At 72.8% G+C, this 52369-nt stretch carries 30 protein-coding genes and 1 pseudogene; 15 read left to right on the top strand and 16 right to left on the bottom strand.

Going from position 1 to position 52369, the window contains the following annotated elements; genetic code table 11:
* Nucleotides 1–119 precede the first annotated feature (119 nt).
* The gene (locus ACSLTV_RS31265) at nt 120–1202 is read left to right on the top strand and encodes a GNAT family N-acetyltransferase (protein ID WP_432137966.1); all 1083 of its coding nucleotides are present in this window, start codon (nt 120–122) and stop codon (nt 1200–1202) included.
* A gap of 12 nt (nt 1203–1214) precedes the next feature.
* On the opposite strand, the gene ACSLTV_RS31270 is transcribed toward ACSLTV_RS31265, so the two are convergent.
* From ACSLTV_RS31270 to ACSLTV_RS31310, 9 genes are read right to left on the bottom strand one after another with little or no spacing between them, the layout of a single operon-like run.
* Complete coding sequence (locus ACSLTV_RS31270) at nt 1215–2294, bottom strand: GNAT family N-acetyltransferase (protein ID WP_432137967.1); 1080 nt, start codon at nt 2292–2294, stop codon at nt 1215–1217.
* Nucleotides 2291–3658, bottom strand: coding sequence for a beta-galactosidase (locus ACSLTV_RS31275; RefSeq protein ID WP_432137968.1), 1368 nt, complete (start codon nt 3656–3658; stop codon nt 2291–2293). The genes ACSLTV_RS31270 and ACSLTV_RS31275 overlap by 4 nt, the downstream gene beginning before the upstream one ends.
* Nucleotides 3655–4758 (bottom strand): glycosyltransferase, encoded by a 1104-nt coding sequence (locus ACSLTV_RS31280; protein WP_432155595.1) that lies wholly within the window; start codon nt 4756–4758, stop codon nt 3655–3657. The genes ACSLTV_RS31275 and ACSLTV_RS31280 overlap by 4 nt, the downstream gene beginning before the upstream one ends.
* Nucleotides 4748–6358 (bottom strand): ArnT family glycosyltransferase, encoded by a 1611-nt coding sequence (locus ACSLTV_RS31285; protein WP_435613324.1) that lies wholly within the window; start codon nt 6356–6358, stop codon nt 4748–4750. The genes ACSLTV_RS31280 and ACSLTV_RS31285 overlap by 11 nt, the downstream gene beginning before the upstream one ends.
* Nucleotides 6355–7155: a PIG-L deacetylase family protein gene (locus tag ACSLTV_RS31290; RefSeq protein WP_432137971.1), complete on the bottom strand. Its 801-nt coding sequence runs from the start codon at nt 7153–7155 to the stop codon at nt 6355–6357. Before ACSLTV_RS31290 ends, ACSLTV_RS31285 begins: the two co-directional genes overlap by 4 nt.
* Complete coding sequence (locus ACSLTV_RS31295) at nt 7145–9019, bottom strand: glycosyltransferase (RefSeq protein WP_435613325.1); 1875 nt, start codon at nt 9017–9019, stop codon at nt 7145–7147. The genes ACSLTV_RS31290 and ACSLTV_RS31295 overlap by 11 nt, the downstream gene beginning before the upstream one ends.
* Nucleotides 9016–11466 (bottom strand): oligosaccharide flippase family protein, encoded by a 2451-nt coding sequence (locus ACSLTV_RS31300; RefSeq protein ID WP_432137973.1) that lies wholly within the window; start codon nt 11464–11466, stop codon nt 9016–9018. The genes ACSLTV_RS31295 and ACSLTV_RS31300 overlap by 4 nt, the downstream gene beginning before the upstream one ends.
* On the bottom strand, nt 11463–12965 hold the full coding sequence (locus ACSLTV_RS31305; RefSeq protein ID WP_432137974.1) for a glycosyltransferase family 4 protein: 1503 nt from the start codon (nt 12963–12965) through the stop codon (nt 11463–11465). Before ACSLTV_RS31305 ends, ACSLTV_RS31300 begins: the two co-directional genes overlap by 4 nt.
* A 5-nt stretch (nt 12966–12970) precedes the next feature.
* On the bottom strand, nt 12971–13696 hold the full coding sequence (locus ACSLTV_RS31310; protein ID WP_435613326.1) for a glycosyltransferase: 726 nt from the start codon (nt 13694–13696) through the stop codon (nt 12971–12973).
* A gap of 676 nt (nt 13697–14372) precedes the next feature.
* On the opposite strand from ACSLTV_RS31310, the gene ACSLTV_RS31315 reads away from it, so the two are divergent.
* A complete protein-coding gene (locus ACSLTV_RS31315; RefSeq protein ID WP_432137976.1) occupies nt 14373–16160 on the top strand; it encodes a glycoside hydrolase family 15 protein in 1788 nt (595 codons plus the stop codon).
* Nucleotides 16161–16244: 84 nt separating this feature from the next.
* Here the strand turns inward: ACSLTV_RS31315 and ACSLTV_RS31320 are convergent, their stop codons facing one another.
* From ACSLTV_RS31320 to ACSLTV_RS31335, 4 genes are all read right to left on the bottom strand, one after another.
* On the bottom strand, nt 16245–19382 hold the full coding sequence (locus ACSLTV_RS31320; RefSeq protein WP_435613327.1) for a putative bifunctional diguanylate cyclase/phosphodiesterase: 3138 nt from the start codon (nt 19380–19382) through the stop codon (nt 16245–16247).
* A 168-nt stretch (nt 19383–19550) separates the two neighbouring features.
* On the bottom strand, nt 19551–20741 hold the full coding sequence (gene galE, locus ACSLTV_RS31325; protein WP_432137978.1) for a UDP-glucose 4-epimerase GalE: 1191 nt from the start codon (nt 20739–20741) through the stop codon (nt 19551–19553).
* A 205-nt stretch (nt 20742–20946) separates the two neighbouring features.
* Nucleotides 20947–22659 (bottom strand): PucR family transcriptional regulator, encoded by a 1713-nt coding sequence (locus ACSLTV_RS31330; protein ID WP_432137979.1) that lies wholly within the window; start codon nt 22657–22659, stop codon nt 20947–20949.
* Nucleotides 22660–22879: 220 nt separating this feature from the next.
* The gene (locus ACSLTV_RS31335) at nt 22880–25252 is read right to left on the bottom strand and encodes an ATP/GTP-binding protein (protein ID WP_435613328.1); all 2373 of its coding nucleotides are present in this window, start codon (nt 25250–25252) and stop codon (nt 22880–22882) included.
* 258 nt (nt 25253–25510) lie between these two features.
* Between ACSLTV_RS31335 and gabT the strand changes: the two genes are divergently transcribed.
* From gabT to ACSLTV_RS31350, 3 genes and pseudogenes are all read left to right on the top strand, one after another.
* Complete coding sequence (gabT, locus tag ACSLTV_RS31340; RefSeq protein ID WP_432137981.1) at nt 25511–26845, top strand: 4-aminobutyrate--2-oxoglutarate transaminase; 1335 nt, start codon at nt 25511–25513, stop codon at nt 26843–26845.
* Nucleotides 26846–27646: 801 nt separating this feature from the next.
* Nucleotides 27647–27910 (top strand): annotated as a pseudogene (locus ACSLTV_RS31345) (phosphatase PAP2 family protein); the annotation flags it as partial.
* Nucleotides 27911–28189: 279 nt separating this feature from the next.
* The gene (locus ACSLTV_RS31350) at nt 28190–29635 is read left to right on the top strand and encodes an aldehyde dehydrogenase family protein (RefSeq protein ID WP_432137998.1); all 1446 of its coding nucleotides are present in this window, start codon (nt 28190–28192) and stop codon (nt 29633–29635) included.
* 106 nt (nt 29636–29741) lie between these two features.
* On the opposite strand, the gene ACSLTV_RS31355 is transcribed toward ACSLTV_RS31350, so the two are convergent.
* Complete coding sequence (locus tag ACSLTV_RS31355) at nt 29742–32561, bottom strand: glycoside hydrolase family 3 C-terminal domain-containing protein (RefSeq protein ID WP_435613329.1); 2820 nt, start codon at nt 32559–32561, stop codon at nt 29742–29744.
* A gap of 385 nt (nt 32562–32946) precedes the next feature.
* Here ACSLTV_RS31355 and ACSLTV_RS31360 point away from each other — a divergent pair, with 385 nt between their 5' ends.
* The 7 genes from ACSLTV_RS31360 (at nt 32947) to ACSLTV_RS31390 (ending at nt 43995) form a co-directional block, all read left to right on the top strand.
* Complete coding sequence (locus ACSLTV_RS31360) at nt 32947–34638, top strand: extracellular solute-binding protein (protein WP_435613330.1); 1692 nt, start codon at nt 32947–32949, stop codon at nt 34636–34638.
* 26 nt (nt 34639–34664) lie between these two features.
* Nucleotides 34665–35705, top strand: a complete 1041-nt coding sequence (locus ACSLTV_RS31365; protein ID WP_435613331.1) for an ABC transporter permease — start codon at nt 34665–34667, stop codon at nt 35703–35705.
* Nucleotides 35702–36682: a carbohydrate ABC transporter permease gene (locus tag ACSLTV_RS31370; protein WP_432137985.1), complete on the top strand. Its 981-nt coding sequence runs from the start codon at nt 35702–35704 to the stop codon at nt 36680–36682. Before ACSLTV_RS31365 ends, ACSLTV_RS31370 begins: the two co-directional genes overlap by 4 nt.
* A 139-nt stretch (nt 36683–36821) precedes the next feature.
* Nucleotides 36822–39047, top strand: coding sequence for a 1,4-beta-glucanase (locus ACSLTV_RS31375; protein ID WP_435613332.1), 2226 nt, complete (start codon nt 36822–36824; stop codon nt 39045–39047).
* Nucleotides 39044–41026: a beta-galactosidase gene (locus ACSLTV_RS31380; RefSeq protein ID WP_435613333.1), complete on the top strand. Its 1983-nt coding sequence runs from the start codon at nt 39044–39046 to the stop codon at nt 41024–41026. The genes ACSLTV_RS31375 and ACSLTV_RS31380 overlap by 4 nt, the downstream gene beginning before the upstream one ends.
* Nucleotides 41023–43227, top strand: a complete 2205-nt coding sequence (locus tag ACSLTV_RS31385; protein ID WP_432155606.1) for a glycosyl hydrolase family 95 catalytic domain-containing protein — start codon at nt 41023–41025, stop codon at nt 43225–43227. The genes ACSLTV_RS31380 and ACSLTV_RS31385 overlap by 4 nt, the downstream gene beginning before the upstream one ends.
* Nucleotides 43228–43266: 39 nt before the next feature.
* The gene (locus ACSLTV_RS31390) at nt 43267–43995 is read left to right on the top strand and encodes a glycoside hydrolase family 12 protein (RefSeq protein ID WP_435613334.1); all 729 of its coding nucleotides are present in this window, start codon (nt 43267–43269) and stop codon (nt 43993–43995) included.
* A 70-nt stretch (nt 43996–44065) separates the two neighbouring features.
* Here ACSLTV_RS31390 and ACSLTV_RS31395 read toward each other — a convergent pair whose 3' ends face one another.
* Entirely contained in the window at nt 44066–46117 is a 2052-nt protein-coding gene (locus ACSLTV_RS31395; protein ID WP_432137990.1) for a glycoside hydrolase family 31 protein, read from the bottom strand.
* A gap of 64 nt (nt 46118–46181) precedes the next feature.
* Nucleotides 46182–47225, bottom strand: a complete 1044-nt coding sequence (locus ACSLTV_RS31400; RefSeq protein WP_432155608.1) for a LacI family DNA-binding transcriptional regulator — start codon at nt 47223–47225, stop codon at nt 46182–46184.
* A 308-nt stretch (nt 47226–47533) separates the two neighbouring features.
* On the opposite strand from ACSLTV_RS31400, the gene ACSLTV_RS31405 reads away from it, so the two are divergent.
* The 3 genes from ACSLTV_RS31405 (at nt 47534) to ACSLTV_RS31415 (ending at nt 52103) form a co-directional block, all read left to right on the top strand.
* Entirely contained in the window at nt 47534–49471 is a 1938-nt protein-coding gene (locus tag ACSLTV_RS31405) for an acyl-CoA dehydrogenase family protein (RefSeq protein ID WP_432137992.1), read from the top strand.
* Nucleotides 49472–49548: 77 nt separating this feature from the next.
* Nucleotides 49549–50802: a 1-deoxy-D-xylulose-5-phosphate reductoisomerase gene (gene dxr / locus ACSLTV_RS31410; protein ID WP_432137993.1), complete on the top strand. Its 1254-nt coding sequence runs from the start codon at nt 49549–49551 to the stop codon at nt 50800–50802.
* An 8-nt stretch (nt 50803–50810) separates the two neighbouring features.
* Nucleotides 50811–52103, top strand: coding sequence for a M50 family metallopeptidase (locus tag ACSLTV_RS31415; RefSeq protein WP_432137999.1), 1293 nt, complete (start codon nt 50811–50813; stop codon nt 52101–52103).
* Nucleotides 52104–52369: the final 266 nt, after the last annotated feature.

Raw genomic sequence — 52369 nt, forward strand, 5'->3', positions numbered from 1 at the left:
ACGGAAAAGGCCGGAATGCCCTTGTCGTCCACCCCGGCTAGGCTCCTTGCGTGGAGGCAGCCGCCCGGCCGCGGGTCCGGACGCCGCGGGCCCCGGCCTCATGCAGGCAGGAGAAGGCCGTGAACGCACCCGCTGTGCTCCTGACGGACACGTCCGCCGGACCCGTGCGCGTGACCACTCCGGCGCCTCGGGAGACCTGGTGGCGGCTCGCGGACCAGGACCCGGCGACCAAGGTCACCCAGACCCCCGCCTGGCTCGACTGCGTCCGTGCCGGCGGGCCGTACGAGGACACCAGCCGCCTGTACGAGTTCGAGGGCGGCACCCGACTGGTGCTCCCTCTGGTGTCCCGGCGCCGGCGCCCGCGATGGCTGGAGACGGAGGAGTCCTGGCCGGCCGAGTGGGGCGTGGGCGGTCCCGTGTCCCCGGAGGGCGTCGGCCCGCGGCAGGCCCGGGCGGTCTTCGACGACCTCGCGCGGCGACCGGCCCTCCGCGTCGGCCTGCGGCTGCGTCCCGAGGACGCCGCGACGTGGGCACACGCGGCGCCGGCGGGCTTCCGGGAGGATCTGCACACGGTCCATGTGCTCGGCCTCGACGGCGGGTTCGGCGCCGTCTGGGAGCGGCGCTTCCACCCGAGGATGCGGCGCGACGTCCGCCGCGCCCAGCGCTCGGACGTCGAGGTGGAAGTGGACCGCACCGGGCGTCTGGTCCCGGAGTTCTACGCGCTGTTCCAGCAGTCGATCGAACGCTGGGCGGCCCAGCAGCACGAGCCGCTGGCGCTCGCCCGGTGGCGCAGAACGCGCGCCTTCCCCAGGAAGCGCGTGGAGACGGTTGCCGAGCGGCTGGGAGAGGCGTGCGCGATCTGGGTGGCCCGGCACGCCGGGGAGCCTGCGGCGGCGATCGTCGTCCTGCGCCACGGAACGCACGCCAAGATGTGGCACGCGGCCATGAACAGGGACCTGGCCCATCCGGTCCGGGCCACCCCCCTGCTCCACTCGCTGGCGATCGAGGACGCCTGCGCGGCGGGCTGCCGGGAGTACGACCTGGGCGGGTCCCGCCAGGGTGCGTCCCTGGCCCGGTTCAAGGACGGCTTCGGAGCGGACGTCGTCGCCTCTCCCCGCTACTACCGGGAACGGCTTCCCGTCTCCACCGTCGACCAGGGCCTGCGGAAGGCCGTCAAACGCGTGATCGGCTTCCAGGGCTGACCCCGCCGCGCGTCAGCTCCTCCTTGCGGCCCGGTGACGGACGTCGAGGGCCTTGAGCGCGATCCGCCTCAGCGCCGGACTTCCCGCCACCACCGCCCGCATACGCTGGACCGACGCCATCTGGGCGTGCCGGAGCGCCGCCGGCACGGTGCCCAGGGACACCCACCCCTCGCCCAGGGGCCGGTCGCCCGTCTTCATCTCATGCTTGTACCGCGCGTCGCCCTTTCCGAGGTCGAGGCACTCGACGCCCTGGGCCGCCGCCGCCCCGGCCATCTTCAGCAGCAGCAGGATGCCGGGTGAGAAGCGCGCGGCCTCGGGGGCGTAGGCGGGGAACCAGTACTGCAGCACCCGGCGTGAGCGCAGCCCGAAGTGGACGGCGACGGGCTGCTCGCCCGCGTACAGCGTCGACAGGATGCCCGAGCAGTCGGCTGCCCGGGTCAGGTGCAGTTCCCGCAGCAGTGCCACGACCGAGGGACCGGCGAACAGGTCCACCTGCCCCTTGGCCCGGTACTGGGCCGACTTCCACCGCATCAGCGTGTCGAGGGACACGGGCGACGGGTCGTCGAACACCAGCCGAACCTCGCCCAGGGTGCGCCGCAACCGCCGTTCCTTCGCCTCCAGTTGTCTGGTCCGTTCCCGGGACCTGGCCCTCAGCTCCGCCGCGTACGCCTCGAAGCCCTGCGCCAGGTCGATGACCGGCGACGCGGACCGGCGGACCACTCCCCTGTCGAAAGGCCCTTGGTCCGCGGTGAGATGGTCGTAGCGCCACAGGTACAGGCGACAGGCCCGCAGCAGTTCCTGTACGTCCCAGTCCAGCCCCGGGGCGTGGATCAGCCCCTGGGTGTCGCACAGACCGCTGCCGATGGGCATCCCGAGACCCAGCCTGTGGCGCTCGAAGGGGAAGTAGCCCACCGGTCCGGCCGCGTCCGAGAGTACGGCGACCCGTGCCGAGGGGCGCTGCCGTCCCACGGCCTGGGCGAACTGCGCGGACAGGAACGGGCTGGCCAGCGCCGGAGACGACTGCTGCAATGCGCTCCAGGCGGCGAGGTCTCCCGCGGCGAGGCCGTCAGGGGTGTGCACGGTCACCGTCATGGGGTGCCTCCTCTCTGCAACCGCGCGATGAGCAGGGCGTAGTCCTGGAGTGAGGATCCGGGAGTGCCGTCGTGGAGATTGTGGTCGAAGGCCCACATCAGTCCCGTGAGTCCGCAGGCCTTGAGCTGGCGCCCGGCCTCGTTCATGACGCCCGGGTGGTACGCGGCCACGTGGGGTCCCGCGCTCTCTCCGCTGACGTGGAAGCCGTAGTGGGCGGCGATCCGGGAAACCCACCGCACCGACGACCACGCCCGCACACGGGCCTCCGGCCCGCTGCCCCGGGCGAGGGCGTCGAGGTCGACGGCGCGGTCCGCAGACCGGCAGGCGTTGTTCCTCGGCGTGCCGGATCCGTCCACCAGGGCCGTGGACACCAGTTGGACGCCGGGCCGGTGATCGATGAGCCCGATCGTGCGGTAGAAGCCGGCGCCTCGGCTGAGGAGCCCGCCGACGGCGGTGGCCCCCAGGTGGTCGCGCAGGGCGGCGGACAGGTCGCCCGGATAGAACCCGGCGCCGGGGACCAGCACCAGCAGACGTCCGGTGTAGCCCAGCGCCTCGTACTGCCGGATCTGCCAGTTCACCGCATCGGCCAGCGCGCTGAGATACCAGTCGTACCACCGGGACACCTGCCCCGTGGCCATGGGTGCGCCCCGATACTCGGGCTGCCCCGGCCGCCACCCGGGGAAGGGATTCGGCGCCACGGTCGCGGGCCGGCCGGGATCCGCTCCGCCCGCCTGCGCGTGCCGGTCGAAGGCCCAGTACGACGCGTGGCCCCGGGTGTCCGGGGCCGGCCGCGGATAGGTGAACTCTCCGGTGTCGTTCACACCGATGCGCAAGGCCCAGAAACTGCCCAGGCCGATCTGCCGGTCCAGACGTCGCAGATAACCTGCCACCTCGTTGCGGACCTCCTGGCTGAACACCAGGTTCGGGGCCTCGGTGAAGCGTGCGCCGTCCTGGTCGGTGAAGGCGGCGTCCGGATACCTGTCGAAGAGCCAGGCCGGCGGGCTGTTGAGGCCGAGGCCCGCCTCCACACGCAGGCCCGCGTCGTGGAAGACCCGCACCTTCTCCTTGATCGTGGCGACGTAGCCCTGGTCCACCTGCCCGGGAGCCGGTTCGAACCGGTTCCAGTGGACCGTCATATGGGCCACGCCGATCCCGTGGTCCGCGCTCGCGCGTGCGGTGCGCGGGCTCGTCTGAAGCGTGCCGAAGAAGTACCTCTCCTGGTGGCCGTTGTCGTTGCCGAGCCGGCTGAAGGAGAGCCCTGCGGCGACGACGGCGACGACGGCGACGGCGACGGCGACCGCCAGGCACACGGCCCACCGGCGGCTGCGCAGGCGCCTCCCGGCGCACCCGGACCGGTCCGTCATGGCAGCAACTCCTCGTACAGGCTGGTGTACTGCGCCAGGAACCGCGCCTCGCCGAAGTGCTCCTCGACCACCGCGCGGCCCCGCTCCGCCAGTTGCCGCCACCACCGGGGCCGTTCCCACAACTGCACCAGGAGGCGGCCGGTGCCGAGGCAGTCTCCCGGTGCGGACCGCACCACGGTGTCGTGCAGTGACTCGAACTGCGGAAGCCCGCTCAGGATGACGGGGCGCCCGGTGGCCAGGGCCTGGAGCACCGTGAGTGGAATGTCCGCCTTGCCGCCGAGCGTCCGTGGGACGTAGAGGAGGACGTCCGCGGAGGCCATGAGACCGTGCATGTCGTCAACGTGCCCCAGCACCTCCGTCTCGGGCAGGCCCGCACGGGCCGCGCGGGCCCGCAGCGCGCGCTCCCGCGCCCGCGTGTCCTGCCCCGGCCGGTCTCGCAGGGCAAGCACCAGCCGGAAGCGGGCTCCGGCACGCGAGGCGACCGCCGCCGAAGCGAGGGCTTCCTCGGCACCGCCCCCCTCGTCGTGGTGTCCGGTGACCAGCACGGTCGGCGGCTCCGCGGACGGACGGGGCCGCCAGGGCCACGCGTCGAGCGGGACGACGGGCGAGATCACGCGGACGTCCTGGAACCCGGCGGTGCGCAATGCCTTCGCGGTGGCCTCGGACAATGCCACGGTGGGCCCGAGCGGATGGCACTGCGCGAGAAGAGCGGGGTCCATGACGCCGGGGACGGTGTGCAGGACCGGAGTGCCGCCGAGGAGCCTCGGCCAGACTCGGGAGAACCGGGGGAAGCCGCTGCCGATCGTCAGCACGGCATGCACGAGATCGCACCGCCGGCCCAGCACCGTTCCGGCGGCCGCCGCCTGCACCCGCTCCGGCAGGTGGGGAACGCCGTCCCGGGAGGCGAGGGGCACCGGCGTCCCCGGGATGTCCCGCACCATCGCGTCAGGTCGCGGCCATTTCCGGAACCAGCGGTAGCGCACGTTCGGGACGCCCCGCGCCAGGGCCATCGCGAGGTCGGTGTCCCCTCCCAGCCCCCCGTCCACCGGGCCGCTGGTGAGGAGCAGGACCCGAGGACGGCAGCGGTCGTCAGCGGCCATGGTCGGCCCCCGTACGCAGGCCCCAGGCCGGCGAGGGCGCGTGCTCCGTCCCGGGCGGTGGCAGCGGCAGCTCGTACAGCGCCAGGGTGCCGTAGGAGCGCCCGGAGAAGGAGAACACCAGGCGCCCCTCGTCCGCGAGGGCCCGGGCCGTACGGGCGTCCATCCGGCCGTACCCCTGGTCGATCACCTTCCAGGGGACGACCAGATAGCGCGCGTGCGCGCGGGACCGGTCCTGGCGTGTGACCCAGTCGCCCATCCTGTACTTGTCCCGCAGCGCCCATGACGAGACGCCGCCGCTGGCCCCGCCGTCGGCTGCGATGACGGCACTGCCCGCGGGCACGTGCTTGTCCATGTAGTCGCGCAGTTCGGCGTAACCGTCGTCGTGGCCGGTGCGCACCTTGGCGTAGGAGGTGCCGGAGAAGGCGAGGGCCGCGGCGAGGAAGCCGACGGTGGCCAGCAGCAGGACACGGCGCCGCTTGCCCCGGCCGTTCCGCTGCCGGTACCACTGCATCCCGACGGAGAGGGCGGCGCCCAGCGCCACGAGAGTCGGCACGATCAGCAGGTACAGCGCCTGTTCCTCCAGCGTGCCCTGGGCGAGCGCGAACAGCAGGGTGAGCCCGGCGCACAGGTGGAACAGCGCCAGCATCCTGAGCACGGGGTCCTTGCGGCGCAGCAGAACCACCAGAGCGATCGGTCCCGCGAGCAGGAGCGCGTACGTGGACGCGTAGGTCGTCACCTGGTCGGTGAGCCGACTGGTCAACGCCGGAGTGCCGGGCGCGTTGAACCCGGACTCCTGGACGATCCCGATCAGGCGGGCCGCCCCGTGGTACTTGGCGTACCAGAACGGGGAGATATGGCCGCTCAGGCCCACGAGGCCCACGTACAGGCCGTACGGCAGCAGGCTCACTCCCAGCGTGATGAGCATCAGCCGCCGCGGCGCGCCCCAGCCCAGGGACAGTGCGATGAGCAGCGGCAGGAGAGTGATCAGAGCCGAGTGGTCCTTGGTCAGCAGCGCCAGCCCGAAGAGCAGACCGGCCGCCGCGGCCCTGAGGCGGGGCCGACCCGGCAGCGGCTCGCGGGACAGGGTGAGGAGCACCAGGTATCCGGCCAGTACGAACAGCATGGTCTGGGTGTCCAGCATCACCCGGTCGTTCTGCCGGATGATGTACGGGTCCAGCGCGAACAGCAGGGCGGCCGCCACGCCGGCCGTGCGGGATCCGGCCATGGTGACCAGGAGCAGCACCAGGACGGCCGTGGCGGCACCCAGGAGAACGTTCACCAGCCGGGCCTGGTACACGCCGGTGACGAGGTCGGGGCTGAAGCCGACGAGTTTGCCCCAGCCCGCCTGCACGTAGAAGTAGCCCGGCGGATGCAGGAAGAAGAGACCCTCCGAGGTGCGGGGGAATCCGCCCTGCGCGGCGCTGACGCCCAGTTTCCGGTAGATCAGCTCGTCGACGAAGAGGTCGGCGGAGCGGCCCACGTTCACCAGGCGCAGGGCCAGGGCGAACAGGAAGACGCCGCCCGCCAGGACCGGCGTCGACACTCTCCGGGAGGTCTGCCGGGGCAGGGTCCGCACGTGGGGTGCCTCCGCAACGGTCATGGGGAGTCTCCGGGGAAGAGGTAGAACTCGGGGGCGAGCGGGACCTGCCCGCCGGGGAACATGGCCCGGGCCTGCGTGCGGTAACCGAGGATCGAGGCCGCTTTGGCTTGCAGCCCCAGGGTCCAGGCCACGGGCCGGCCGAGGTTGTTGCGTCGTACGAAGGCGGCGTCGGGGACACCGCTCTGGTCGTAGGGGAAGTCGGCGTAGTAGACCACGCGGCGCCCGCTCAGCTCGGCTGCGGTCCTGACCAGCAGATGGTCGGCGTGCCCGCCGACTGCGAGCGGCGCCAGGATCAGCGGCCCGCTGCCGCCCGGTGTCCCGGAAACGTCCAGCGCCCTGACGACACGGGTGAGGTCCCGCAGCAGGCCGTCGTCGTGCGGTGAGATGCTCCCGGCGGCGAGATGCGCGCGGTACGTGGGGTAGACGTGATCCCGTTCGGGCAGCACCCGGCTAGCCCGGCGGCCGCCCTCCGTCTTGCGGCGGAAGAGCCCGTCGGTGAATCCCGCGTGCCGCCAGGCGACGCCCATGGCCTCGAGTACCTGACGGTCCTCGGCGCGCCGTGCCGCGTACAGTTCCTTCGCGTCCCGCACCCCCGCCAGTCGCAGGCAACGGCGTGCGGACAGGGTGTACGGCGGCGGGCCGCCGTTCGTGAACAGGGTGAGGACGGTGACGGGCACCTGCCGCCGGGCGTGGGCCATCAGTGCCCCGCAGGACAGCACCGCGTCGTCGGCGTGGGGTGACAGCACCACGATCGGACCGCCTTGTGCGACCGTGTCGGTGACGGCCTCAGAAGTCATCGCGGATCGCCTCCCGCCGTCCCGTGGCGGCAGCGGTGGACGCCAGCACGCCGCGCACCAGATCCGCATACCGTTCGGTCATGCCCTCCCAGGTGTACTGCTGCGATGCCGTATGCGCCTGTCGGCCGAGCGCACGGCGGACGTCCGGCTCCCCGGCGAGGCGGCCGATCTCCTTGGCCAGCGCCTCGACGTCGAAGGGGGGAACGCTGACGTTCCCCTTGCCGTCCATCCAGCGCAGAGAGGGCAGGTCGAAGTGGATCACCGGCTTGCCGTGCGCCATGCTCTCGAGCGCCACGAGGCCGAAGGTCTCGCTGCGTGAGGGCATGACCATGAAGGCGCTCTCCGCCAGCAGTCGTTGCTTGGGTTCGTGGTCGAGGTAGCCGAGCCAGCGGGCGTCGCCGCCGGTCCGGGCGAGCATCGCCTTCACCTTGCGTTCCTCGGCCGGTGTGCCGTGTCCGGCGATGTACAGGGGCAGCTCCGGGGCGGCCGCCTCGTAGGCCTTGAGCAGCAGGTCCAGCCCTTTCAACCGCACGTCCACCCGGCCCAGGAAGAGGATGTGCCCGCCGCCGCCGAAGGAGGAGTCGTCGACGTACTGCTGGTCCACGCCGTTCTCGATGAGGTGTACCGCCGCCTTGGGGCTGTGCCTCCGGGCGTCCGCGGCGTCCGCCCGGTTCAGGACCACCAGGTGCCGGTAGCTGCGAAAGCCGAGGTGCTCGAGGGGGAAGGCGGGAATGCGGTACTTCAGCCAGGTGGCCTCCCCGCAGCGGCACTGGTTGATCCCGATGACGGGCCGCCCGGAGAGGCGGGGCAGAAGGCCGGTGGTGAAGGGCGGCGTGAGGTTCTCCAGCCACACGTCGTGCCGGACCCTCCGCGCGATGAGGGGCAGTGCGGCCTGGAACAGCAGCTGGGCGGCTCGCGGACCGGCCCAGCAGACCGGTACGAAGCGGTATCGCAGCCCGTCGCGTACCAGGGTCCCGCCGTGTCGCGCCGCGGTGACCACGGTGACGTCGAATTCCTTCGCAAGCCGCCGGGCGACGTGTTCGACGACGACCGATCCGCCGCCGCGGTAGCTCGTGTTCCGGCTGTCGTCGAAGTTCGAGATCACCACCTGCCCGCGCCGGGAGGGGGCGGCGCCGTCGCCGGTGCCGTCGTGGCCCGCTCGCAGGCGCGGCAGCGTGCCGTCGTGCGAGGCGAACGACCGCACGGCGGTGTCCGCGGCGGCGGCCGGCGTGGTGGCGAGTGCGTCGAGTGGGACGACGCCGCCCGCGGCGGGCGCCCAACGGCGGTAGCGTTCCTGCCAGCGCCGACCCGGCTCCCTGCCGTCGTCCGCGCCGCCGTCCGCCTCTGCCGCGCTCTTCAGGAGCAGCGTCACATCGTAGGCACCGGCCAGGCGGCTGAAGAGCGCGGCGGTCCGTGAGCCGGCCGAGGGGTCGAACTTCGCCAGGCAGTCGAGCGGCCCTCGGTCCGTGAGTATCACGCTCGGGCGGCCCGTGAGGCCGCGCACCGCGGCTCGGAGCCGCGCCGCGCCCAGCCGCGCCGCGATCTCGGACGCGTCGATGCGGGCGTGGACGGCGTCGAACCAGGCCCCCGCCGGGGACCGCGAGCCCGCCGGCTGCGCCGACCGGGGACGTCCGGGGAAGCGGCGGCACAGCACGCAGCCGTAGCAGTAGGTCCTCGTGACCGTGTAGCCGCGTCGACGCAGCGTCGCGACCACCTGGTGGACCAGGGTCGTCTTGCCGGAGTCGTCGGGGCCGGAAACCGCCACCAGGAGGCCGCCGGAAGAGCCGAGGTGCCTCCTCAGCCCGGTACCGACGCTCGGTGCGGGGCCGCGGCGCGGCTTGCGGGAAGCGTGTCGAAGGCTCATGAGGTACCTCGCTTCCGGGACTTGGCAACGCACAGCGGCACCCTGAGCGCTGCCTCGCGTACGGCGCCCGCGATGTGCTTCTCGCGCAGCAGCCGGGGGGTGTGCTCCGCCGCCACGCGAAGCGAGACCGGGACGGGAAGCGGCACGGGCAGGGCGAGGGCCTCGCCGCGGTCGAGCCTTCCGATGGCCGCGACGGCCGTCGACAGGGCATGGCTGTGGGCGGTGCCCCAGCCCTCCCGGCCCGCTTCCCGTCGGGACTCGGCAACCACTTCGGGCCGCAGGAGCGGCCGGACGGCAAGCAGTTCGGACAGCTCGAAGGACAGGTTCTGGAAGAGCGCGTGGGCGAGCCAGATGCGCAGGCGGTCGGCCGGACAGGGCTCCAGCCAGGGGGCGCCCTGCGCGGCGCGGGCGCCCGCGAACAGCCGGGCGTTGGGCATGACGGGGACGCCGAACCAACCCACCGACGCGTGCAGATGGGCGGCAGGCCCGCTCGCAGGCCACAGGAACACCTTCGACGAGCGCTCCAGCCAGTACCGCTCGCGGCGCACCCACCAGCCGGACAGGGCTCTCTCCGCCGCCGCCCACTGCCCGTCGGGGACCACCAGGTCGAAGTCGCCGCCGAGGTGCTCGCCCGGCTCGTCGGCCTTGATGAGGACGCTCGGGACACCAGCGGTCAGCAGACGCTGCGTAGCCTCGAGCACAGTGCTGCGAAACACCGCGTCGCGCTGTTCCACCTCGGTCACGGCCGCGGCCAGCTGCCGCGGGTAGGCCCGGGCCAGCAGGGCCTCCGTCCGGCAGGCTCGGGCGACCCGCATGGCGTCGCGCAGCTCGTCGTCCCCCGCGGGCCGCGCGTCGCGGCGCCACACGGCGTCGAGGAGGAGCCGGAGGGGTGCGGTGTCGCCGTTCGGGTGCCCGTCGCCCGGGTGGCCGCCGCCGTGCCTGACGCCGACCGCGTCGGGTGCGTGCGCGGCACCCGCGGTCGCCGTGGATGCTCGTGCGGGCCGCGCCGGGGTGTCCTGCGCAGGTCCCGAGGCCTCCGACGGCCCCTGCGCGGCGGCCGTGGTGCGGTGGCGCAGGAAACGAACGGTCGCCAGGACCGCCACGGCCGTCGCGGCGATCAGCCACACGACGGGGACCGGGCGCAGCGCCACGAGCACGCCGATGACGACGATCGGTTCGACCATCGGCAACTGCGCGAAGACGTGGAAGCCCTGCCTGCGTACCAGCAGGTGTGCCACCAGCAGCAGCGCCGCCACCGCGCCGCAACAGCCGCCGATCGCGAGCCCGAGCACTCCCGCAGCCTTCCAGCCGGCCAGCAGACCCGCGACGAAGAGCAGCACTCCGACGGCCTGACGGTACTGGCAGGACTGGTCGTTGACCGCCTGGAAGAAGGTGGAGACGAGGTTGATGCCGCCGACGGCGAATCCCGAAACCGCGGTGAACACCACCAGCCGGCTGATCAGGCCGTAGTCGGACGGGAAGACCACGTCGAACACCTCGGGTGGTGTGGTCGCGTACACCGCCGTGAGGGGAAGGGCCACGATGAGGTACATCCGCATGGCACTCCCGGCCAGCGGAGTTCCCATGCGGCGCCGGGACAGCGCGGGGAAGAAGGCGACCGAGATGGCGCCCGCCAGGAAGAGGGGCGCCCGGCCCATCATCACGCTCGCCTGGTAGCTGGCCGTGGCCGGGCCGTCGGCCGGGAGCAGGGTGATCAGGACGAGGTCGACGGAGGCCATCAGGGCCACCAGGCTCTGCACCGTGCCCAGCCCGAGCGCACGTCGCCACAGGTCGCGGTTGGCGCGTGCGTCCGCCCACCATCCGCCCCCGCGAGTCATCCGGTACGGCCACCAGATCAGCAGGGGGACCGCGGCGACCCCGAAGGCTGCCAGGGCACCCGTGGCCCCGAACCCGAGGACCGAGACGAGGAACAGGCCGACCACGACCTTCAGGACCGCCTCACCGGTGAGGGCCCAGGCCAGGGTGCGCATCCGCTCGGTGCCCTGGAGCCAGCCGCCGCTGACCCGCGTGACGTAGATCAGAAGGGTGGCACCGCCCAGGGCGGCGACCGTGCCCGCGCCGGCGAACCGGGTGGCGACCAGGGCGACCGCCGCGCTCGCCAGAACGCCGCCGGTCACCGCGATCACCACGGAGAATCGCACGGCATCGCTGCGGTCGGCCTGCGAACGGGCGCGTGCCAGAGCCTGCGCCAGCACCCAGGGGATCGCGACGAGCGCCACGGTCGCGGCGCAGAGCACCAGCCCCTGCCCCGCGGCGAAGGTCGCGAAGTCGTCGACGTTCAGCAGCCGTGTCAGCAGCAGGGCGTAGCCGTAGTTGAGTGCACCGATGATGAGCCATGCCGCGGTGATCCAGCGCGCTCCCTGAACGGCGGTGACATCGTCGGATCGGGCGCCCGCGCGGTGGACCGAGGTGCTGAGGGATGTCATGGCGTGGTCCGGTCGCTGTCGCCGAGAGCGCCGCCGAGGCGGACGGGAAGCGGGCCGGCCGCCGGTTCCGGCCCTGTGGGAACGATCGTTCCCACCAGGACGTCCTGGCGGCTCGCCAGGGAGAGTTCGTCCGGGTCGACCCCCAGGCGCCCCAGTGCCCGTACGGCGCGGACCTCGTCGCAGCCGTGCAGGAGCACCCGGAAGGTGTTCCCCTGGCGGTCCCAGGCGTCGGTCAGCCGCAGGGCGTTGCGGAGGAAGCGCTCCATCGCGTCGCCGTCCGCCACGAGGAAGCTGCCGATGACCGAGAGATCGCTCGGCCGGCGGCGCGAGTGCCGGTGCCGTCGCGTCCGCGTCATCTCCTCCAGGACCACGGCGGCCAGCCGCTCGGCGCTGCTGTCCCAGGAGAACGTGGCCGCCCAGGACCGGCACCGGGCCGCCGCCCGCTCCCGCGCGGCGGGGTCGGCGAGTGAGCCCAGCGCGTCGGCGATCCCGTAGGCCAGATCCGATTCCGGGGGCAGGAGCCATCCGGTCCGGCCGGGCCGGACCGCGTCGCGCAGACCGGGCACGTCGTAGACGACGGCAGGGGTACCGACGGCGTTGGCTTCGATGACCGTCAGGCCCCAGCCCTCGGCCACGGAGGGGGCGACCGTGAGCCACGCCCGGGCCAGCATCTCCCACTTGCGTGCCTCGCTCACCCGGCCGTGGAAGGAGACGGCGCCGCCGACCCCCTCGCGCACGGCGAGGGCCCGCAGGTGGTCGAGTTCGCTTCCGTCACCGGCGATGTCGAGGTGTATGTCCGGCATCTTCTGCGTCAGCGTGGGCATCGCCCGCACCAGCAGTTCCAGCCGCTTCTGCGGGACGAGTCTGCTGACGACCGCGATGGCGGGCGTGCGGCTGCGTGGCACACCGAGCGCGGCCCGTGGTCCGTCACAGGCGCTGACGGGCGGGGACCCGTTGGGCACGATGTAGGCGGGGTTGTGGAAGCCCAGTTCGCGCCGGATCCCCTCCAGGGTGGACGGCGAGACCACGACGACCGGCCGCCCGCGGTAGACGGCGCGGCTGACCTGCTTCTCCAGGAGCCGGCCGACGATGTTCAGCGGCCGGGGCAGGAGCATGTCGAACTGGTTCTGGTGGACGTGGTGCACCACGCACAGGTCAGCGGTCCAGCGGGGGCTGAAGAGCGGTGAGAAGAAGGGAATGCCGTTCTGGCAGTCTATGACGGCGTCGTAGGCGTGCCGGTGGCTCAGCAGGTGCCGGGCCGCCGCGGCGTAGACACCGTAGGTGCCGCCGCCGCGCAAGATCCGTATGCCCTCGGACATCGAACTGGGCGGCGATCCCGGGTGGCGCGCGGTGAACACCGTGACGCGGGCGCCCGCCTCGCTGAAGCGGCGGGCGGTCTGCCAGCAGTACTCCTCGGCGCCGCCGGCCTGCGGATGGGAGGGATCACGCCAGTTGAGGAAGAGGATGTCGGCTCGAGCGAGCTCGTTCAGTGCAGTCATGGCGGTCACCCCCGGACCCTTGAGATCCTGATCAGATCGGCCATCGAACGCAGACCGTCCCGGCGTGCCGAGAACGTCGATCCCGGCACGTCGCACCAGCTGACCGGCACTTCGGTCACGCGGTGTCCCCGGCGTTCGAGGCGGGCGAGTATCTCCACGTCGAAGGCGAAACCGTCGACGCGGCAGTCACGGACGACCTCGCGGATGAGCGGTCCGTCGAAGAACTTGAAGCCGCACTGTGTGTCGGCGACGTCGGGGATCGTCAGCCGGGCCAGCTGCCTGAAGGCCCAGCCGCCGCAGCGGCGGAGCGAGGGCTGCTCCGTCTCGTAGCGGGCTCCGGGGGCGCGCCGAGAGGCGATCACCGCCGGGTGGCCCTGCTCGAGCAGGACCATGATCTGGTCGAGCGTTGCGATGGGGGTGGCGCTGTCGGCGTCGGCGAATCCCACGTACCGGGCCGAAGAGGTGGCGATGCCCCGGCGGACGGCGGCTCCTTTCCCGTGATCGCTGCAGCCGATGGTGCGGACGGGGACCGGTGCGCGGGCGAAGCGCTCCACGACGTCGCGGGTGCCGTCGGCGCTGTCGTTGTCCACCACCACGACGGCGGAGGTCCAGGGCCGGGCGGCGAGGTGGTCGACGGTGACGCCGATGGTGGACGGCAGACGGCGTTCCTCGTTGAACGCCGGGAGGATCAGCTCCAGATCCACCATCGGACGCACGAGCCTGAAAGCCATCACGGATCGCCGCCTTCCCATGGACGCCGGAGGAGGGCGGCCCGGTGATGTTCTCCGGGTTCCGGATCGCCGCCCGGGGCGGTGCCCGAGCCGCCCGGGCGGCGACGCCCGGCCGTCCGCGGGGCGGCTCCGGGGGCCCGGTGGCGGCATATCGGCGACCAGCGCCTGGGCACGTTGCAGACCTCGCTCGTCGTCGCCTCGGTGATCCTGTCGGACGCACGGCGGCACCGGACGTTGCCCGCCTGGGCGGCGGAGGGGCGGGAGGACGCGCGCCTCGGCCAGTCGGTCGCACGGCGCAGTGGGTGGGGAACGACAGCGGTCGGGGAGTGGCCGGCCGCAGCAAGAGACTTCATGAATGGCACCTAAAGAGATGATTACGGCGTATACATACACTTTCGTCCGGTCTTTCCGTGGAGTCAAGGCGAGCCCGTTGGGGTGTGCCTCTACGTCCTCCGTCCAGGCTGGGGGGTCATGCAGGGCCGTGAAGAAGGCGGCGGGGCAGGGGGCGTGGGGGCCGCTCACGGGCTCGTGCCGACTTGCCCGACTGAAGGGTGAAACTGTATGTTTACAACGTAAATATGCGTGCGAACCACGCGCAGGCGCCGCGGCCGCACTCTCCGGACGTCCGGCCCTCCGCCTCTTCGGCCGACCGGTTCGAGAGGACGGCGACGCGTTCATGAGTGCTCCCATCGAGGACTACGCCCTCCTCAGCGACCTGGAGACGGCCGCCATGGTCGGCCGGAACGGCTCCGTGGACTGGCTGTGTCTGCCCCGGTTCGACTCGGAGGCCTGCCTGGCCGCGCTGCTGGGCACGCAGGACAACGGCTTCTGGCGGGTCGCCCCGGCTGCCGCGGCCGGGGCCCGCGCCCGCCGCGCCTACCGGCCCGACACGCTGGTCCTGGACACCTGGTGGGAGACCGCCGAGGGAGTCGTCCGGGTCACCGACTTCATGCCGCCCCGTACCGAGGCGCCGTGCATGGTCCGCGTGGTCGAGGGGGTGTCGGGGGCCGTGCGTGTGCGCAGCGAGCTGCGCCTGCGCTTCCACCACGGCCGCGTGGTGCCCTGGGTCCGGGCCCGCGACGAGGGCAGCGTCGCGGTCGCCGGGCCGGACGCGGTGTGGCTGGCCGCGGACGGTGCGGTGCAAGCGCTCGGCCGGGAGGGCTCCACCGTCTGGGACGTCACCGTCCCGGCCGGCCGGCGGCTCGCCCTGACCCTGGTGTGGGCGCCCTCGCATCACCCCGGGCCGCCCGCCGCGATGGGCGTCCCGGCGGAGACGCTGCTGAAGGAGACCGACGACTTCTGGCGCGACTGGGCGGGCCGGTGCCGGTACCAGGGGCCGTGGCGGGACGCCGTGGTGCGCTCGCTCATCACCCTGAAGGCGCTCACCTGCGCTCCTACCGGGGGCATCGTCGCCGCACCCACCACCTCGCTGCCCGGGTGCATCGGCGGTGATGCCAACTGGGACGACCGGTGCTGCTGGCTGCGCGACTCCACCCTCACTCTGTCGTGCCTGCTGCGCAGCGGGTACCGGGAGGAGGCACGCGCCTGGCTCGGGTGGCTCATGCGGGCGGTAGCGGGAGACCCGGCCGATCTGCAGACCGTGTACGGTCTGGGCGGCCAGCGGCTGCTGCCCGAGACCGAGGCGCACTGGCTGACCGGGTACGAGGGGTCCCGCCCGGTGAGGTTCGGGAACTCCGCGGCCGGCCACTTCCAGCTCGACGTGCACGGCGAGGTCCTGGACACGCTCCTGCTGTGCCTGCGGGCGGGGATCCCCATGCCCGCCCACGGGTGGGACGTGATCGAAGCGCTGATGGGTTTCCTGCAACGGCACTGGCGTGAGCCCGACCAGGGGCTGTGGCAGGAGCGGGGCCCGCGGCGGCAGTTCGTCCACTCCAAGGTCATGGTGTGGGTGGCCGCCGACCGGGCGCTGCTCATGGCGGAGCTGCTGGGACGCAACGGATCATCGGCCGGGTGGCGGGTCCTGCGCGACGAGGTGCGCCGGCAGGTCCTGCGCAGGGGCTGGGACGCCGAGCGGCGGTCCTTCGTGCAGTCCTACGGTTCGGCCGGTCTGGACGCCTCCGCCCTGCTGATGCCCCGGCTCGGCTTCCTGCCCGGCCGGGACCCGAGGGTGCGGTGCACCGTCCGTGAGATGCGTCGACTGGAGCACGGCGGTTTCGTACGCCGGTACGCCCCCGACGGCGGCGGCGCGGACGGCCGTGAGGGCGCGTTCGTGACGTGCTCCCTGTGGTATGCCGACGCCCTCGCCGCGACCGGTCGCGGCGCACAGGCCCGCGAGGTCTTCGAGCGGGTTCTCGGCGTCCGCAACGACGTGGGGCTGCTGTCGGAGCAGTGGGACCCGGACGCCGGTCGCCAACTGGGCAACGCACCCAAGGCGTCCAGCCACATCGCGCTGGTGGAGACGGCGTTCGCGCTGTTCGGCGGGCGCAGGACGGCAGCACGGTAGGCCGATCCTCGGGCGGCCCGGGGGCCCTTGTACGCGGAGCATCCGATCAGAGCGCAGCCCCCAGAACTCCTTGGTCTGGCACGGTCACGCCCCGCCCCCCTCGGGCCGCCCGCCCCCGTCCTGCCGGCGCAGCACCTCCTCGCCCTGCTCCACCGTCATCGGCGCCGCGAACAGGTAGCCCTGCCCGAACCGGCACCCGATGCCCGTCAGCAACTCCTGCTGCGCCGACTCCTCGATGCCCTCGGCGATCACCTCGAGGCCCAGTTCGTCCGCGAGGTGGATGATTCCCTGGACGAGCGCCACCTGCCGGGTGTTGTGTGCGAGGTCGTCGATGAACGTCTTGTCGATCTTGAGTACGTCGACGGGGAGCTCTCGGAGGTAGCGCAGCGACGAGAAGCCGCTGCCGAAGTCGTCGACCGCGATGCGCACCCCCAGGTCCTTCATCTCGCCGACGAGCCTGTCGAGTTCCCGGTCGCGCCGCATGAGCACCGACTCGGTGATCTCCAGCAACAGTGCCCCGGGGGCGAGACCGGCGGCGTCGAGAGCGCCGCACACCTCGTCGAGGAACTCCGCGCCCCGCCACTGGTGGGCGGAGACGTTGACGCTGACGTACGGCGCCGCGAACCGCCGGGAGGTGTTGTGCCGCAGCCGGGCGACGTCTGCCGCCGCGTGGTGCAGTACCCAGGCGCCCAGCGGTGAGATCTGCCCGGTCTCCTCGGCGAGCGGGATGAACTGTTCCGGCGGCACCAGACCGTACCGGCTGTGCCGCCAGCGGACCAGGGCCTCGAACCCGGCGACGTCGCCCGTGGCGAGGTCCACCACCGGCTGGTAGCGCAGGGCGAACTGCCCCCTGCTCACCGCCTCGTTCAGGCGCGCCAGGAGTTCGTGCCGTTCCGCCATGCGGGTGCGCTGCTGGGGCCGGAAGCGGCGCCACTGCCGTTTCCCGGCGGCCTTGGCCGCGTACAGGGCGAGATCGGCGAGGCCCAGCAACTCGTGCGCGTCCGTGCTGTCCCGGGCCGTGGCCACGCCGACACTGGCGGAGACGTTCACCAGGTCGCCGGAGAGGTGGAAGGGCTGGCTCAGGGTCTGGATCACCTGCGCCGCGAGGAGCTCGCCGTCGAGGGACTGCTTCACGTCCTCCATCAGGACCGCGAACTCGTCGCCGCCGAGCCGGGCGGCGGTGTCGCTGCGGCGCAGCATCCTCGACAGACGCTCACCCACGGCGCACAGCAGTCGGTCGCCGACCGAGTGGCCCAAGGTGTCGTTGACGTTCTTGAAGTCGTCCAGGTCGATGAAGAGCAGACAGGTGACGGCGGGATCCCGGCGGGCGCGCAACAGGGCGCGCTCGGCCCGCTCCAGCAGCAGGGTGCGGTTGGGAAGGCCGGTCAGGGGATCGTGGAAGGCCCGCTGGGTGAGTTCGAACTCCAGCCGCCGCTGTTCTGTGACGTCCCGGAGGGTGACGACCAGACCGGCCACCGTCGTGTCGTCCCGCAGGTCGCGGCATCTGACCTCGACCTCGATGTGCTCCACCCCCTCGGCGTCCTGCGGGGCCGGCGTGACCCACCAGTGATCGTGGACTTCCTGCCGCCCGTCTTCGTCGAGGGCCTCCAGGGTGCGGTCCACCTGGCCCCGGTCCGGCGGGTCCACCAGTTCCCGCAGCCGCGTACCGGCCAGATCGGCCCGCCCGAAGACGGCACGCGCCGACGGGCTGGCATAGCGGACCGTCGTGTCCTCGTTGACGATGATGATGACGTCCGAGGCGTTGTGCACCAGGGTGCGGAAGTAGGCTTCGTTCTTGTTGCGGATGGTCTCGTTGCGCAGGGCGAGGCGTTCCGTCGCCAGGCCGGCGTGCCAGGCGAGGATCTCCAGCGCGTCGCGTATCTCGGTCAGTCGGCGCTCGGGCCCCGCTGCCACCAGCAAGTCCGCAAGCACGCCGCCCCCCGGCCCCTCGGGCTGGACCAGGGGGCACAGCAGCGCCATGGGCAGTTCCCCGAGCCGCTCGGCGAGGGCCGGGCCGAGTGCCGGGACGGGGACCATCACGTCGAGGTACCGGGCAGGCCCTGCCGGCCCGTTCCCACGCGGCCCGGCGCTCTGCACGCCGTCCCGGTCCGCGGTGCCGGCGGGGCGGAGCAGCGGGTGCAGCACGGCGGACTCCCGGGCCGGTAGCAGGACCGTCGCGTGCGGGACCTTCGGCCCGAGCAACGCACCGACCGCGGCGTCGCAGGCGCGTGCGATGTCCTGCGGCCGGGCCGCCGCTCTCAGGGCGGCGGCCGCGGTGCGCACCTCGCGTTCCCGTACGACGATCTCCCGGTGCGCGGTCACCATGGCGCCCGTTCGCAGGACCACCAGCAGGAAGAGCAGAGCGGAGAAGGCGGCCACCACCGGCGCCTCGTGCATGTTGCCGTCGAGTGCCTCGTGAGCCAGGACGGCTGGTGCGATCAGCGTGGCGCCGGCCACCAGCAGCCAGCGCCAGGGCGGCGGCAGGGACGGGGACCGGGGCTCGGACGCGGTCAGCTCCACCATCGAGGGGTGCAGCGCGGCCAGCCCGTAGGCGGTGCAGAAGACGATCCCTCCGACGCCCAGCGGTGCGGCGGCCTCCCAGCGTCCGGCGATCCGGTGGGCCCCGTAGGCGACATCGAAGCAGAGCAGGGTGAGGGTGCCCAGCACGAGCAGGTGTACGGAGCGGTTGCGGTGTGAACCCGGGCGTGAGGTGAGCAGCCGGACCAGCAGCGCCAGCACCAGGACGCCGCCCAGCGGGTAGGAGATCCTGACCGCTTCCTGCAGCCAGGTCAGGTCCTCCGGCCGGGCCAGAGGCCTCATCAGGTACGCCCACACCGGAAGGGCCAGCCCGACCGTGATGATCAGCGTGTCCAGCGTGCCGGGCAGGTCGCGGTCGGCCCAGCGGTAGCGGACCAGGCCGAAGAGGGCCGTGGCGAGGAGCGGGTAGACCGCGAGACAGGAGGCGTCCGACGGCGAGGGGAACGAATCGGGGCCGGGGGAGTACGTCAGTTGCGCGCTGCGGCAGTCGCCCGCGGTGAAGGCCAGCAGCGCGGCCGCGAGCATCCCCCACGGCCAGCCGTGCCCGGGCCGGTGGACGCGGATCCCGGTCAGGACGGCGACGACGGCTGTCAGTCCGGCGACGGCCCACAGCGGAGCACGCAGCTCCGAGAAGGTCGCGCCCAGGGCGGTCACCACACCGACCAGCGCGACACAGGTTGCCATCAGCCGATGGGGCAGCAGCAAGGCACTTGCCTCCCCTGGGCGCAGGACACCGGGGCTGCATCGGGACACCAACCGCTTCGCCCGTATCGAGCATAGAGACGACGCGCATCCACTGCATCTCGGCAGGCGGCCCCGGGCCGGGACGCGCGCTCACCGACCGCTGCTCGCCTACGGGCCGTACCACTCCTGCCTCTCCGGCCGCCGCGCGGAGCCAGCGTAGCCGTGCGGGTTGAGCCGCTGGAAGTGCCAGGCGTCACGGCACATGTCGGCGAGGTCCCGCTCGGGGCGCCAGCCCCAGGCATTCTCGATGGTGGTCGCGTCGGCGACGAGTTCGGCGACGTCTCCGGGACGGCGGGGCACGACCTCGTACGGAACGGGCCTGCCGGATGCCCGGGAGAAGGCAGAGACCACGTCGAGGACGGAACGTCCCTTCCCTGTACCGAGGTTGTACGTGTGCATGCCCGGTCCGTCGGCGAGATGGTCCAGCGCGACGCGGTGCGCCTCGACGGCGTCCATCACGTGGAGGTAGTCGCGGACCGGCGTGCCGTCGTGCGTGGGGTAGTCGTCACCGTGGACACTCAGGTGCCTGCGTCGGCCGGCGGCCACCTGAGCCACGGACGGCATCAGACTGGAGGGTGCGCCGAGGGGGTCCTCGCCGAGCAGCCCGCTGGAGTGGGCGCCGGCCGCGTTGGAGGACCGCAGGCACAGCACGGTGTACTCCGGGCAGCGACGGCAGACGTCGGCGAGGATCTGCTCGCACAGCCGCTTGGCGGCCGCGTAGGGGTTGGTGGGACGCGCGGGCGTGCCCTCCGGCAGCGGGCCGCCTCCGGCGTCGCCGTAGACGGAGCAGGAGGAGGAGTACACGAGCTGGTGCACCCCGTGGTCGTGCATGGTCCGCAGCAGGGTGGTCGTGCCGCCGACGACGGAGTCGTAGTACTGGACCGGCAACCGCGTCGACCTGTCCGTGGACGTGAGCCCGGCGAAGTGCACGACGGCGTCCACGGAGTGCCGGCCGAAGGCGGCCGACAGGGAGTTCCGGTCGCGGATGTCCAGCTCGTAGACCGCGCCGACGAAGCGGCCGGCGAGCCGTTCCACCCGGGCGAGCACCTGGGGGGTGCTGTTGGAGTAGTCGTCGACCACGATCACCTCGTAGCCGTGGTCCAGCAGTTCCACGCAGGCGTGGCTGCCGACGAAGCCGGCGCCGCCGGTGACGAGGACCGTGGACGGCGGGGCCGCGGGCGTGCGCCCGGATGGGGCGCCGCCGGGGCCCGGACCGGGCCGGGGCACCTCGTCGGCGGCGAACCGTACGAGTCGGCGTTCCTTGCCCGAGGGAGCCGAGAACTGTTCGCTGCGGGCCATGGCGAAGATGCTCTCGTGTGCGCTGGTTACGAGGTACGTTTACGACGTATCCCTCACTGTCCCCTTCCGGGGGCTCGCAGTCAAGGCCCCCGGGGGCGCGATGCCCTGTCCGGGAGCGGGCAGGGTGCGCCCGGTGATCTGCTTCCCCGCCCGCCGGGTCGCGCCGACCCCCGCCCCCCGGCACGGGCGCCGCGGCGCTCCTTCGTCACTCCGCCGAGGTGGCCTTGAGCGCCAGCCACAGCTCCATGCGTACGTCCGGGTCGTCCAGGGAGCGGCCCAGGATCTCCTCCACTCTGCGCATCCGGTAGCGCAGGGTGTGGCGGTGGACGCCCAGGTCCGCCGCCGCTGCGTCCCACTGGCCGTGCCGGGACAGCCAGGCCCGCAGCGAGGCGACCAGATCGCCGCGCCCGGTGGCGTCGTGCTCGTGCAGCGCACGCAGCAGCCCGTCCGCGAACGCCTTCACCGCGTCGTCGGCGAGCAGCGGCAGCACCGAACCGGCCGCCAGCTGCTCGTGCTCCACGCACACCCGGCCCCGGCGCCGCGCCACCGACAGCGCCTGCTCGGCCTGCTTGTAGGCCGCGGCCGCCGCGATCGGACCGGCCGGCGCCGACAGCCCGAGCACCAGTTCGGCGTCCTCGGCCGCCTCCCGCACTCCGCCGGACGCGCGCCCGGCCTCCAGGGCGGCGGCGTACTCCTGGCACGAGGTGACCGCCGAGCCCCCGTCCGCCGTGAGGACCACCAGCCGCTCCCCCTCCGGGACGACCAGCACCGCTTCCCCGGAGCGGGCGGCGGACGACTCCACCACCTCCGCCAGCCGGTCCAGCGGATCACCCGCCGGATCGCCGGCGGCCAGCGCGGCGGCCGACGGCCTGGCCGCCGTACCCCGGGGAGCGAACTCCCCGCCGCCCGCCCGGCCGCCGCCGGGGTGCGGCTGGACGTCCGCCTGCGCCCGGGCGGCCGACGCCGAGGCCGACTCGGCGACGACGATCCGGAACGGCGCGTCGAGCAACGGGCCGTACAGCTCACCGGCGACCGCCCGGGCGTGGTCCGGCTCGCCCGCGAGCAGCATGCGCAGCACGGCCGTGCCGAGCCGCTGCTCGGCCGCGCGCAACGAGCTGGAGCGCTCGGTGGTGAGGGTGAGCAGGGCGATCGCCGAGTGCACGGCGTACCGCTCGGCGGTGCCGAGGGCGGCCGCCGTACCCACCGCGAGCGCGGAGCGCGGACGCCGGCCGGTGCCGAGCGAGTGCAACTCCACGCGGTCGTCGTGGTCGGTGTGCTCCGGGCCGCCGACCACCGCCGACGCGGGCGCCGCCCGGTCCCGCAGCCGCTCCACCTCGGCCGTCAGCCGCGCCGCCCGACGGCTCGCCCACTCGGGCGCGACCGCGACGACCGCGCCCGACGCGTCGTAGAGCGCCGCCCAGCCGTCGACCTGCGCCGCGAGCGCGGTCAGAAGTCCCTCCGGGCCGGCCGTCAGCGCCTGTCGGGTCAGCTCCCGCTGGGCGGCGAAACCGGCCGTGACCGCCCGGTACTGGTCGGCCGCGATGGCCGCCGACACCGCCTTGCTGATCGCCAGGAACGGGGTGCGGCGCGGCACCTCCAGCAGCGGCAACCCCTCCTGCTCGGCCGCGTCGACCAGCGCCTTGGGGACCTCCTCGTAGTTCACCCCGACGGCGAAGCCCAGGCCGACGACACCGGCCCCGACCAGCCGGCGGACATAGCGCCGCATCGCCTCGGGGTCCTCGGCGTCCAGCTTCAGAGCGGTGATCAGCAGCAGCTCCCCGCCCTCCATGTACGGCACGGGGTCGGCGAGCTCGCTGACATGCGCCCAGCGCACGGGCACGTCGAGACGGTCCCCGCCTGCCCGCACGGTCAGTTTGAGCGCGGAGTGGTGGACGAGCGAGGCGAGGGTCGGCGGCATGGGACCTTCAGGTCGGGGGACGGGGCGGCGGGACGAGTCCCGGACCGGGGAGGCGTGCGCGTCGCGATCTTCCGAAGGCGAACCTCCGGCCGACGTCTTCCGGGCCGACGTCTCCCGGCCGTCGTCTTCCGGCCGTGACCGTCGGGTCATGATCTTTTGGCCGCCACGTATGAACGGCCTGGGTCGATTCTGCCTCACCGGAGGGGTGCGCGGCTCCCGTTCAGCCCCGCAGATCGACCAGCAGCGGCGGAGTGTGCTCACCGTCGATCCGGGTCAGCGACAGCACCGCGTGCCCGGGCGGCACCTCGTGCGCCAGCTGCGACGCCGACCAGCGCTCCCGCTCCACCTCGCGCACGGTCACCGCGTCCGTCGTCACCGCCTTGCCCGTCACCAGCTTGCGCAGCGCGTGGATGGCCCGCGTCATCGGCTGGTCGGCGAAGACGGTGTGCTTGGCGACCTCCGTGGTCTCCACCCACTCGGTGCCCCACGACTGCGCGAACCGGCTGCCGTCCCAGGTGGTCACCCCGCAGAACGCCATCCGGCAGCCCACCGCCCCGTACAGCGGACCGTGCAGCGCCTCGGGGACGTCGCCCAGGGAGCGCAGGGCGAGCAGCACGCCCGCGTTCTGGGAACGCAGCCGCTGGACGCGGCGCACCGACCCGGCGGTGACCGTACCGGTCGCGTCGTCCAGCACCAGCCCGGCGAAGTGGGCTCGCCCCGGCTCCTGGACGACCGTGTGGAACTGGGCGAGAACCAGCCGCGTGATCAGCCGGCCCGCCTCCTCGTGGCCGCGCTCGGGCAGATCGATGCGGACCCGCAGCGGGTGGTGGGCGACCGCACGCAGCGAGAACGGCCGGGCCGGGCCGCCACCGCCGAAGAAGTCCGCGAACACCGGCCGGTTCAGCAGCGCCAGCCGGTCGGCGAGCGGGCCGCCGGGGTCGCCCGCCGTGCCCGTCTGCCGGATCCGGGCGTCGAGTTCGCGCCGCATCACGTCGTCGCCGCGCGCGACGAGCGCGTCCCGCAGTCCGCCCAGGGCCGTCTCCTCGCCCTCCAGCAGTTCGCGCAGCTCCGGCAGGGTCGGGAAGCGGCCGTGCACCGCCCGGTACGGGCCGAGCAACTGGGCCAGCGCGGTGGCCGCGCTCCGGGCGCCGACCGCGTCCAGATCGCCGACCAGCGCCTCGGCGAGCAGGTCGGCCGCCTCGTCCGGATCCTGGGACTCGGCGTACGGGTCGAGATCGTGGGTGGAGGCGGGGTCGCCGATCCGGACGACCACGTCGAACGCGGCGTCCGGCCCGACCGGACGGCCGGGGGCCGACACGACGACGACCGCGCAGCGGCCGGTGAGCGCCTGCAGCGCCAGCGCCTCGGCCACCGGCTCCACGAGCGTACGGGTCTTGCCGGCCCCGGAGGGGCCGACGGCCAGCAGCGACGTCCCCAGCACCTCCGGGCCGAGCGCGGCGCCGGCGTCGTGGTACGGCCGGGGGGCGCGCTCCGCGGCCACCCATCGGCCGATCCTCACCTGGCCGGTGAGCAGGTCGTGGCGGGCGGCCCGGTGCGGCAGGTCCCGCGCGCCGGAGGGGTGCGTCCACGCCGCCCCGCGGTCGCGCAGCACCGTGTCCCGGAACACCCCGAGCCGCGCCTCCCGGCGCGCCGCCGCGAACGCGTCCTCGATCCGCACACAGTCCACGTCGTTCATCCGCCCCCCGACGACCTCCCCGGCCAACACCTCGGCTACCTCCGCCTGCCCGGCTTCGCGGAGGGCGGGCCAGCGGGAGGGGGGCGTGAGCGAGGGGCCGACGGCCGGACGGGGACCGGCAGCCCGGGCGGCACCCCACTGCTTGATCAGCGGGATCCAGTCGCCCAGGCGGGCGAAGGGATAGAGCACGCCGAGTGTGACCAGGGTCCGTACGGTGAAGGTGACCAGCGGTGACGTGGCGGTCTCCCAGCCGCCGCCGACCAGGGCGACCAGCGTGAAGACCGTCGAGGCGACCGGCAGGTGGTTGCCCTCGACGAGCGGAAACGCCCCGGGCCACACCAGGGCCAGGACGACGAGGGCGCCGGCGGCGGTGACGGCCGCGCGCCTCGGCCACGGCCAGCGCGCCAGGAAGTGCCGGACGAGGGCCGGCCAGCTGCCGAGGTAGCCCATGACACAGACGACGACGACGTAGAACAGCCGGTCGATGGTCTGCCGTGCCGCCCAGGGCTCCCACGCCGAGGGATCCTTGGGCCAGAGCGTGCCCGGGTAGAACCAGTCGTCCGGGGTGAGGATGTGGATCAGCCAGTTCTTGTACGGGAACGCCCCCTGTGCCCACAGCGTCAGCAGCACGATGCCGACGACCAGGGGGATGGCCACGCCCAGCACCGTCTCGGGCGCGAGCCTGCGGCTCGGTTCCTCCGGGGGCGGGGACGTGTACCGGAACCGCCAGATGCCCGGCCCGGCGTCCCCGCGCGGCGCGTCCAGCCACTCCGCCACCGGTGCGGCCGCTTTCGGGCGGTGCTGCGGGGGCGGGGGCACCTGGGGCGGCGGGCCGGCCGGGCGGGGGATCGCGCGGTCGGTGATGCCGCGGGTGTCCTGCGTACCGTCCCTGTCCATGGCGTGTTGCCCCCGACCAGCCGTGCCGTCCACCGTCAGCGGTCAATCTAACGCCCCGGCAAGGGGAGTTCACCGGTACACGGCCGGGGGGCGGGTGAATCGGCGTGAGGCGGTCAGGTGACGCGGGCGGTCCGGCTATGTCCACGGCGGACAACGAGCGGCAGGGAAAACGCCCACATGGAGCATGCCGACCCCTCCCACCCCGGCCTAGCCTGCGAGAACAGAAGACACGTGCCCGCAAGACCCCCAGGAGCCCGCATGACCGCCCTTCCGCAGGAGCGCCGCGTTGTCACCGCCATCCCCGGCCCCAAGTCCCAGGAGCTGCAGGCCCGCCGCGTCGCCACCGTCGCGCAGGGCGTGGGCTCGGTGCTGCCGGTGTTCACCGCGCGCGCGGGCGGCGGCATCATCGAGGACGTCGACGGCAACCGCCTGATCGACTTCGGCTCCGGCATCGCGGTGACCTCCGTCGGCGCCTCCGCCGAGGCCGTCGTGCGCCGCGCCTCCGCGCAGCTCGCCGACTTCACCCACACCTGCTTCATGGTCACCCCCTACGAGGGCTACGTGGAGGTCGCCGAGGCGCTGGCCGAGCTGACCCCGGGCGACCACGCCAAGAAGTCCGCCCTGTTCAACAGCGGCGCCGAGGCCGTCGAGAACGCCGTCAAGATCGCCCGTGCGTACACCAAGCGCCAGGCCGTCGTCGTGTTCGAGCACGGCTACCACGGCCGCACCAACCTCACCATGGCGCTGACCGCGAAGAACATGCCGTACAAGCACGGCTTCGGCCCGTTCGCCCCCGAGGTGTACCGCGTCCCGGTCGCCTACGGCTACCGCTGGCCGACCGGTGCCGAGAACGCGGGACCCGAGGCCGCCGCCCAGGCCGTCGACCAGATGACCAAGCAGGTCGGCGCCGAGAACATCGCCGCGATCATCATCGAGCCCGTCCTCGGCGAGGGCGGCTTCATCGAGCCGGCCAAGGGCTTCCTTCCGGCGATCGCGCAGTTCGCGCGCGACAACGGCATCGTCTTCGTCGCCGACGAGATCCAGTCCGGCTTCTGCCGCACCGGCCAGTGGTTCGCCTGCGAGGACGAGGGCATCGTCCCGGACCTCATCACCACCGCCAAGGGCATCGCCGGCGGTCTGCCGCTGGCCGCCGTCACCGGCCGCGCCGAGATCATGGACGCCGCTCACGCGGGCGGCCTCGGCGGCACCTACGGCGGAAACCCGGTCGCCTGCGCCGGTGCGCTCGGCGCCATCGAGACCATGAAGGAGCTCGACCTCAACGCCAGGGCGAAGAACATCGAGGCGATCATGAAGTCCCGCCTCACCGCCATGGCCGACAAGTACGACGTCATCGGCGACGTCCGGGGCCGCGGCGCCATGATCGCCATCGAGCTGGTCAAGGACCGTACGACCAAGGAGCCCCACCCGGAGGCGACCGCCGCGCTCGCCAAGGCCTGCCACGCGGAGGGCCTGCTGGTCCTGACCTGCGGCACCTACGGCAACGTGCTGCGCTTCCTGCCTCCGCTGGTGATCGGCGAGGACCTGCTGAACGAGGGCCTGGACATCATCGAGCAGGCGTTCGCGCGCATCTGAGCAGGGATGTTTCCCATCTGGGAGTCTCCGGCCGCAGAGCGTGTGAAGAACGTGTGCGAGGTACATGGCGGGTCGGGATCGGCCCTGTCGTACGGCCTGCGCCTGCCGTAGGTTCGTCAGCAGATGAGAGATACACCCCCCGCCCACAGGGCACTGTGGGCGGCACAGGCCGGGGCCTCCCCAGCTTCGACCTGGTCGTGCCCTCGCGCACAGCGGAGCCGTGAGGCTCCGGATCTCCTCACCGATCGGACGGTCGCCCGCCCCAAACCCCCCGGGGCGCGCGACGTTCCGATCCGGACGGCCACCCCGAAACCACCCCCCCTGTTCCGGGGTGGCCGGCCTCCTTCTCCTCCCTCTCCTCCTCACGACCCCGTCGCCGTGGCCGGCAACGGGGTCGTCCCGCGTTCCTGACAAGCTGGATCCATGACGACCAGTCCGCCTGCGCGGAATCCCGGGGGGTCGACGCCCACACCGGTGCCGACGCCGGTGCCGACGCCGACGCCCACGCCGGGGCAGGCCCGACCGCGCGTCCTGCTGCCGGCCGTGTTGTCCGGCCTGCCCGCCCTCCTCTTCGCGCTGTTCACCTGGCAGGTGCTCGTCGACGGACCGCTGCTGGACCTGGACGCCCGGCTCAGCGGTGCACTGGTCCACGCCGACCGGGCCTCGGAACTCCTCTCCGACCTCGGGGGAGTGCCGGTCGCCGTCCCGGTGCTGGTTCTCGTCGCGGCATGGGCCGGGTTCCGGGGCCGCGCCGCGGCCCTTTCGCGCTGGTGGCTGCCGCCCCTCGCCGGGCTCGCCCTCATGGCGCTGGTGCCGCTGCTCGTCGTCCCGGTCAAGGAGTGGACCGACCGTCCGGCGACGCCGGTCGAACCGCCCGCCACCGGGTACTTCCCGTCCGGCCACACCGCGACCGCGGGCATCGCCTACGGAGCCGCCACCCTCCTGCTGTTGCCCTGGCTGTCCACCGCCCGCGCCCGTCGCCTGACCGCCGCCACCGCCGGCCTCCTCGTCCTCGCCGTCTCGTACGGCCTCGTCCGGCGCGGCTACCACTGGCCCCTGGACGTGGTGGCCTCCTGGTGCCTGTGCGCCACCCTGCTCCTGGCGCTGCGGTGGCTGCTGCACCGGGCCGTACCGCACCCGGCCGAGTCCCCGGCCCCCGGGCCCCGCCCCGCGTCCGGCGCCGGCGAACCCCGGGTCGTTCGAGTTCCGGGAACCGATGTCCAAACCGTAGTGGACCTGGGCCGCACTCCTACGGACCGGACAAACGCCGGGTCGTCGTCCCGCGCCTACCGTGGAGCCGAAAGCCACAGCACACCCCCAACGCGGAAGGGCCGGGACTCCCTTATGACTTCCACCCACGCCTTCTGGCTCGCCGGCCGCCAGGCCACCGGCGAGGAGAGCTTCGACGTGACGTCCCCCTGGGACGGCCGTCTCGTCGGTACGGTCAGCGTGCCGACCGACGCGCAGGTCGAGGAGGCGGTGGCCGCCGCGTACGCGGTGCGGGACGAGTTCGCCGCCACCCCGGCCCACGTCCGCGCCGCCGCCCTGGACCACGTCAGCCGGCGCCTCGCCGAGCGCACCGAGGAGATCGCCCTGCTGATCTCCGCCGAGAACGGCAAGCCGGTGAAGTGGGCGCGCGGTGAGGTCGGCCGGGCCGTCTCCGTTTTCCGGTTCGCGGCCGAGGAGGCCCGGCGGTTCAACGGCGGCGAGGCACAGCGCCTCGACACCGACGCCGGCGGGCAGGGCCGGCTCGGCCTGACCCGGCGCTTCCCCAAGGGCGTCGTGCTCGGTATCGCGCCGTTCAACTTCCCGCTGAACCTGTGCGCCCACAAGGTCGCCCCGGCCATCGCCGTCGGAGCGCCGATCATCCTCAAGCCGGCGCCCGCCACCCCGCTGTCCGGCCTGATCCTCGGCGAGCTGCTGGCCGAGACGGAGCTGCCGGCCGGCTCCTGGAGCGTGCTGACGGTCGCCAACGACAAGATGCCCGCCCTGGTCCAGGACGAGCGGCTGCCGGTGATCTCCTTCACCGGCTCCGACAAGGTCGGCTACGCGATCATGGACTCGGTGCCGCGCAAGCACCTCACCCTGGAGCTGGGCGGCAACGCCGCCGCCGTCGTGCTCGGCGACTGGGCGAGCGACGCCGACCTCGACTGGGCGGCCGGCCGGATCGCCACCTTCTCCAACTACCAGGGCGGCCAGTCCTGCATCTCGGTGCAGCGCGTGATCGCCGACGCCTCGGTGTACGACCGGCTGCTGCCGCGCATCGTCGCCGCTGTCGAGGCACAGGTCACCGGCGACCCGTCCGACGCCGCCACCGACGTCGGCCCGCTGGTCAGCGAGGACGCCGCCCAGCGCGTGGAGTCGTGGGTGAGGGAGGCGGTCGACGCCGGCGCGACCCTGCTCACCGGCGGCAAGCGCGACGGCGCCACCTATGCCCCGACCGTTCTCACCGACGTGCCGGCCGACGCCACCCTCGCCTGCGAGGAGGTCTTCGGCCCGGTCCTGACCGTGCAGAGGACCGACGGTGAGGCCGAGGCGTTCGCCGCCGTCAACGACTCCAAGTACGGCCTGCAGGCCGGCGTGTTCACCCACGACCTCCAGACCGCCTTCCGCGCCCACCGCGCGCTGGAGGTCGGCGGCGTGGTCATCGGCGACGTGCCGTCCTACCGCGCCGACCAGATGCCGTACGGCGGCGCCAAGCAGTCCGGCGTCGGCCGTGAGGGCGTCCGCTACGCGATGGACGACTACACCTACGAGCGGGTCCTGGTCCTCACCGGGCTCGCCCTCTAGACACCGTGCCGGCGGGGTGTCCCCGCCGGCCGCCCGAAGGGGCCCGGCACGATCCCTACCCGAGATCGTGCCGGGCCCCTTCTTCTGGGCCGGCCTCTCCGGACCCTCAGCCGGAGAAGCCGACGTGCGCGAGCCGCAGCGGGCCGCGCAGCCCTAGGTGGACGTCGTGCACGCCGTCGGCGGACAGCGGCGCCTCGACCTTGGCGTAGGCGTACGGCCCCGAGGTGCGCGCGGTGAGGGTCACCGATCGGCCGGCCACCGAGAGCTCCGCCTCCCCCTCGCCGGCCACCTCCACCGACACCCCGGTCACGCCCGGCCCGAAGTCACAGGCACGATAGACGAGTTCGGCGCCGGCGCCGCCCGCCGGGGTCACCGCGTCGCCCGACACCTTCGTACGGTCGACGATCTCCGCGCCGCTCTGCTCGTCGAAGTCGGCCGCGGCCAGGCCGCGCTCCCGCACCGGCCGGGGCACCCCCGGCTCACCGTCCAGCACGACCGTGGCCCGCAGCCGGATGTCGGTGCTGGACGCGCCGGCCAGCAGCTCGTACGGGCCCGGCTCCACCCGCCAGTCGCCCCGGGCCACGTCCCAGAAGGCGAACGCCGACAGCGGCACGTCGAAGGCCAACTGCGCGCTCTCGCCGGGTGCCGGCGTGACCCTGCGGTGGGCCAGCAGCTCACGGCGTGGACGCGGGACCGCCGGGTCCACCGCGCGGGTGTAGAGCTGGGCCACCTCGCCGGCCGGTACCTCGCCGGTGTTGGTGACGGTGAACGTCACCCGGACGCCGTCGTCCGTGACCCGCGCCGCCAGGTCCGCGTAGCGGAAGGAGGCGTACGACAGACCGTGGCCGAACGGGTAGAGCGGGGTGCCCTCGAAGTACAGGTACGTCTGGCGGGAGCCGATCACGTCGTAGTCGAGGAGGTCGGGCAGGTCGGCGTCGTCGGCGTACCAGGTCTGCGGCAGCCGGCCGGCCGGGGAGACGTCGCCCGCCAGCACGCGGGCCAGCGCGGTGCCCGCCGCCTGCCCGCCGTGCGCGGTCCACAGGGCCGCCGAGAGCCGGCCGGGCTCGAACGCGTACGGGTACGCCGACACCAGCACCAGCACCGTGCGCGCCTTCGCCGCACGGGCCGCCGCCAGCAGCCGTTCCTGGTGGGCGGGCAGCCGCAGGGTCGTGCGGTCCTCGGTCTCACGGCCGTTGATGTGCGGGTCGTTGCCCGCCACCACCACGACCACGTCGGCCCCGGCGGCGGCCCGGGCCACCGCGTCCTCGCCGCGCTCGGTGACGACCAGCTCGAAGACCTCCGCCGTGCCCGCGTCGTCCTCGGCAACCTTCACGCCGTCGGCGGCGACCGTGACGTGGCGACCCGTTCCCAGGTGCCTGAGGAGGTGTCCGTTCGCATGGGGCTCGAGGCGGAAGGTCTCCTGGACGACCCAGCCGCCCGGCTGGTCGGCGGAGGCCCGCAGCCGGCCGTCCTCGGCGACCGAGAGGTACCGGCCGTCGGGAGCGCGCAGGGTGAGCACGCCCCCGCCCCAGTCGGCGAGCGCCAGCTCGGTGCCCACCTCGTCGGTGGTCAGCGGCGGCAGATCGGTCCGCCCGGCCAGCAGGGCCGGGTCCAGGGCGCCCTCGGCGCCGCGCACCTCGTCGTCCGCGTCCGTCTCCGGGACCCGCAGGAAGGTGCCGGCGGACGTCCTCAGCCGGACCCGGTCCACGCCCTCGGCGAACTCCACGCGCTCGGCGCCGAACCGCTCGTACAGGCCCTCCAGCGGCGTCGAGCGGTGGATCAGCGTGCCGCTGTACCAGTCGAGCTTGCACTCGTCGGCGAGCAGGCCGACCACCGCGATCCGGGTGCCGGGGGCGAGCGGCAGCACCCCGTCGTTGCGCAGCAGCACGACCGCCTGCTCGGCGGCCTCCCGGGCGAGCGCGCGGTGCTCGGGGGTGTCGAAGGCGCCCGGCTCGTCGTACCCGTCGAACTCGCCGAGGCGGAAGCGGACCGAGAGCTGGCGGCGGACCGCCGCGTCGAGGTCCGCCTCGCTCAGCAGGCCCCGCTCCAGGGCGCCGGTGAGCCGGGCGACGATCTTCGAGGAGTCGGTGCCGTGGTCGGTGAAGCTGTCCACGCCGGCGATCACGGCGGCCGCCGTCGCCTCCTCGTGGGTGTCGAAGTAGTGCTCGGAGTCGACCAGGTTGGAGGGCGCCCCCGCGTCCGAGCAGACCAGCAGTTCCTCGTCGGTCCAGGTGCGCAGGTGTTCGCGCAGGTAGGGGGAGACGTGGTTGGGGCGGCCGTTGACCAGGTTGTAGGCGGGCATCACGCCGGCCACCGCGCCCGCCTCCACCGTCTTGCGGAAGGCCCGCAGGTCGTACTCGTGGAGCACGCGCGGGCGGACCGAGGAGGAGGTGACGTCCCGGCCGGTCTCGTTGTTGTGCGCCAGCCAGTGCTTGAGCACCGGGGCGGTGCGCCAGTACGTCGGATGGCCGCCGCGCAGCCCGCGGGTGTAGGCGGTGGCGATGGCCGAGGTCAGCTCGGGGTCCTCGGAGTAGCCCTCCTCGCCCCGCCCCCACAGCGGGTGGCGCAGCAGGTTGACCGTCGGCGACCAGACGTTCAGGCCGACCCGCTCGTCCCGGGCGCGCATCGCCCGCACCTCCTGGGACACCGCCTCGCCGACCCGGCGGACCAGGTCCGGGTTCCAGGTCGCGCCCAACCCCACGGCCTGCGGGAACACCGTCGCCGGCCCCATCCAGGCCACCCCGTGCAGCGCCTCCTGGCCGGTCCGGAACGCGCCGACGCCGAGACGCTCGACGGCCGGGGCGAACTGGTGCAGGAAGGCGGTCTTCTCGGCCGTGGTCAGCCGCGAGAGCAGATCGTCGATGCGCTTCGCGAGCGGCAGCTGCGGGTCGCGGAACGGCGGCGTGGGCGGCGTGGGTTCGGTCACGTGGGAGTTCCCTTTGCACTGGAGCGGGGAGACGCTTTCGAAGCGCTTCGATGCTCGTTCGGGGTGGGGGTGGGTGTCAAGACATTCCGGCGCAACGCGTCCGACTCCATACCGTTACTTCAAGCGCCGCACATGAAACGTGGATGACCGGACACCTCCGAGGAATCTCGCAGGCGACCCTTGTGCGCCCCCATGGCTTCACTTAACCTCGCAGCAACATCGAAGCGCTTCGACTGCCTCGTTCGACCAGGACCGCCCACCGGGGGTGCGCAGTCCTCCGACGTCCGGGGCGGAGGGGATCGCTTCGGCTCAGCCAGTTCCAGACACGACACCGCAGCCGACGGCCACCGCCGGGTGTCCTGGTGCGCCACGAAGGGTTGACGCAATGACGCCGAACGCCGCTTCCGTCTCCTCCGGGCCCAGCCGGAGAAGCTTCCTCGCCTCCACCGCGGTCGCCACCGCAGCGGTGGCGGGGGGCATGCCGTTGCTCGCCGCGTGCGGCGGCGACGGCAAGAAGGGCCGCAAGGAGGGGACCACGTCCGGGAAGGACGCCCAGAAGATCCTCCCGGCCTTCGTGGCCTCCAGCGTCGTGGCGCCCGACATCCCGGCCAAGAACGGCTCGGCGGCCGGCTTCACCAGGGCCATCCCGACCGCCCAGCTGAAGACCGCGGTGCCCGAGAAGCTGGGCGGCGGCGGCAAGCTGAAGATCATGTCGCCGTTCTGGGGGACCCCGCCCGCGGACGACAACCCGTACTACCGGGCCATGAACGAGGCCATCGGCGTCGAGGTCTCCTGGCAGAACCAGGACGGCGTCACCTACGACCAGAAGCTCGGCGCCGTCCTCGCCTCCAGCGACATCCCCGACGCGGTGGTCGTCCCCGGCTGGAACATGATGGGCCGCATCCCCAGCGCCATCAACGCCAAGTTCGCCGACCTCGGCCCCCACCTGTCCGGCGACAAGGTCAAGGAGTACCCGAATCTCGCGGCCGTGCCCACCGAGGCGTGGCAGCGCGCGATCTTCGGCGGCCGGCTGCGCGCGATACCGATGCCCGGCTCGTACGTCACCGACATCGCGCCGATGTACCGCAAGGACGTCTTCGGGAAGAAGGGCTACTCCGTCCCCAGGAGCCCCGACGAGTTCCTCGCCTGGGCCAAGGAGGCCACCGACGCCAGGTCGAAGGTCTGGGCCTGCGACGACATGAAGTGGACGGCGTTCAACATCTACGGCGTCTTCCCCGGCGGCGACAAGGCGCTGTGGTGGAACATGGTCGACGGCAAGCTGGTCAACCGCGTCGAGACCGACGAGTACCTCGAAGCCCTGGAGTGGACCCGCAAGCTCTACGCGGCGAAGGTGGTCCACCCGGACGCCATCTCCGGGAAGGCGGGCGGCAACGCCAAGGACCGGTTCACCGCGGGCCAGTGCCTCGTCTTCAACGACAACATCTCCGCCTGGTGGGGTGCCACCTCCGAACAGCGCACCTCCAAGCCGGACTTCGACATGGCCGCGTTCGACATCTTCGGCCCCGACGGCGGCGACCCGACGCTGTGGGCGGGCCAGCCGGCCAACATCTTCACCTTCATCAGCAACAAGGCGTCCGAGCGGCAGATCAAGGACTTCCTCGCCGTCGCGAACTTCTGCGCCAGCCCGTACGGCACGAAGGAGTGGATGCTCACCAACTTCGGCGTCGAGGGGACCGACTTCGAGATGAAGAACGGGTTGCCGACCAAGACCGAGCAGGGTGTCAACGAGGTCAACAGCGCCTTCGACCTCACCGGCGACCCGGCGCCCTTCATCGCGCACCCGGACTTCCCGGACATCACCCGCGCCATGGTGGAGTGGCAGCAGCGCATGGGCGCCTTCACGAAGAAGACCTCCTTCTTCGGCCTCACCGTCACCGAGCCGACCCGCTGGACCAACCTCGCCGACGACTTCGAGCAGCTGGAGGACGACGTCGTACGCGGCCGCAAGAAGATCGGCGACGTCCAGCAGGCGGTGTCCGACTGGAGGAGCAAGGGCGGCGACCAACTGCGCGACTGGTACAAGAAGCTGCTCGACGACAACGGCTCGGCGAGCTGACCGGCGGCCGAGGCGAGGAGGAGGCCGTGTCCCACAGCACGGTGCCCCGGTCGAAGGCCGGGGCGGCGACCACGATGAATCCGTCGACGGCGTCCGGGGACACCGGCGGACCCCCACCGAGCGGCACCGAGCGTGCCGGGAGGCCGAGTCTCCGGCTCAGATTCCGGCGCGACCGCACGCTGCTCCTGATGGTCCTGCCGGCGCTGCTGCTGGTCCTGGTGTTCAACTACATCCCGATCCTGGGCAATGTGGTCGCCTTCCAGGACTACGACCCGTATCTCAGCGAGAACGGCTTCGTCGCGATCTTCGAGAGCCCCTGGATCGGCTTCGAGCAGTTCGAGCGGATCTTCGAGGACTCGGCCTTCTGGCACGCGGTGCAGAACACCTTCGTGCTGTTCTTCCTCCAGCTCGTGCTCTACTTCCCGGTCCCGATCCTGCTCGCGCTGCTCATCAACAGCGTGGTCAGGCCGAGGGTGCGGGCGGTCGCCCAGGCGGTCATGTACCTCCCGCACTTCTTCTCCTGGGTGCTCGTCGTCACCGTCTTCATGCAGGTCTTCGGCGGCGCCGGCATCATCGCGCAGACCCTGCGCGAGCACGGGCACACCGGCTTCGACCTGATGACCGACCCGGAGACCTTCAAGTTCCTGGTGACCGGCGAGACCATCTGGAAGGACGCGGGCTGGGGCATCATCGTCTTCCTCGCCGCCCTGTCGTCCGTCCCGGGCGACCTGTACGAGGCGGCCGCCATGGACGGCGCCGGCCGCTGGCGGCGCATGTGGCACATCACCCTGCCCGCCCTGCGGCCGGTGATCGCCCTGCTGCTGGTCCTGCGCGTCGGTGACGCCCTCACCGTCGGGTTCGAGCAACTGCTCCTGCAGCGGCAGGCGGTGGGGCCGGACGCCTCCGAGGTCCTCGACACCTACGTGTGGTGGAACGGCATCCGCAACCAGGACTTCAGCTACGCCGCCGCGGCCGGACTCGTCAAGGGCGTGGTGGGCCTGACGCTGGTGCTGACGGCGAACAAGGTCGCCCATCTCATGGGTGAGCAGGGGGTGTACAAGAAGTGAGCGCGGTTCTCGGCAGGACGGACGGTGGCAGGACCGACGGCGGCGGGACGGCCGGCGGCGGGCCCGCCGCGGCGCCGCGCTGGTGGCAGGCGCCGCCCCGCCCGGTGTGGGAGGAGGAGCCGTCCCGGGCCGGCCTGGCCGGCAAGGGCATCGCCCTGTTCTTCGCCTGTTTCGCGATCCTCTTCCCGCTGTGGATCGTCATCGTCACCAGCCTCCAGACCAAGGAGACCATCGACGAGGCCGGCGGCCTGGTGGTGGTCCCCAGGGGCGTCACGTTCGTCGCCTACCAGGAGCTGCTGAGCGGCGGCCAGGTGCAGCGGGCGGCGCTGGTCAGCGTGGGCATCACCGTGGTCGGCACGCTGTTCAGCATGACGGTCTCGGTGCTGTGCGCCTACGGGCTGTCCCGGGTGGGCTCGCTCGGCCACCGCTGGATCCTGATGGCGCTGCTCGCGACGATGTTCTTCGGCGCCGGGCTGATCCCGACGTATCTGCTGGTACAGGCGCTGGGGCTCACCGACACGTATCTCGCGCTGATCCTGCCCAGCGCGGTCAGCGTCTTCAACATCCTGGTCCTGCGGGCGTTCTTCATGAACATCTCGCAGGAGCTGATCGACAGCGCGCGGATCGACGGGGCCGGCGACTGGCGGATCCTGTGGAAGATCGTGATGCCGCTGTCGCGGGCCGTGCTCGCGGTGATCGCGCTGTTCTACGCGGTCGGGTACTGGAGCGCGTGGTTCAACGCGTCGATCTACCTGACCGACCAGGACATGATGCCGCTGCAGAACGTGATGATCCAGCTGGTGCAGAAGCGGGAGCGGCCGGTGGGGCTGCAGACCGAGGTCAACACCGGGCAGCTGTCGGCGGTGGCGATCCAGATGGCGGTGATGGTGCTGGCGCTGCTGCCGGTGGCCGTGCTGTCGCCGTTCGTCCAGAAGCACTTCAAGAAGGGCATGCTGACCGGCGCGATCAAGGGCTGAAGCGCGGCGCCGGTCCGGTTCGAGCGGGGTGCCCGGTCCTCTCGCCGTTCAGCGGGTGCGCGGGGCCGGTCGCCCGGTTCCCCGCCCTGGGTTCGACCTGTCCACATCCATTTCGCGACCCCCTACCCCGAGGTATGTCATGCACACGCCCCCCTTGTCCCGTCGTGCCGTCCTCGCCGCGGGCACCGCGGCCACCACGCTCACCGCGCTCCCCGTGCTCCAGGGCACGGCCCGCGCGGCCGAGAGCACGGACGGCCCGGCGAGCGCGGCCTACCGGTGGCGCAACGCCGTCATGGGCGGCACCGGCTTCGTCACCGGCATCCTGTTCCACCCGTCCGTACGCGGCCTCGCCTACGCCCGTACCGACATCGGCGGCGCCTACCGCTGGGACGACCGCACCGCCCGCTGGACCCCCCTGACCGACCACCTCGGCTGGGACGACTGGAACCTGCTCGGCGTCGAGGCGATGGCCGTCGACCCGGCCCACCCCGACCGCCTCTACCTGGCGCTCGGCACCTACACCCAGCCCTGGGCCGGCAACGGCGCGGTGCTGCGCTCCGAGGACCGGGGCGCCACCTGGGCCCGCACCGACCTCACCGTGCGGCTCGGCGCCAACGAGGACGGGCGCGGCACCGGCGAGCGGCTGCTCGTCGACCCGCGCGACAGCGACACCCTGTGGCTGGGCACCCGCCACGACGGACTGCTGAAGTCCACCGACCGGGGCGCCACCTGGGCCCCCGCCACCGGCTTCCCCGCCACCCCGAGCGCGACCGGCCAGGGCGTCACCCTGCTCGTCGCCGCCGGCCGCGCCCTGTACGCGGGGTGGGGCGACGGCGACGGCACGACGCCCAACCTGTACCGCACCACCGACGGCACCACCTGGCAGGCCGTCCCCGGTCAGCCGGGCGGCACCGCCGCCCGGGTCCCGATCCGCGCCGCCCACGACCGGTGCGCCCACCGGCTGTACGTGACGTACGCCGACGCGCCGGGCCCCAACGGCCAGACCGACGGCAGCGTGCACCGGCTGTGCCTCCTCAGCGGCCGGTGGACCGACGTCACGCCGGTCGAGCCCGGCGGCACCACCGACGGGGAAGGCCCGGCCGACACCTTCGGCTACGGCGGCGTGGCCGTCGACGCCCGCCGGCCCGGCACCCTCGTGGTGTCCACCAACAACCGCTGGGCGGCGCAGGACACGGTGTTCCGCTCCACCGACGGCGGCCGCACCTGGCGCTCCCTGAAGGACACCGCCGTCCTCGACGTCTCCGAGACGCCGTACCTCAACTGGGGCGCCGACGCGCCCAAGTTCGGGTGGTGGATCCAGACCGTCGCCGTCGACCCGTACGACTCCCGCAACGTGCTGTACGGCACCGGCGCCACCGTCTACGGCACCCGGGACCTGACCCACTGGGCCCCGCGGATCCGCGGCCTGGAGGAGACCTCGGTCCGCCAGCTGATCTCGCCCCCGACCGGAACGGCCCACCTGATCAGCGGCAACGGGGACGTCGGCGTGATGTACCACGAGTCGCTCACGGCGTCCCCCGCGCGCGGCATGGCGACCGACCCGGTGTTCGGCTCGGCGACCGGCCTGGCCCAGGCCGCCGCGAAGCCGTCGTACGTCGTGCGCACCGGCTGGGGCGACCACGGCAACGGCGCCTTCTCCACCGACGGCGGGCAGACCTGGTCGCCCTTCCCGGCCCAGCCCGCCCTCGCCTCGGACGCCCCGGGCCCGATCGCCGTGAACGCCGACGGCAGCGTGCTGCTGTGGGTGTTCGTGCACTGGGACGGCACCCGGTACCCCGCCCACCGCTCCGCCGACAACGGCGCCACCTGGACCGAGGTGCCCACCTTCCCCAAGGGCGCCACCCCGGTCGCCGACCCGGCCGACCCGGCGCGCTTCTACGCCTACGACACCGACACCGGCTCCCTGCTCGCCAGCACCGACGGCGGCCTCACCTTCACCGCGCGGGCCACCGGACTGCCCTCCGGCGACACCCAGTTCAAGCTGGTCGCCGCCCCCGGCCGGACCGGCGACCTGTGGCTGTCCACCAAGGGGAACGGCCTGTACCGCTCCACCGACGGCGGCGCCGCCTTCACCAAGGTCGACAGCTGCCGGGCCTCCTACACCCTCGGCTTCGGCAAGGCCGCCGACGGCACCGACTACCCGGCGGTCTACCAGGTCGGCTCGACCGGGACCGTCACCGCCGTCCACCGCTCCGACGACGGCGCGAAGACCTGGACCCGCATCAACGACGACGCCCACCAGTGGGGCTGGACCGGCGAGACCATCACCGGCGACCCGCGCGTGTACGGCCGGGTCTACCTCGCCACCAACGGACGCGGCGTGCAGTACGGGGAGCCCGCGTGAAGCCGACCCTCGCCGACACCACCCGCGGCCGGATCCTCTTCGGCGGCGACTACAACCCCGAGCAGTGGCCCGAGGAGACCTGGCACGAGGACGTCCGGCTGATGCGCGAAGCCGGCGTCACCTCCGTCACCCTCGGCGTCTTCTCCTGGGCGAAGCTCGAACCCGAGCCGGGCGCACGGGAGTTCGGCTGGCTGGACACCCTGATGGACCTGATGCACGCCAACGGCGTCGGCGTCGTCCTCGCCACCCCCACCTCCTCGCCCCCGCCCTGGCTGGGCCGCCTCCACCCCGACACCCTGCCCCGGGACGCCGACGGCCGCACCGAGTGGTGGGGCGGCCGCCAGCACTTCTCCCACTCCAGCGCCGCCTACCGGCGCCACGCCGCCGCCATCACCGAGGACCTGGCCGCCCGCTACGCCGGCCACCCCGCCCTCACGATGTGGCACATCAACAACGAGTACTGCACCTTCGACTACGGCGACGAGGCCGCCGCCGCCTTCCGCCACTGGCTGCGCGAGAGGTACGGCACCCTGGACGCCCTCAACACCGCCTGGGGCACCGCCTTCTGGAGCCAGGGCTACGACAGCTGGGACGGCATCCTGCCCCCGCGCCACGCCCACTACCTGAAGAACCCCACCCAGACGCTCGACTTCCGCCGCTTCACCTCCGACATGCTGCTGGAGTGTTACGCCGCCGAGCGGGACATCGTCCGCCGGCACACCCCGCACACCCCGGTCACCACCAACTTCATGCCGCTGTGGGCCGGCCAGGACGGCTGGCGCTGGGCCGAGGAGGAGGACGTCGTCTCCGTCGACCTCTACCCCGACCCGGCCGACCCGCTCGGCCCCCGCGGCGCCCAGCACGGCGCCCTGGTACAGGACCTCACCCGCTCCCAGGCCCGCGGCCCCTGGATGCTGATGGAACAGGCGGCCGGCCCGGTCAACTGGCGCGGCGTCAACCACCCCAAGCCGCGCGGCCTGAACCGCCTGTGGTCCCTCCAGGCGGTGGCGCGCGGCGCCGACGCCGTCTGCTACTTCCAGTGGCGCCAGTCCCGCCAGGGCGCGGAGAAGTTCCACTCCGGCATGGTCGGCCACGCGGGGGAGCGGGGCCGCACCTTCCAGGAGATCAAGCGGATCGGAGCGGACCTCGCCGCGATCGGTGCCGAGGTGGCGGGCACCCGGTCGCACGCCGGGATCGCCGTACTGCACGACTGGCACTCCTGGTGGGCCGGCGACCAGGAGGGCCGCCCGTCCACCCGGTTCGACCTGCCCGACCTGCTGCACGCCTGGCACCGCGCCCTGTGGGAGGGCGGCCTCACCACCGACTTCGCCCACCCCGAGCACGACCTCGGCGGCTACCGGATGGTCGTCGTCCCGCAGCTGTACGCCCTCACCGACGCGGCGATCGACAACCTGCTCGCCTACGTCCGCGGTGGCGGCACCCTGGTCAGCGGCTTCCTCACCGGCGTCGCCGACCAGGACGACCGCGTCCGCGAGGGCGGCATGGACGCCCGGCTGCGCGCGCTGTTCGGCATCCGCGTCCTGCACGAGTGGTGGCCCCTGGAGACCGGCGAGACGGCTCCCTGCGAGGGCTTCGAGGGCACCCTGTGGTCGGAGGAGATCGAGGCCGACCCGGACACCGCCGACGAGACGATCCCGTACAAGGGCGGCGAGCTCGACGGGCTGCCCGCGGTGCTGCGCCGGGGCCGCGCCTGGTACGTGTCCACGCTGCCCGAGCCGGCCGCCCTGCGCGCGCTCCTCGCCCGGATCGCCGCCGACGCCGGGGTCCGCCCGGTGCTGGAGGGCCTGCCGGCCGGCGTGGAGGCCGTGCGCCGGGGCGAGCTGCTGTTCCTGCTCAACCACGGCCGCGAGCCGGTCACCGTCGACGTCCCCGGCCGCCACCACGACCTGCTCACCCGGGAGGACGTCACCGACCGCCTCACCCTCGGCCGCTACGGCGTGGCGGTGCTGCGGCCATGAGCGCGAGCCCCGTCCACGCCACCTGGGAGCCGGAGCCGGCCACCCGCTGGGAGGACGCCTTCCTCACCGGCAACGGCCATCACGGCGCCCTGGTGTTCGGCGATCCGAACGCCGACCGTGTCATCGTCACCCACCACACCCTGGTCCGCCCCAACGGCACCGAGGACGCCCGCGCGCCCCAGCTCGCCGCCGAACTCCCCGCCCTCCAGGAACGGCTGCTGGCCGGCGACCTCACCGCCGCCGAGGGCTTCACCGACGGCCGCGGCCTGCAGTGGGTCAAGCCCTTCCACCCCGCCTTCCAGATCCGCCTGACCCGCCGCAAGGCCGACGACGACGGCCCCGGCTACCGCCGCTCGGTCGACTTCACCACCGGCGTCACCGACGCCACCCGCGGCGACTGGCGCAGCCGCGTCTTCGTCTCCCGCGCCGACGACGTGATCGTCCAGTACGTCACCGCGCCCGGCCCCGTCCTCGACGTGGCCCTGGACCACCGGCTGCCGGGCGCGCCCGCCGGGCTCGGCGTCGGCCACGGCGCGCTGCTCACCCCGGAGGGCGCCCAGCTCACCCTGCGCGCCCGCTACCCGGACAGCGACCTCGCCGTCACCGGCGTCACCGTGGCCGCCGTCACCGGCGGCAGCACCCGCCTGGGCCCCCAGGGCGTGCGGATCGAGAACGCCGACGCCGTCCTGCTGCTCACCCGGGTACGCCGCCACCCCGGCGAACTCGACACCACCGCCGAGAGCCGCGTCCTGCGTGACCTGCTCGCGGACTCGACGTACACCGACCTCCTCGACCGGCATCTGACCGCCCACCGCACCGCCTACCGCCGCGTCACCCTCGACCTGTGCGCCGACCCGGCCGAACGCTCACTGTCCGGCGCCGAGTTGCTCGCCAGGACGGACAGCCCCGCCCTGCTGGAACGCCTCTTCGCGGCCGGCCGCTACCACCTGCTGTCGGCAAGCGGACTCTTCCCGCCCCGCCTGACCGGCCTGTGGACCGGCGACTGGGACACCGCCTGGTCGGGCGCCTTCACCTACGACGCCAACCTCAACCTCCAGACCGCCTCCGCCGCGGCCGCCGCCCTCCCCGAGGTGACCGCGGCCCACGCCCGCCTCGTGCACCGCCAGCTGCCGGACTGGCGGGACAACGCCCGTGCCGTCTTCGGCACCCGGGGCGTCGTCGCCCCCGCCCACAGCGACGGCGAGTCCGGGCACGCGTACCACTTCAGCCGCGCATACCCCCTGCACCTGTGGACCGCGGGCGCCGACTGGCTGCTCAAGCCGCTCGTCGACCACGACGACACCCGCGGTCATCGCGACCCGCGCACCGCGGCCGCGCTCGCCGAGACCGCCCGCTTCTACGAGGACTTCCTCACCCGCACCGACGCCGACGGCCACCTCGTCGTCGTACCGTCCTACTCGCCCGAGAACCGCCCGGCGGGCGGCAGCTGGGGCGCGATCAACGCCGCCATGGACCTCTCCGCCGCCCGGCACGCCCTGCGCACCGCCGCCGACCACCACCCGGACACCGAGGACGCCGAGCGCTGGCGGGCGCTGGCCGACCGGCTCCCGCCGCACCGGATCAACGCCGACGGAGCCCTCGCCGAATGGGCCTGGCCCGGCCTCGGCGACACCTACGACCACCGCCACCTCAGCCACCTCTACGGTGTCTGGCCGCTCGACGAGATCAACCCCTACGACACCCCCGGCCTCGCCGCGGCCGCCCACCGCGCCCTCGAACTGCGCGGCGCCGAGAACGACTCCGCGCACGGCCACCTCCACCACGCGCTGATCGCGGCCCGCCTGCGCGACGCCGAGCGGGTCGCCGGGGCCCTGTCGAACGTCCTGGGCGGCGACTTCTTCCACGTCTCCCTGATGAGCGCGCACTACCCCCGGCGCGCCGTCTACAACGCGGACGCCGCCCACACGCTGCCCGCCGTGCTGATCGAGGCGCTCGTCCAGTCCACGCCCGACCGGCTGGTGCTGCTGCCCGCACCGCCGCCGGCGCTCGCGGCCGGCCGCCTCACCGGCGTCCGCACCCGCTTCGCCGCCGAACTCGATCTGGCCTGGGGCCCCGACGGCGCCCGCGCCGTCCTCAGGCCGCACCGTACCCGCCGCATCGAACTCCGGACTTCCTCCGGCGCACAGCCGCTCGACCTCGTCGCCGGAGAAGACCACGTCCTCACGCTCGGGACGTGGTGACTCCCCGCCATTCCCCCCACCCATGGAAAGGACGACACCATGGCATCACGCACGCTCGGCAGGATCACCAGGGCCCTGCCGGCACCGGGCCTCGCGCTCGGCGCGGTCATCGGCCTCGCCTCCGCCCCCGCCTCCGCCGCCGTCTGGAGCTCCTGCGACCAGTGGGGCAACACCAGCCTCAACGGCTACACGCTCTACAACAACATCTGGGGCGGCGGCGCCGGCGCCCAGTGCGTCTGGGCCAACTCCGGCACCAACTGGGGCGTCTGGGCCGACCACCCGAACACCGGCGGCATCAAGTCCTACCCCAACGCCAAGAAGGTGGTCAACAAGTCGATCACCTCGCTCTCCTCGCTCAGCAGCAGCTACAACGTCACCGTCCCGTCCGCCGGCGCGTACAACACCTCGTACGACGTCTGGGACACGGACCACGACTACGAGATCATGCTCTGGGTCAACTACAACGGCGCCGTCGGCGCGCTCGGCAGCTACCAGGGCAACGTGTCGCTCGGCGGCCACAACTGGAACGTCCACAAGGGCCGCGTGTACCGCTCGGACGGCACCTACTGGGACGTCTTCTCGTTCCTGCGTACCTCCGACTCCACCTCCGGCACCGTCCAGATCCTCCCGGTGCTGAAGTGGCTCAAGGACACCAAGCGCTGGATGGGCGACGAGACCATCGGTGACCTCCAGTTCGGCTTCGAGATCACCTCGTCCTCCGGCGGGCTGGACTTCCGCACCAACGGCTACTCGGTCAGCGGCGGCTGACCCCACACCACCGGCCGGGGCCGGCCCGCACCGTCAGGCGCGGTCCGGCCCCGGCCCGCAGCGAGCGCGGCTACTCGCCGGAGACCGGCAGCCGCGCCCCGTCCCGCAGGAACAGCGGGATACGGTCCAGCGGGGCGTCGACGGTGACCGCCTCCCCGCCCTCGTACGCCTCGCCGGTCCACGCGTCCGTCCAGCGGGCCCCGGCCGGGAGGTACACCGTCCGGGTCGTCGCGCCGGGCTCCAGGACCGGCGCGACCAGCAGATCCGCGCCGAACATGTACGCGTCGGCGACCTGCCAGGTCGGGAGGTCCCGCGGGAACTCGAGGAACAACGGCCGCATCACCGGCAGGCCCTCCTCGTGGGCCTCCCGCATCACCTTGAGGACGTACGGCTTCAGACGTTCGCGCAGCCGCAGGTACTTCTCCAGGATGGCGCCGGCCTCCTCGCCGTACGACCACACCTCGTTCGGGCCGCCGGTCATGTCCGGGCCCAGTGGCATGCCGGGGTCGCGGAAGCCGTGCAGGCGCATCAGCGGGGACAGCGCGCCGAACTGGAACCAGCGGACCATGACCTCGCGGTAGGCCGGGTCGTCCGGGTCGCCGCCGTGGAAGCCGCCGATGTCGGTGTTCCACCACGGGATGCCGGACAGCGCGGTGTTCAGGCCGGCCGCGATCTGGCGGCGCAGCGTCGCGAAGTCGGTGCCGATGTCTCCCGACCACAGGGCGGCGCCGTAGCGCTGGCTGCCCGCCCACGCCGAACGGTTCAGGGAGACGATCTCGTCGTCGCCGAGGCCCGACGCGCGCAGCCCTTCGTAGAAGGTCCGGGCGTTGTCGGCCGGGTAGATGTTGCCGACCTCGAGGCCCGGGCCCGCCCAGTAGCGCAGGTTCTCCTGGAAGCCCGGCTTCAGCTCCGGCTCGCAGGCGTCCAGCCAGAACGCCGTGATGCCGTAGGGGTCGAGGTAGTTCTCCCTGACCTTCGACCAGACGAACTCCCGGGCGTCCGGGTTGGTCGCGTCGTAGAACGCCACCTGGACCGTCGAGGCGACCCCCTTGTCCGGCCAGTCGGCGTGCGCCATCGGGCCGTACTGGGTGCCGACGAAGTAGCCGCGCTGCTCCATCACCGGGTGGTTCTCCGACAGCGGCGACACCGACGGCCACACGGACACGACGAGCTTGACGCCCATGTCCTCCAGCTCGCGGACCATCGCCGCCGGGTCCGGCCACTCCCGGGGGTCGAACCTCCACTCGCCGAGGTGCGTCCAGTGGAAGAAGTCGCAGACGATCGCCGAGAGCGGCAGCCCCCTGCGCTTGTACTCCCGTGCCACGGCCAGGAGTTCGTCCTGCGTGCGGTAGCGCAGCTTGCACTGCCAGAAGCCCGCCGCCCACTGCGGCAGCATCGGCGTACGGCCGGTCACCGCGCTGTAGCGGCGCTGGGCGGCGGCCGGGTCGCCCGCGGTGATCCAGTAGTCGATCTGGCGCGCCGAGTCGGCCACCCAGCGGGTGCCGTTGTGCGCCAGCTCCACCCGGCCGACCGCCGGGTTGTTCCACAGCAGGGTGTAGCCGCGGCTGGAGGTGAGCACCGGGATGCCGACCTCGGCGTTGCGCTGGATCAGGTCCAGGACCAGGCCCTTCTGGTCCAGCCGGCCGTGCTGGTGCTGGCCCAGGCCGTACAGCTTCTCGTCGTCGTAGGCGGTGAACCGCTGCTCCAGCCGGTGGTGGCCGCCGCCGACGGCCGTGTACAGGCGCGGGCCCGGCCACCAGAAGTGGGCGCGCTCCTCGGCGAGCAGTTCCCCGCCGTCGTCGGTGCGCAGGAAGCGGACCGTCCCCTCGGCCGACACCTCGACGGTGAGCGCTCCCACGGTCAGCCGGCCGGTGCCGTCCTCCACCTTCACGGTCGAGGCGGCCGCCGGGGCCGCGTCCAGCAGCGCCCCGGGCAGGCCCGTGAGCACGGGGCCGCCGAGCCGGGCCCGGACCCGGACTGCGTCCGGGCCCCACGGCTCGATCCGGAGGGTCTCCTGACGGCCGGTCCACTCCAGCGCCCCGTCCCGCTCGCGGAACGTGCCGACGGTGGGGGAGGACTGGGCGAGGCTGACCTTGGGCTGCGGTGCGGCAGGCTGGTTCACGAGGCGTACTCCTGGATGAGGACAGGGAGGTGCCCCCGCGGGGGGCCACCGGGGTACCTACGGGTCAGTGGGCGGCGGGTCCCGAGCTCGCCCGGACCGTCAACTCGGGGGCGATGAGCACGACTTCGTCACTGCCCCGCCCGTTCAGCTTGGCCACCAGCCGTTCCACGGCGAGGCGCCCCATCTCCTGGGCGGGGATGCCGACGGACGTCAGCCGCACCGACGCCTGGACGGCGACCTGGTCGGGGCAGATCGCGACCACCGACACGTCCTCCGGAACGGCCCGGCCCTGCTGGCGCAGCAGCGCGAGCAGCGGTTCGACGGCGGACTCGTTCTGCACCACGAAGCCCGTGGTGCCGGGGCGTTCGTCGAACACCCGGGCGAGCGTCGCGGCCATCGCGTCGTAGCCGCCCTCGCACGCCCGGTGCAGCACCCGCAGACCCAGCTCGCGGGCCGCGGCGCGCAGACCGTCCAGGGTGCGCTCGGCGAACCCGGTGTGCCGCTCGTAGACCGCGGGGGCCTCGCCGATGACCGCGACGTCCCGGTGCCCGAGCCGCGCCAGGTGCTCGGCGCACAGCGCACCGGTCGCGCTCCAGTCCAGATCCACGCAGGTCAGCCCTGAGGTGTCGGCGGGCAGGCCGATCAGCACCGACGGCTGCTCGTCCCCGGCTCTCGACTTCGCCCCGGCGGGTGCGCCCCCGCCGCGCAGCAGCGGCAGCCGCTCGTCGTCGAGTTCGACGTCCATCAGGATCATCGCGTCGGCCAGCCCGCTGCCGGTGACCCGGCGCACCGCGTCGGGCCCCTCCTCGCCGGTCAGCAGCAGCACGTCGTACCCGTGGGTGCGCGCCGTCGTGGCCACCGCGATGGCGATCTCCATCATCACCGGTACGTACATGTCGGTGCGCAGCGGGATCATCAGCGCGATGATGTTCGACCGGCTGCTGGCGAGCGCGCGGGCTCCGGCGTTCGGGTGGTACCCCAGCTCCCGGATGCTCTGCTCGACCCGCTGCCGGGTGGTGGCGGAGATGGACCGCTTGCCGCTGAGGACATAGCTCACCGTACTCGCCGAGACTCCGGCGTGCTGGGCGACCTCGGCGAGGGTGACCATCCAGCTCTCCAAGCTTTGTGAAGCGCTTCGACAGTGCGCGTGGTGAACGGGGGCGAGTGAGGGTGGTTCGACAGTAGCTTCAGTGGCGGTGGGTGTCCATAGGCTGTCGAAGCGCTTCGACTGTTTTCTGCCGCGGTCGGCGCCGCCGGGGGAGCCGCACGGGACACGCGGCAAGGTACCCGCCGCCGGTTCCGCCGAACGGCCGCGCGCGGGGTGGTGGCCCCGCCCGGTTTCGGGTACCAACGATCCAGTAACTCCGGTCGGTACCGACGGTCCCGTTGATCCCTCTTCGCGGCGAGGTGAACCTCATGTCCGCACCAACCCCCTCCTCTGGTCCTGCCGTCACCGAGCGCGAGGCGCGCGAGGTGGCCGAGGCGGCCCGGGAACAGGAATGGCGCAAGCCGAGCTTCGCCAAGGAACTCTTCCTCGGCCGCTTCCGGCTCGACCTCATCCACCCCCACCCCCTCCCGCCCGACGACGACGTCCAGCGCGGCGAGGAGTTCCTCGCCAAGCTGCGCGACTTCTGCGAGACCAAGGTCGACGCGGCCCGCATCGAACGCGACGCCCGCATCCCGGACGACGTGATCAACGGGCTCAAGGAACTCGGCGCCCTCGGCATGAAGATCGACCCGAAGTACGGCGGACTCGGCCTCACCCAGGTGTACTACAACAAGGCCCTCGCCCTGGCCGGCTCGGCCAGCCCCGCCATCGGCGTGCTCCTCTCCGCCCACCAGTCGATCGGCGTCCCGCAGCCCCTGAAGATGTTCGGCACCCCCGAGCAGAAGGAACGCTTCCTGCCGCGCTGCGCCCGCACCGACATCAGCGCCTTCCTGCTCACCGAGCCCGACGTCGGCTCCGACCCGGCCCGCCTCGCCACCACCGCGGTCCCGGACGGGGACGACTACGTCCTCGACGGGGTGAAGCTGTGGACCACCAACGGCGTGGTCGCCGACCTCCTCGTCGTCATGGCCCGGGTGCCGAGGTCCGAGGGCCACAAGGGCGGCATCACCGCCTTCGTCGTCGAGACCAACTCGCCCGGCGTCACCGTGGAGAACCGCAACACCTTCATGGGCCTGCGCGGCATCGAGAACGGCGTCACCCGCTTCCACCAGGTCCGCGTCCCCGCCGCCAACCGCGTCGGACCCGAGGGCGCCGGCCTGAAGATCGCCCTGACCACCCTCAACACCGGACGGCTCTCCCTGCCCGCGTCCTGCGTCGCCGCCGGCAAGTGGTGCCTGAAGATCGCCCGCGAGTGGTCGGCGGCCCGCGAGCAGTGGGGCAAGCCCATCGCCCGCCACGAGGCCGTCGGCACCAAGATCTCCTTCATCGCCGCCACCACCTTCGCCCTGGAGGCCGTCACCGACCTCGCCGCCCAGATGGCCGACGAGGACCGCAACGACATCCGCATCGAGGGCGCGCTCGCCAAGCTCTACGCCTCCGAACTCGCCTACACCATGGCCGACGAGCTGGTCCAGATCCGCGGCGGCCGCGGCTTCGAGACCGCCGAGTCGCTGCGCGCCCGCGGGGAACGCGCCGTCCCCGCCGAGCAGCTGCTGCGCGACCTGCGCATCAACCGCATCTTCGAGGGCTCCACCGAGATCATGCACCTGCTGATCGCGCGCGAGGCCGTCGACGCCCACCTGACCGTCGCCGGCGACCTCATCGACCCCGACAAGTCCCTCCAGGACAAGGCGCGCGCGGGCGCGAGCGCCGGCGCCTTCTACGCCAGATGGCTGCCGAAACTGGTCGCCGGACCGGGGCAGCTGCCCTCTTCCTACGCCGAGTTCAAACACCACGTCGACCTCTCCCCGCACCTGCGCTTCGTCGAACGGCACGCCCGCAAACTCGCCCGCTCCACCTTCTACGGCATGTCCCGCTGGCAGGGCCGCATGGAGACCAAGCAGGGCTTCCTCGGCCGGATCGTCGACATCGGCGCGGAACTCTTCGCGATGAGCGCCGCCTGCGTCCGCGCCGAGCTGCTGCGCTCCCGCGGCGAGAACGGCCGCGAGGCCTACCAGCTCGCCGACGCCTTCTGCCACCAGGCCCGGCTGCGCGTCGACGAACTCTTCGGCCGTCTGTGGGCCAACACCGACGACCTGGACCGCAAGGTCGTCAAGGGCGTCCTGTCCGGCACCTACACCTGGCTGGAGGACGGCGTCATCGACCCCTCCGACGACGGTCCCTGGATCGCCGACACCACCCCCGGCCCGTCCACCGAGCAGAACGTCCACCGCCCGATCCGGTGACCCGCGCCACGGCAGGGTGTCCCCGTCGGGGGGACACCCTGTCCTGCGGCGCGGCCGTTGTGGACACAATGGGAGGCATGAGCGACAGTCCTGCCCCCCTCGCCGACCCGCACCTCCTCTACGACCCCGTCGCGGGCGACGGCCCGAAGGACGTGGTGATCCTCGGCTCCACCGGGTCGATCGGCACCCAGGCCATCGACCTCGTGCTGCGCAACCCGGACCGGTTCCGGGTCACCGGCCTGTCCGCGCACGGCGCCCGGGTCGCCCTCCTCGCCGAGCAGGCGTACCAGCTCCGGGTGCGGACCGTCGCCGTCGCGCGGCAGGACGTCGTCCCCGCCCTGCGCGAGGCGCTGCGCGCGGAGTACGGCGGTGAGCCGCTGCCCGAGATCCTCGCCGGCCCCGACGCCGCCACCCAGCTCGCCGCCTCCGACTCGCACACCGTCCTGAACGGCATCACCGGTTCCATCGGCCTCGCCCCCACCCTCGCCGCCCTGGAGGCGGGCCGCACCCTCGCGCTCGCCAACAAGGAGTCGCTCATCGTGGGCGGCCCGCTGGTGAAGGCGGTCGCCAAACCCGGCCAGATCATCCCCGTGGACTCCGAGCACGCGGCCCTCTTCCAGGCCCTCGCCGCCGGCACCCGCGCCGACGTCCGCAAGCTCGTCGTCACCGCCTCCGGCGGCCCCTTCCGCGGCCGCACGAAGGAACAGCTGGCCCGGGTCACCGTCGAGGACGCCCTCGCCCACCCCACCTGGGCGATGGGCCCGGTGATCACGATCAACTCCGCCACCCTCGTCAACAAGGGCCTGGAGGTCATCGAGGCGCACCTCCTCTACGACATTCCCTTCGACCGCATTGAGGTGGTCGTGCACCCGCAGTCGTATGTCCACTCGATGGTTGAGTTCACGGACGGATCGACACTGGCCCAGGCGACGCCCCCCGACATGCGCGGGCCGATCGCCATCGGCCTCGGCTGGCCCGAACGGGTCCCCGACGCTGCACCCGCGTTCGACTGGAGCACCGCTTCCACCTGGGAGTTCTTCCCGCTCGACAACGAGGCGTTCCCCTCGGTGAACCTCGCCCGGCACGTGGGCGAGCTCGCGGGCACCGCCCCGGCGGTGTTCAATGCCGCCAACGAGGAGTGCGTGGAGGCGTTCCGCTCGGGCGCGCTGCCGTTCAACGGGATCATGGAGACGGTGACCCGGGTGGTCGAGGAGCACGGCACCCCCGGCGCGGGAACCTCGCTCACCGTGTCGGACGTCCTCGAAGCGGAGACCTGGGCCCGGGCACGAGCCCGGGAACTGGCGGCACAGACGGCGGAGGCCCGTGCATGACGACCTTGATGTTCTTCATCGGCATAGTGGTCTTCGCCGTCGGCCTGCTGGTCTCGATCGCGTGGCACGAGCTGGGGCACCTGTCCACCGCCAAGCTCTTCGGCATCCGCGTCCCCCAGTACATGGTCGGCTTCGGCCCCACCGTCTGGTCGCGCCGCAAGGGCGACACGGAGTACGGCGTCAAGGCGATCCCGCTCGGTGGCTACATCCGCATGATCGGCATGTTCCCGCCCGGTGACGACGGCCGACTGGTGGCCCGCTCCACCTCGCCGTGGCGCGGCATGATCGAGGACGCCCGCTCGGCCGCCTTCGAGGAACTCCAGCCCGGCGACGAGACCCGCCTGTTCTACACGCGCAAGCCGTGGAAACGGGTCGTCGTCATGTTCGCCGGGCCCTTCATGAACCTGGTCCTCGCCATCGGGCTGTTCCTCGCCGTGCTCATGGGCTTCGGCATCCCGCAGCAGACCACCACCGTCAGCTCCGTCTCCCCCTGCGTCATCGCCCAGACCGAGCACCGCGACGAGTGCAGGCCCTCCGACGCCAAGTCCCCGGCCGCCGCGGCCGGCATGAAGGCGCACGACCGGATCGTCGCCTTCGACGGGGTGCGCACCGACGACTGGGACAAGGTCTCCGACCTCATCCGCGACAGCGCCGGCAAGGACGTACCGATCGTCGTCGAGCGCGACGGCCGGGAGGTGACCCTGCACGCGAAGATCGCCACCAACTGGGTCGTGAAGAAGGACGCCGCGGGGGCCTACGTCGAGGGCAAGTACGTCCAGGCCGGCTTCCTCGGCTTCACCTCCGCCACCGGCGTCGTCCAGCAGGACTTCGGCCAGTCCGTGACCTGGATGACCGACCGGGTCGGCGACGCGCTCGACTCCCTGGCGGCCCTGCCCTCCAAGATCCCCGCCCTGTGGGACGCGGCCTTCGGCGACGGCCCGCGCGAACCGGACTCCCCGATGGGCATCGTCGGCGCCGCCCGGATCAGCGGCGAGATCGCCACGCTCGACATCCCCGCGTCCCAGCAGCTGGCCAACTTCGTGATGCTGCTGGCCGGCTTCAACCTCTCCCTGTTCCTGTTCAACATGCTCCCCCTGCTCCCCCTGGACGGCGGCCACATCGCCGGCGCCCTGTGGGAGTCCGTGCGCCGCACCGCGGCCAAGGTGCTCCGCCGGCCGGACCCGGGCCCGTTCGACGTCGCGAAGCTGATGCCGGTGGCCTACGTGGTGGCGGGAATCTTCGTCTGCTTCACGATCCTCGTGCTGATCGCGGACGTCGTTAACCCGGTGAGAATCTCCTAGCCGCACGGCGTTTCCGACGGCCCGGCAGGCTGCTGCCGGGCCGTCCTCCAATGAGTGGGTTTCGGTGGCGTGATGTGCTCGCGTCCAGGACCGTGCCGTAATCTCGGGACTCGGAGCCCGCCGCTGACACGGGACCGGACCTTGATCCACGACTTGGGGTTGCACAGCAGATGACTGCGATTTCTCTCGGCATGCCGTCCGTTCCGACCAAGATCGCCGAGCGCCGCAAGAGCCGGCAGATCCAGGTCGGTTCCGTCGCGGTGGGT

It is taken from the genome of Streptomyces sp. bgisy159, from assembly GCF_965341775.1.
Lineage (GTDB): Bacteria > Actinomycetota > Actinomycetes > Streptomycetales > Streptomycetaceae > Streptomyces.

Excerpts from the sequence above, each read along its gene's own strand:
- ACSLTV_RS31295 (WP_435613325.1), bottom strand. The coding sequence starts at position 9,019 with ATGAGCCTTCGACACGCTTCCCGCAAGCCGCGCCGCGGCCCCGCACCG.
- ACSLTV_RS31305 (WP_432137974.1), bottom strand. The coding sequence starts at position 12,965 with ATGACTGCACTGAACGAGCTCGCTCGAGCCGACATCCTCTTCCTCAAC.
- ACSLTV_RS31385 (WP_432155606.1), top strand. The coding sequence starts at position 41,023 with ATGAGCGCGAGCCCCGTCCACGCCACCTGGGAGCCGGAGCCGGCCACC.
- ACSLTV_RS31390 (WP_435613334.1), top strand. The coding sequence starts at position 43,267 with ATGGCATCACGCACGCTCGGCAGGATCACCAGGGCCCTGCCGGCACCG.
- ACSLTV_RS31290 (WP_432137971.1), bottom strand. The coding sequence starts at position 7,155 with ATGACTTCTGAGGCCGTCACCGACACGGTCGCACAAGGCGGTCCGATC.
- ACSLTV_RS31310 (WP_435613326.1), bottom strand. The coding sequence starts at position 13,696 with ATGGCTTTCAGGCTCGTGCGTCCGATGGTGGATCTGGAGCTGATCCTC.
- galE (WP_432137978.1), bottom strand. The coding sequence starts at position 20,741 with ATGGCCCGCAGCGAACAGTTCTCGGCTCCCTCGGGCAAGGAACGCCGA.
- ACSLTV_RS31335 (WP_435613328.1), bottom strand. The coding sequence starts at position 25,252 with ATGGACAGGGACGGTACGCAGGACACCCGCGGCATCACCGACCGCGCG.
- ACSLTV_RS31300 (WP_432137973.1), bottom strand. The coding sequence starts at position 11,466 with ATGACATCCCTCAGCACCTCGGTCCACCGCGCGGGCGCCCGATCCGAC.
- ACSLTV_RS31360 (WP_435613330.1), top strand. The coding sequence starts at position 32,947 with ATGACGCCGAACGCCGCTTCCGTCTCCTCCGGGCCCAGCCGGAGAAGC.
- ACSLTV_RS31285 (WP_435613324.1), bottom strand. The coding sequence starts at position 6,358 with ATGACCGTTGCGGAGGCACCCCACGTGCGGACCCTGCCCCGGCAGACC.
- ACSLTV_RS31375 (WP_435613332.1), top strand. The coding sequence starts at position 36,822 with ATGCACACGCCCCCCTTGTCCCGTCGTGCCGTCCTCGCCGCGGGCACC.
- ACSLTV_RS31405 (WP_432137992.1), top strand. The coding sequence starts at position 47,534 with ATGTCCGCACCAACCCCCTCCTCTGGTCCTGCCGTCACCGAGCGCGAG.
- ACSLTV_RS31400 (WP_432155608.1), bottom strand. The coding sequence starts at position 47,225 with ATGGTCACCCTCGCCGAGGTCGCCCAGCACGCCGGAGTCTCGGCGAGT.
- ACSLTV_RS31270 (WP_432137967.1), bottom strand. The coding sequence starts at position 2,294 with ATGACGGTGACCGTGCACACCCCTGACGGCCTCGCCGCGGGAGACCTC.
- ACSLTV_RS31415 (WP_432137999.1), top strand. The coding sequence starts at position 50,811 with ATGTTCTTCATCGGCATAGTGGTCTTCGCCGTCGGCCTGCTGGTCTCG.
- ACSLTV_RS31315 (WP_432137976.1), top strand. The coding sequence starts at position 14,373 with ATGAGTGCTCCCATCGAGGACTACGCCCTCCTCAGCGACCTGGAGACG.
- dxr (WP_432137993.1), top strand. The coding sequence starts at position 49,549 with ATGAGCGACAGTCCTGCCCCCCTCGCCGACCCGCACCTCCTCTACGAC.
- ACSLTV_RS31350 (WP_432137998.1), top strand. The coding sequence starts at position 28,190 with ATGACTTCCACCCACGCCTTCTGGCTCGCCGGCCGCCAGGCCACCGGC.
- ACSLTV_RS31320 (WP_435613327.1), bottom strand. The coding sequence starts at position 19,382 with ATGGCAACCTGTGTCGCGCTGGTCGGTGTGGTGACCGCCCTGGGCGCG.
- ACSLTV_RS31330 (WP_432137979.1), bottom strand. The coding sequence starts at position 22,659 with ATGCCGCCGACCCTCGCCTCGCTCGTCCACCACTCCGCGCTCAAACTG.
- ACSLTV_RS31280 (WP_432155595.1), bottom strand. The coding sequence starts at position 4,758 with ATGGCCGCTGACGACCGCTGCCGTCCTCGGGTCCTGCTCCTCACCAGC.
- ACSLTV_RS31275 (WP_432137968.1), bottom strand. The coding sequence starts at position 3,658 with ATGACGGACCGGTCCGGGTGCGCCGGGAGGCGCCTGCGCAGCCGCCGG.
- gabT (WP_432137981.1), top strand. The coding sequence starts at position 25,511 with ATGACCGCCCTTCCGCAGGAGCGCCGCGTTGTCACCGCCATCCCCGGC.